Annotated in this window: 56 protein-coding genes (2 of these 56 only partly in view); 36 read left to right on the top strand and 20 right to left on the bottom strand. The window is 52.8% G+C overall.

The features are described 5' to 3' along the window. From C233_RS0101070 to C233_RS0101030, 9 genes are all read right to left on the bottom strand, one after another. Positions 1-749, bottom strand: partial view of a hypothetical protein gene (locus C233_RS0101070; protein WP_008860787.1) — the 5' portion only. The gene continues 142 nt to the left of window position 1, outside the view; only the first 749 of its 891 coding nucleotides appear in the window; its start codon is at positions 747-749; the stop codon falls past the left edge of the window. Between the two features lie 10 nt (positions 750-759). Further along, the gene (locus C233_RS0101065) at positions 760-1,857 is read right to left on the bottom strand and encodes a hypothetical protein (RefSeq protein WP_004293631.1); all 1,098 of its coding nucleotides are present in this window, start codon (positions 1,855-1,857) and stop codon (positions 760-762) included. A gap of 40 nt (positions 1,858-1,897) precedes the next feature. Further along, positions 1,898-2,425 (bottom strand): hypothetical protein, encoded by a 528-nt coding sequence (locus tag C233_RS0101060; RefSeq protein WP_004293630.1) that lies wholly within the window; start codon positions 2,423-2,425, stop codon positions 1,898-1,900. Between the two features lie 5 nt (positions 2,426-2,430). Further along, positions 2,431-2,670 carry a hypothetical protein gene (locus C233_RS0101055; protein ID WP_018665667.1) on the bottom strand — a complete coding sequence of 80 codons (240 nt, stop codon included), beginning with the start codon at positions 2,668-2,670 and terminating at the stop codon, positions 2,431-2,433. A gap of 4 nt (positions 2,671-2,674) precedes the next feature. Then, positions 2,675-2,887, bottom strand: coding sequence for a hypothetical protein (locus C233_RS0101050; protein WP_004293628.1), 213 nt, complete (start codon positions 2,885-2,887; stop codon positions 2,675-2,677). Between the two features lie 149 nt (positions 2,888-3,036). Then, positions 3,037-3,294: a hypothetical protein gene (locus C233_RS0101045; protein WP_004303959.1), complete on the bottom strand. Its 258-nt coding sequence runs from the start codon at positions 3,292-3,294 to the stop codon at positions 3,037-3,039. Positions 3,295-3,310: 16 nt separating this feature from the next. Next, a complete protein-coding gene (locus C233_RS0101040; protein ID WP_004303960.1) occupies positions 3,311-3,703 on the bottom strand; it encodes a hypothetical protein in 393 nt (130 codons plus the stop codon). A 270-nt stretch (positions 3,704-3,973) separates the two neighbouring features. Beyond that, complete coding sequence (locus C233_RS22105) at positions 3,974-4,345, bottom strand: hypothetical protein (RefSeq protein WP_004293624.1); 372 nt, start codon at positions 4,343-4,345, stop codon at positions 3,974-3,976. A gap of 65 nt (positions 4,346-4,410) precedes the next feature. Beyond that, positions 4,411-4,983: a hypothetical protein gene (locus tag C233_RS0101030; RefSeq protein WP_018665666.1), complete on the bottom strand. Its 573-nt coding sequence runs from the start codon at positions 4,981-4,983 to the stop codon at positions 4,411-4,413. Between the two features lie 1,923 nt (positions 4,984-6,906). On the opposite strand from C233_RS0101030, the gene C233_RS0101015 reads away from it, so the two are divergent. The 3 genes from C233_RS0101015 (at position 6,907) to C233_RS0101005 (ending at position 10,087) form a co-directional block, all read left to right on the top strand. Beyond that, positions 6,907-7,698 carry a hypothetical protein gene (locus C233_RS0101015; protein ID WP_004293621.1) on the top strand — a complete coding sequence of 264 codons (792 nt, stop codon included), beginning with the start codon at positions 6,907-6,909 and terminating at the stop codon, positions 7,696-7,698. A gap of 534 nt (positions 7,699-8,232) precedes the next feature. Next, positions 8,233-9,480, top strand: a complete 1,248-nt coding sequence (locus tag C233_RS0101010) for an AAA family ATPase (protein WP_004293619.1) — start codon at positions 8,233-8,235, stop codon at positions 9,478-9,480. Next, complete coding sequence (locus C233_RS0101005; protein ID WP_004293618.1) at positions 9,455-10,087, top strand: RloB family protein; 633 nt, start codon at positions 9,455-9,457, stop codon at positions 10,085-10,087. Before C233_RS0101010 ends, C233_RS0101005 begins: the two co-directional genes overlap by 26 nt. A 151-nt stretch (positions 10,088-10,238) precedes the next feature. Here C233_RS0101005 and C233_RS0101000 read toward each other — a convergent pair whose 3' ends face one another. The 6 genes from C233_RS0101000 to C233_RS0100975 form a co-directional block, all read right to left on the bottom strand. Continuing rightward, complete coding sequence (locus C233_RS0101000) at positions 10,239-10,682, bottom strand: hypothetical protein (protein ID WP_004293617.1); 444 nt, start codon at positions 10,680-10,682, stop codon at positions 10,239-10,241. Further along, complete coding sequence (locus C233_RS0100995) at positions 10,669-10,908, bottom strand: hypothetical protein (protein WP_004293616.1); 240 nt, start codon at positions 10,906-10,908, stop codon at positions 10,669-10,671. The genes C233_RS0101000 and C233_RS0100995 overlap by 14 nt, the downstream gene beginning before the upstream one ends. Positions 10,909-11,064: 156 nt before the next feature. Beyond that, positions 11,065-11,502, bottom strand: a complete 438-nt coding sequence (locus C233_RS0100990; RefSeq protein WP_004293615.1) for a hypothetical protein — start codon at positions 11,500-11,502, stop codon at positions 11,065-11,067. Between the two features lie 2 nt (positions 11,503-11,504). Beyond that, positions 11,505-12,638, bottom strand: coding sequence for a phage antirepressor KilAC domain-containing protein (locus tag C233_RS0100985; RefSeq protein WP_004303966.1), 1,134 nt, complete (start codon positions 12,636-12,638; stop codon positions 11,505-11,507). Next, entirely contained in the window at positions 12,625-12,963 is a 339-nt protein-coding gene (locus C233_RS0100980; RefSeq protein ID WP_004303967.1) for a hypothetical protein, read from the bottom strand. The genes C233_RS0100985 and C233_RS0100980 overlap by 14 nt, the downstream gene beginning before the upstream one ends. Positions 12,964-12,973: 10 nt before the next feature. Continuing rightward, on the bottom strand, positions 12,974-13,471 hold the full coding sequence (locus C233_RS0100975; protein WP_004303968.1) for a hypothetical protein: 498 nt from the start codon (positions 13,469-13,471) through the stop codon (positions 12,974-12,976). A gap of 243 nt (positions 13,472-13,714) precedes the next feature. On the opposite strand from C233_RS0100975, the gene C233_RS0100970 reads away from it, so the two are divergent. From C233_RS0100970 to C233_RS0100925, 10 genes are all read left to right on the top strand, one after another. Continuing rightward, positions 13,715-15,037 (top strand): phage portal protein family protein, encoded by a 1,323-nt coding sequence (locus tag C233_RS0100970; RefSeq protein ID WP_008142945.1) that lies wholly within the window; start codon positions 13,715-13,717, stop codon positions 15,035-15,037. A 224-nt stretch (positions 15,038-15,261) separates the two neighbouring features. Then, positions 15,262-15,897, top strand: coding sequence for a phage minor head protein (locus C233_RS0100965; protein ID WP_008142943.1), 636 nt, complete (start codon positions 15,262-15,264; stop codon positions 15,895-15,897). After that, complete coding sequence (locus tag C233_RS0100960; protein ID WP_008860784.1) at positions 15,878-16,456, top strand: hypothetical protein; 579 nt, start codon at positions 15,878-15,880, stop codon at positions 16,454-16,456. Before C233_RS0100965 ends, C233_RS0100960 begins: the two co-directional genes overlap by 20 nt. Continuing rightward, positions 16,453-17,157: a hypothetical protein gene (locus tag C233_RS0100955; protein ID WP_004293608.1), complete on the top strand. Its 705-nt coding sequence runs from the start codon at positions 16,453-16,455 to the stop codon at positions 17,155-17,157. Before C233_RS0100960 ends, C233_RS0100955 begins: the two co-directional genes overlap by 4 nt. A 283-nt stretch (positions 17,158-17,440) precedes the next feature. Continuing rightward, the gene (locus C233_RS0100950) at positions 17,441-18,679 is read left to right on the top strand and encodes a Clp protease ClpP (RefSeq protein WP_004293607.1); all 1,239 of its coding nucleotides are present in this window, start codon (positions 17,441-17,443) and stop codon (positions 18,677-18,679) included. A 126-nt stretch (positions 18,680-18,805) separates the two neighbouring features. Next, complete coding sequence (locus tag C233_RS0100945; RefSeq protein ID WP_004293606.1) at positions 18,806-19,855, top strand: hypothetical protein; 1,050 nt, start codon at positions 18,806-18,808, stop codon at positions 19,853-19,855. A gap of 75 nt (positions 19,856-19,930) precedes the next feature. Continuing rightward, positions 19,931-20,278, top strand: a complete 348-nt coding sequence (locus C233_RS0100940; RefSeq protein ID WP_004293605.1) for a hypothetical protein — start codon at positions 19,931-19,933, stop codon at positions 20,276-20,278. Continuing rightward, on the top strand, positions 20,278-21,630 hold the full coding sequence (locus C233_RS0100935; protein WP_004303973.1) for a DUF2586 family protein: 1,353 nt from the start codon (positions 20,278-20,280) through the stop codon (positions 21,628-21,630). Before C233_RS0100940 ends, C233_RS0100935 begins: the two co-directional genes overlap by 1 nt. 3 nt (positions 21,631-21,633) lie before the next feature. After that, positions 21,634-22,089: a hypothetical protein gene (locus C233_RS0100930; protein ID WP_004293603.1), complete on the top strand. Its 456-nt coding sequence runs from the start codon at positions 21,634-21,636 to the stop codon at positions 22,087-22,089. 6 nt (positions 22,090-22,095) lie between these two features. Beyond that, a complete protein-coding gene (locus tag C233_RS0100925) occupies positions 22,096-22,587 on the top strand; it encodes a DNA N-6-adenine-methyltransferase (protein ID WP_004293602.1) in 492 nt (163 codons plus the stop codon). An 84-nt stretch (positions 22,588-22,671) separates the two neighbouring features. On the opposite strand, the gene C233_RS0100920 is transcribed toward C233_RS0100925, so the two are convergent. From C233_RS0100920 to C233_RS0100910, 3 genes are read right to left on the bottom strand one after another with little or no spacing between them, the layout of a single operon-like run. Further along, positions 22,672-23,436 (bottom strand): metallophosphoesterase, encoded by a 765-nt coding sequence (locus tag C233_RS0100920; RefSeq protein WP_004293601.1) that lies wholly within the window; start codon positions 23,434-23,436, stop codon positions 22,672-22,674. Next, positions 23,433-24,215 (bottom strand): hypothetical protein, encoded by a 783-nt coding sequence (locus C233_RS0100915; RefSeq protein WP_004293600.1) that lies wholly within the window; start codon positions 24,213-24,215, stop codon positions 23,433-23,435. Before C233_RS0100915 ends, C233_RS0100920 begins: the two co-directional genes overlap by 4 nt. Next, positions 24,209-24,973, bottom strand: a complete 765-nt coding sequence (locus tag C233_RS0100910) for a hypothetical protein (protein ID WP_240144685.1) — start codon at positions 24,971-24,973, stop codon at positions 24,209-24,211. Before C233_RS0100910 ends, C233_RS0100915 begins: the two co-directional genes overlap by 7 nt. 437 nt (positions 24,974-25,410) lie before the next feature. On the opposite strand from C233_RS0100910, the gene C233_RS0100905 reads away from it, so the two are divergent. The 5 genes from C233_RS0100905 (at position 25,411) to C233_RS0100885 (ending at position 32,206) form a co-directional block, all read left to right on the top strand. Further along, positions 25,411-25,767 carry a hypothetical protein gene (locus tag C233_RS0100905; RefSeq protein WP_008860783.1) on the top strand — a complete coding sequence of 119 codons (357 nt, stop codon included), beginning with the start codon at positions 25,411-25,413 and terminating at the stop codon, positions 25,765-25,767. A 41-nt stretch (positions 25,768-25,808) separates the two neighbouring features. Beyond that, a complete protein-coding gene (locus C233_RS0100900) occupies positions 25,809-25,964 on the top strand; it encodes a hypothetical protein (RefSeq protein ID WP_008142926.1) in 156 nt (51 codons plus the stop codon). A gap of 93 nt (positions 25,965-26,057) precedes the next feature. After that, a complete protein-coding gene (locus C233_RS0100895; protein ID WP_004293596.1) occupies positions 26,058-29,900 on the top strand; it encodes a phage tail tape measure protein in 3,843 nt (1,280 codons plus the stop codon). A 12-nt stretch (positions 29,901-29,912) separates the two neighbouring features. Next, positions 29,913-30,890 carry a DUF6046 domain-containing protein gene (locus C233_RS0100890; protein WP_004293595.1) on the top strand — a complete coding sequence of 326 codons (978 nt, stop codon included), beginning with the start codon at positions 29,913-29,915 and terminating at the stop codon, positions 30,888-30,890. Further along, positions 30,881-32,206, top strand: a complete 1,326-nt coding sequence (locus tag C233_RS0100885) for a hypothetical protein (protein ID WP_004293594.1) — start codon at positions 30,881-30,883, stop codon at positions 32,204-32,206. The genes C233_RS0100890 and C233_RS0100885 overlap by 10 nt, the downstream gene beginning before the upstream one ends. A gap of 9 nt (positions 32,207-32,215) precedes the next feature. Here the strand turns inward: C233_RS0100885 and C233_RS0100880 are convergent, their stop codons facing one another. Further along, positions 32,216-33,406 (bottom strand): toll/interleukin-1 receptor domain-containing protein, encoded by a 1,191-nt coding sequence (locus C233_RS0100880; RefSeq protein ID WP_224200102.1) that lies wholly within the window; start codon positions 33,404-33,406, stop codon positions 32,216-32,218. Positions 33,407-33,487: 81 nt separating this feature from the next. On the opposite strand from C233_RS0100880, the gene C233_RS0100875 reads away from it, so the two are divergent. The 13 genes from C233_RS0100875 (at position 33,488) to C233_RS0100815 (ending at position 51,568) form a co-directional block, all read left to right on the top strand. Next, entirely contained in the window at positions 33,488-34,378 is an 891-nt protein-coding gene (locus C233_RS0100875; RefSeq protein WP_004293592.1) for a hypothetical protein, read from the top strand. Then, complete coding sequence (locus C233_RS0100870; protein ID WP_018665663.1) at positions 34,375-36,063, top strand: hypothetical protein; 1,689 nt, start codon at positions 34,375-34,377, stop codon at positions 36,061-36,063. Before C233_RS0100875 ends, C233_RS0100870 begins: the two co-directional genes overlap by 4 nt. Positions 36,064-36,066: 3 nt before the next feature. Further along, complete coding sequence (locus C233_RS0100865; RefSeq protein ID WP_018665662.1) at positions 36,067-38,337, top strand: hypothetical protein; 2,271 nt, start codon at positions 36,067-36,069, stop codon at positions 38,335-38,337. Positions 38,338-38,341: 4 nt separating this feature from the next. Then, positions 38,342-39,652: a hypothetical protein gene (locus C233_RS0100860; protein ID WP_018665661.1), complete on the top strand. Its 1,311-nt coding sequence runs from the start codon at positions 38,342-38,344 to the stop codon at positions 39,650-39,652. A gap of 135 nt (positions 39,653-39,787) precedes the next feature. Then, the gene (locus C233_RS0100855) at positions 39,788-44,554 is read left to right on the top strand and encodes a hypothetical protein (protein ID WP_018665660.1); all 4,767 of its coding nucleotides are present in this window, start codon (positions 39,788-39,790) and stop codon (positions 44,552-44,554) included. Positions 44,555-44,603: 49 nt separating this feature from the next. Beyond that, positions 44,604-44,897 (top strand): hypothetical protein, encoded by a 294-nt coding sequence (locus tag C233_RS0100850; protein ID WP_018665659.1) that lies wholly within the window; start codon positions 44,604-44,606, stop codon positions 44,895-44,897. Then, entirely contained in the window at positions 44,897-45,220 is a 324-nt protein-coding gene (locus tag C233_RS0100845; RefSeq protein WP_018665658.1) for a hypothetical protein, read from the top strand. Before C233_RS0100850 ends, C233_RS0100845 begins: the two co-directional genes overlap by 1 nt. A 108-nt stretch (positions 45,221-45,328) precedes the next feature. Beyond that, positions 45,329-46,009, top strand: coding sequence for a hypothetical protein (locus C233_RS0100840; protein WP_026314685.1), 681 nt, complete (start codon positions 45,329-45,331; stop codon positions 46,007-46,009). Continuing rightward, positions 46,002-46,934: a hypothetical protein gene (locus tag C233_RS0100835; RefSeq protein ID WP_018665656.1), complete on the top strand. Its 933-nt coding sequence runs from the start codon at positions 46,002-46,004 to the stop codon at positions 46,932-46,934. Before C233_RS0100840 ends, C233_RS0100835 begins: the two co-directional genes overlap by 8 nt. Beyond that, positions 46,931-47,824 (top strand): hypothetical protein, encoded by an 894-nt coding sequence (locus C233_RS0100830; protein ID WP_008860780.1) that lies wholly within the window; start codon positions 46,931-46,933, stop codon positions 47,822-47,824. Before C233_RS0100835 ends, C233_RS0100830 begins: the two co-directional genes overlap by 4 nt. Continuing rightward, on the top strand, positions 47,814-48,380 hold the full coding sequence (locus tag C233_RS0100825) for a hypothetical protein (protein ID WP_008860779.1): 567 nt from the start codon (positions 47,814-47,816) through the stop codon (positions 48,378-48,380). Before C233_RS0100830 ends, C233_RS0100825 begins: the two co-directional genes overlap by 11 nt. Beyond that, complete coding sequence (locus C233_RS0100820) at positions 48,377-50,959, top strand: hypothetical protein (protein WP_004293569.1); 2,583 nt, start codon at positions 48,377-48,379, stop codon at positions 50,957-50,959. Before C233_RS0100825 ends, C233_RS0100820 begins: the two co-directional genes overlap by 4 nt. 114 nt (positions 50,960-51,073) lie before the next feature. Next, positions 51,074-51,568 (top strand): hypothetical protein, encoded by a 495-nt coding sequence (locus C233_RS0100815; RefSeq protein WP_017140885.1) that lies wholly within the window; start codon positions 51,074-51,076, stop codon positions 51,566-51,568. 108 nt (positions 51,569-51,676) lie between these two features. Here the strand turns inward: C233_RS0100815 and C233_RS24365 are convergent, their stop codons facing one another. After that, complete coding sequence (locus C233_RS24365; protein WP_008672739.1) at positions 51,677-51,835, bottom strand: hypothetical protein; 159 nt, start codon at positions 51,833-51,835, stop codon at positions 51,677-51,679. A gap of 14 nt (positions 51,836-51,849) precedes the next feature. Between C233_RS24365 and C233_RS0100810 the strand changes: the two genes are divergently transcribed. The 5 genes from C233_RS0100810 to C233_RS0100790 all read left to right on the top strand — a co-directional run. Further along, positions 51,850-53,109: a hypothetical protein gene (locus C233_RS0100810; RefSeq protein ID WP_004293566.1), complete on the top strand. Its 1,260-nt coding sequence runs from the start codon at positions 51,850-51,852 to the stop codon at positions 53,107-53,109. Positions 53,110-53,183: 74 nt separating this feature from the next. Continuing rightward, complete coding sequence (locus tag C233_RS0100805; RefSeq protein WP_004293565.1) at positions 53,184-54,251, top strand: metallophosphoesterase family protein; 1,068 nt, start codon at positions 53,184-53,186, stop codon at positions 54,249-54,251. Then, on the top strand, positions 54,239-56,563 hold the full coding sequence (locus C233_RS0100800) for a hypothetical protein (protein ID WP_004293564.1): 2,325 nt from the start codon (positions 54,239-54,241) through the stop codon (positions 56,561-56,563). The genes C233_RS0100805 and C233_RS0100800 overlap by 13 nt, the downstream gene beginning before the upstream one ends. Beyond that, positions 56,538-57,023: a crossover junction endodeoxyribonuclease RuvC gene (locus C233_RS0100795; RefSeq protein ID WP_004293563.1), complete on the top strand. Its 486-nt coding sequence runs from the start codon at positions 56,538-56,540 to the stop codon at positions 57,021-57,023. Before C233_RS0100800 ends, C233_RS0100795 begins: the two co-directional genes overlap by 26 nt. 144 nt (positions 57,024-57,167) lie before the next feature. After that, positions 57,168-57,671, top strand: partial view of an RNA polymerase sigma factor gene (locus C233_RS0100790; protein ID WP_004322848.1) — the 5' portion only. 99 nt of this gene lie beyond the right edge of the window; 504 of the gene's 603 nt are visible here — the first part of the coding sequence; its start codon is at positions 57,168-57,170; the stop codon falls past the right edge of the window.

Below are 57,671 nucleotides of genomic sequence, written 5' to 3'. Positions count from 1 at the left end.
ACGTGGGAGCGGTCATCCGCAAAGTCGAACAAGTCGCCCTGGATTTCCAGCGTGTATTTGTTCTTCCGTAGCCAGTCAAAAAACTCGAAGATGTCCTTCTTTTGGGAGTAGAAAGTGCAGTATTCGTAGCGGTTTCCGCGCAGGTTCCTCAGCAATGCCGCCATCTCGTTCCGTTCCCGGCGGTCGCCAAATTCGGATCCCGTCCGAGTGGCGAGGTTCTTCAGGAAATATATTTTACCTCCATACTCGAAATAGTACGGTATGTAGGTGACCGTCTTTTTGTACCAATTGACATATTTGACAAAGGAAGCCTTCTTGACGATGGCGGGATGCAGGTTTACTTTCTCCATGTGTTCCCGAATCTGGCGGTAGATTTCCGCATTGGAAAGACGTATGGGACGTTCCGCCCGGAAATACCTGCCGTCCGACTCGAAACAGAGCGCGTACAGGTTTCGGTAATACGGTTCCCCGACAAAGAACCAGTCGCTCTGCATGCGGGCCGGAGGCAGGCATTCCAGCAGTTCGTAATAACGTTCCTCCGTAATTTCATGGAAGGGCTTGCAAAGTGCCCGGGTATAACGCTTCACAAGCAGTGTCATGCGTACCGGTGATACAGCGACCAGGTACGGGTTCTTCTCCCTTTCGCGCAGTGCTTCCAGCGTCTCGCCGCCGTAGTCGCTGTGCATGTCATCCGACATCGACGTGAGGCATGTCCCGTCGAAATAACGTGAATCGATGATGTATCTCATGGGCACTGGATTAAATGGTTATTTTCAACACCTGACCGGCGGCATATTCGGCATTGCGGGTGAGCTGGCGCTGCCATGCCTGGTTGCGTGGCGCCCACTTGAAAGCGTTACGCTTCAAGGTTGTACGCATATCGGTATCGGGTATTTTGTCGAAGAGGATTTGCAGGCGGTCTTCTTCGAAGTTGTAGACCACCTTGCCGCCATCGAACGGAATCTCACGATTTTCACGGCTTGCCCGTTCCTGCTGCTTTTCCCGCACCTTGCGGACGAGTTCGGGATACTTGAAGATTGAATGGCGTGCCGTGACGACAGGTTTCTTGACTTTGTCGTTCCACTCTCGCAGACGAGCGACGGCACGGTCGATGATTTCCACGTTGCCATGGTTGACATAGGTGGAGAGTCGCCCGGCGAGGTTGCTGACGAAGAGAGCCCGGCTATAGCCTCGTGCCGTACCCGTATCGATACCGTGAATGGTCGAGGCGGCATCGTCGATAAAGGCTTTGACCTTCTGCCACTCCTCCTCGAGACGCTGTTCTTCGGGCTTGGCCGCTTCGGTAGCCTTGCGAATCGCTTCGAGTGCACGTTCTCGCCATTCCCGGAACGCCGTGACGCTCTTGGCGTGGCTGTTGCAGGCCTTTTCGTTGCGGCCCGTGTTGAAGCGTGCAGGTCCCGTAATCATCGCGCTGGCACAACGGCTGTTGGCGGCGATCATGGCAGAGAAATAGCGTTTGTAGTTTTCCATGTAACGTTCCCGCTGCTGCTCGGGCATCGACTGCAAATCCTCGTGCAGTTCCTTTTCGTGCGAGGCGATGTCTGACTCACCCCGCTCGTCGGGTGAGAAGGAGGTGAGGTTGTAGGAGCTGCACGCCTGCTTGAAATATTCTTCCAGATAGCCCGGGTGCGCCACTTCCACAACTTCCCAGTCCTTGAAGTCCGCCGGGGCGAGGATTTCTTCCTTGCCCGGATTCCCTACAAGATGGGAATAGCTGCAATACCCGTGTCTCTTTCCCCTGAAAAGAAACGCTACCGGTTCGCTTTCCGGGGCATCCACACGCCGCACCATGGTCACACGATGGGCATTTTCCTTTGTCAATAATGTTGTTTCCATACCTTTCTTCTTGATTTCGTTATTTGATTGTTTCCGATTTTTATTGTTGCTTCATCCGGGCGGCATGGTCCATTACAGAGGCGAACCCCACCTCGATACCTATCTGGTATCCGCCCTTGATAGTCGATTCCAGCTCCGCCTCGCTTTCGATCAGGGATTCCGAATCATCGGCATAAAGCCTGTACAGGGAGAATACGTCTGCCTCCCATAGCTTCCGGGCATTTTCCGCCGATACAAGCAGCCACACGAAACCGTCCTCACGGGTTACCTTGACGGCGGCTTCGCTATGGCTCAGAGTCCGCCACTCCTTGATGTCCAGTGCCACCCTCCACACGATATACATCAGCGCATCGTGGCGGCTTTTAATATCAGGGGAATCGCACAGGCGGCTGGCCACATCTTTGAGTGTCCGGAAAGAGTCCGCCATGAACTGCTCCACGACATACGGCTTTTCGGCAATGGCGGAACAGGCATCGTCCGCCCTGCCTGATTCCGGAACGGTCTGAATATCCTCCTCTTCAAGGAAGATTTCACGGTGCAGGTAGTCCAAGTAGTAATATGATTTCATTCCGCTTATTCTTTGGGGGTGAAAGTGATTCTCGTGTGCCCGTCATAACCGAAGGACGATTTCAGGCCGAAGGCTTCGGCATCACTGCTGATGCAGCAGATGTCCCAAATCTCCAACCCTCCGGCGCAGGTTATGACGGTATTGTTTTCAGATATTTGCGGCGACTTGTCTTTCAATGCAGCCCCGCCGCAGATGCCGCGTAGAATAACACCACGCTGGTGGGTAGTAAGTTCTTTCGTTTCCATAGACCTAATCTTTTGCTTTTACACCGAACATGTTCTCCATTGTACTGGCGAGGGCTTCCTTGAAACCGTCGCTTACGCCCCAGTATTCAAGTAACCCGTTGCCGATGACCTGCATCTGTTTGTCGGTGGGCATATCGCCATCATACCCGTATTCCTTGAGCAGGGCACGGCTGATGATGACACCTTTTATCTCGTTGATTCTATGTTCCTCTCCCATAGCCGTTAATACATCTTTACCCGCAGACCAGATATCTGCTTTCTCGTTATTTCTGTCATTTTCTTTATCCGTTTATAAAAGCATAGGGGCATTCCGCCCCCATAGTTGTTATTAATTCATATTATTTTGCATGATTTTTTCCGGAACACCTATCCGGCATAGATGTACTTGAGCTTGGGCACTCCGTTCTGGAGCACGGTGAAGGCGTTTTCTTCCACCTGCACGTCCTTTGCCTTTGGCCACCATAGCCACGAGAGTTTCCCGTCGGGTTTGAGGAATGCCACGGCATTACCCTGCACTTTCCCGACCTCACGCACGCCGAGGTCTTTTCCGCCCTCGAACAGCCGGACGCACCGCCACTTCGAGCCAAGCGTCATTTTCCGTTTCACGTCTGCTAATGTTTTCATACTCATTGCGTTTTTATTATTGCATATAAATTCTGCATTTCCGGTTGCACCGTCTCAGGCTGTCCGCCGAGAGCGGATAACTGCGGTTCAAATGGTCGGGAAACCCTTCTCGGAACATCAGCTCCGCCGTAGCGTACTCCTTGCACCATTTCCGCCGACGTCTCCCACGGGCAGGTCTCGTTTCCGGCATCCGCCTTTTCGGAGATTTCGGCACACGCCATTTCCCACCGACAAACACCGCTTCATATTCCCGTTGTAACACGCCGCTGCAATACGCCGCCACGCTGACAGCGGGCACACTTCCGAGCTGTCCCGTCGCGGCAAGGCTGTCAAGCGTATCGGTGGCAGCCTTGAAACTGGCAAAGCACCCGTAACTGCGGGTGCGCTTTGCGTCAAACACTTCTATCATATTTATTCGTTTTATTATTGGCACATCCGTTCTCCGCTTCCCCGCACAGGATAACAGCGGAAGCACGGCAGGCGGTTCCGCAGAACGCCAGACCGTGCTTAACCGTGTTATATACAAGGTAGGCACAACGCCTCACGGCGCAAGGAAGTCATATCGGAGGGAATTTTAGAAAAGTGCGGGCATTTCAGGGTGCAATCCTGACACAGTGTATATCAATGCCCGAAAAAGCGCGCACGCCCCGCAGTTTCCGCAGCACGTGTGCGCGTCATGTCACTCGCCATCGTCCCCGCTGTCAATTCCTGCGGTGATGTTGCATATCTCCTGCAATGCCGATTCTATCTGCACAAGGTCGTCGATGTCGAACTTCACGGCATCGCAGTCCTTCTCCCACACTTGGCGGGCTATGAAGACGGCATCATGCAGCGACCGCTCGGACTCTTCCAGAGCGGTCTTCAGGTCGTCCACGGTGTACTCCCCGTCCTGCGGCGGAGGTACAGTCCCGGCACCGTTTTTTGCCGGGAAATTCTTTTCGCCTATCACGTTACAGTTGCTTTCGCCCGAAATGAAAAGCGCGTATCCGTGGCATACGTCACAAGAACACGCGCTTACGACGGCAGATACGAAAAGGGCAGGCAGTCCCACACGTTCAGCGGGCTGCCTGCCGTCCTTTTGCCTTTTTCGGGCAGGTTTCAGTTACTCCGTTGCCCTTATGCCGCCTTTTTGCTTTCGTCGGCAACCGTTCCGGCAGGCTGTTCCACCACCTTTTCAGCCTTGCCGGTCTTGGTCGTTTTCTCGGTTGGCTTTTCGAGGCTGGCGAGATTCGGGGCGAAATTCATGGCGTTGCGGATAGCCTTTGCAGCGGCATGGATTGTCTTTTGGAAATCACGGTTTGACTTCTCGAGGTCTACTTTGGTCGGCACAAGACCGATACGCGCCCAAACGCTGTCGGTAAGGTCGTACTTCTTGATACGATTTCCCGACTTCTCGCAGATGATGATTTCCGCAGGGGTTGTGGCACGGAATTTCGAGCGTATGCCGTCGGCATCGGCACGCAGTTTCTTTTCCTCCGCAATGGTGTGCCACATAGTTGCGACCATGTTTTTAATCACACGGAAAATCTCGTTGTCCGACTTGTCGGCAGGCTCAAAGTCCGCACCGAAAAAGTGCTGTGCCGTCTGCACGAGTTCACCGTCCTTGTTGGTAGAGTTGTAAACCAACATGATACCTGCAAACGAACCGATGTTTGCATACTGTTCCTTGTTCAATTTAGAAGTTGCCATAATGATAAAATTTTAGAAACACTGCGCAAAATCACGCATTGCGGGCACTCGGGGAGTCGAACCCCGAACTCTGCACCATAGCGCAAAGTGTGGCATTTCCTGCCACGCGCCCAAAAATTTGCCGTGCATTTCACCCTGCACGGCAAAATTTTTCGTAACTTTGTCGCACTTAAAACGTACCCCATAGCAGAGCTATCCAAATGAGCGCATTTTCGGCATATCGTATCTTTGCACGAGTTCTACTCATCGTGTCGTGGCTCTGCGCTGCTTTACTCCAATTTCGGCAAGACGCTTCTCTGGCACGTTCCGGATCTTTTCCAATCCGGCAGCTAACAGTAAGGCGGTGGGCGGCTGGTGATTATGGGCATAACATTGGCAATGCTCTTTTCTCAAGCTCCGTGCGGACTGTTTTTCCGCTACCGTGCATTTTATCTCCGTGCGCACAAGGGCGCAATTATGGCATTATTCTTGCACGTCCTTTTCAGTGGCGGTATTCTCAATACTCCCAGCGACTTGCAAAAGTCTTGACGTATTTCCGGCACTCGGAATAAATACGATTTATCCCGTTCCATAAATTTCCCTACTTTCGTAGGTTGGCAATACTGGTATTATTGCCCCGTGCGAAGCGTGGTTATTTAACGCACTCTTTAAGCGTACCTAAACGCACACGGTGTTGTTTCGGGTGTTACCCTTTGACGGCTCAACAACTCACTTTCGTGTAAACGCCGTTTTTGTTTCTCGCTCTCGGCGGTCTTTGCTTTTCTGTTTTTTAATTCTGTTTTTTACTATCTATTTTTTTATTCGTTTTTCTCCGTACTTGTTTGCCGTTTGTTTGGCTTTCGAGTACATGACTATTATAAAACCGTTTTTCAGAACTGCAAAACTTTTTGAGAAAAAAAATTTGGAACGTTCCAAAAACAGCCTTTTTGCAAATATGGAACGCACGCGCGCGAAGGGGATTTGTAAATAGTTGAATATCAATAAAATAGAAAAAATGATTTTCTTTGACAAAAATTTTTCCTTTGCAAAAATCAAAAAAGCCCCGTTTCAACGTATGTATAAAATCAAAATCAGTTTTGTCTATTGATTATCAGATTATTAACTGCTTAAAATGGATAAAATAGGACTGAAAAGATTTTTTTACTTTCAATTTGTAAGCAAAGATAATGTAAAAGACGTTTTTAGGCTTACTTTATACAAAAGTAAACCTAATAAATTATTGATATTCAATGGTGTAATAAAAATAAAAAGATTAGGGAGGGTGTACCCTCGGGTGCGGATTCGGTCTCTGTCCTCGGGCCGTTTTTTCAAGTCCGGTTTTCCAAAATGGCTCAAAATGCGGCTTTCGGATTGAAACTGTAAGCAGGTATCAAAAAATATACAGTAAAGTACTTGTATTTATCATGGTTGCTTAAGGTGCTGGTGTTCACCATGTCCCATATTTTTGAAATATTCTCATTTGTGGATGCCTGTCCTTTCAATTTTCACGGGTGTACAGACTTTCTGCACGATTTCCGGGTTCCGGCTTGAAGTTGTTTTTTAGATACGCTGAAAACGCATCAAAAAATATATAGAGACACGTCGGTATATTGACTGTTCTTAACCGGATTGGACGACGGAAAAGGAGGATGTGTATTCCTGTCATTCAGTATGTTCGGATATGCTTTTCACAATCGGACAATCTTGTAATGTTTTGTTCCTTAATCATATAGAATATACAGAACGAAGCTATCCACATGGATTCCGACTTATTTGTACGGTTTTTGTGACTTTATACAGGAAACCGTGGAAATGCAGAAGAAATGGGGTTCAGTCACCTGCCTTTTTGGTGAATTATACGTATATTTGCCGTATTGTATCCACTTATGTATGAAGTATGGCATTTTGCTGTTACAGGAAATATCTGGATAAAGAATCGAAAGAATGGAATCATATCATAAGAAGAAAATCGGGAGTATTCCGAAAGACAGCACGGGTGGGTCGTCCATTCGCAAGGGAATGGTCGTCTTCAACGGTGGGACATCGGAAACCGGACTTGTGGGAGATGTCACGGGTAATTGCGTGTCGGTTCCGGTAAGGATGACTGCGGGCAGAGAACTCGTTACCGATGACGCGGTCATGTTTCTGAATGATTGCCGGGAAGCGAGCGCAGAGCAAAAGATTGCCCTCCAACGCCTGCTGAACGAAGGCCATCTTGCATGGGACAAGCGCCGGGGTGTATGTTCGGAATCTCTCTATGCTCCCAAAGACGGACAGTTGGTAAAACTCAGTATCCTGGATGAGCATGTAATACTGGGGGCTTTCAAGGAAATCGACGCAAAAGGACGTGTTGTGCTGTATTGCCTGCTGGACGAAGACGGGAGCCTGCGCTATTCCCTGCATGAAACAGTCGGGTACGCGGTGAATCTCCAGATACTGCCTATCGGAACCAGTGGCCGTAGCAGGCTTTCCGATGCTCTACGCCAGAAAGGGCTTGCATGGAACGGACGGCTGAAGGAACTCGAACGGCTGGCAACACGTGTCAGACGCGGTGACAAGTACTATTACCTGAATGACATACTGGAAATCCGTGAATGCAGGGACAACAACAGGCCGGCGGACAGGAAACGGTTGGAATGCGGGAACTATTTCATGGAGCGGAGGGATGCCGAACTGGTACGTGACTGCGTGCGCTCTGTCGTAAGGCTGAACCGCGACAAGGATGCCAGACGGTAAGAGGGTGACGGTATAAGGTATTCGTTCTGTTTCTCTCTCTTGTATCTGGGGAGGAAGTGGTCCTTTAATCCTCATCTTATCCGTTTTCAACACTTTCCGATTCAAAAAAACAAAAAAACAGACGGCGTGCCGTCTGTCATGATTTGTTTCTTTTTTGGTATCTTTTTTCTTTGCGTCAAAGAAAAAAGTACATCTTTCTTCTTTCTTCTTGTATAATACTACTTATAGTATTGTTGCTACATTTGTAACACCCCTCCTGTCAGATACACGGTACATTTGTACCACATTGAGGGGAAAGATGTGGCGAATTTCGCGTCTTTCCACCCAAATTCCACTATCGGGAGCATGAATCGCAAGCCGATGTTGCCGCTTCGGAAAATTGCAGTCGCCTTTTGCAGGGCAGCATTGCAAGAACGAAAACGGTCTGATTTTCACGTGCAGGAAAATAACCGCAAAAAGAGATCCGATAAAACATCTATATATGAAAAATATCCCCTATATTTGCATAAAATTTACATATAACTGCGATATAATATGATTATTCAGTTCACAGTCGAAAATTTCCTTTCGTTCAAGGAGCCGGCGACCTTGTCTTTGGCTGCTTCCGCGCTGAAAGAAAAACAGACCCGGTCCGATGAGATTGTTTTTGAGCTTGAAGGTACGAACCTCTCTTTGCTGAAGAGTGCGGTCATCTACGGGGCCAATGCCAGCGGGAAATCGAATCTGGTCAAAGCACTCGATTTCTTCAAATGGTTTGTCATCAATTCCTCCAAAGGCGTGCAGTCCGGCGAAAGCATACGGGTGGAAAGTTTCCGTCTCAACCGGAGGACGGAACAGGAGCCCAGTTATTTTGAGGCGGTCTTTGCCGACGAAACGGTCCAATACCGCTATGGGTTCGAAGTCGATGAAAAACGTGTACACCGGGAGTGGCTTTATCAAAAGGGCAACAAGCGCAAGGCAAAGGAGGTGGAACTGTTCCTGCGTGACGGCGATGAGTATGAACTGCATCCCAAATTTTCGGTCGGCAAAGAGGTTGTCGCCAAAAAAATGGTGCGCGACAATGCGCTACTTCTTTCCGTGGCAGCACAGTTCAACGAAAGCGTCTCGGTGGAAATCATGGGATGGTTGGCCAACACCACGATTGTTCTTGGCAGCAGCGACGAGCGGATTTGGGAAATGGCGATAGCCCAGATCGATGATCCGTCCATGAAAAGGCGTATTGTGGAGTTTGCCCGGTTTGCAGACTTCGGAATCGACGACATACGCAAGGTTGACAATACAGTCATCAGTTCACACCAGCAATATGACGAGGAGGGCAACGCCACGAAGACGGTCACTTTCCCGTTCCGCGTAAACGAATCGGAGGGTACGATCAAATACTTCTCGCTGGCTTATCCTATAATCGACGCGTTGGATCATGGCAAAAGGCTGGTTGTCGACGAGTTCGACTCGAAAATGCACCCTCTGTTGACAAGTCGCATCATCGGGCTGTTCAATTCCAGAGTGACAAATCCCAGGAATGCACAGTTGATTTTCACGACACATGACACCAACCTGCTTAATGCAAGCCTGTTCCGCAGGGATCAGATCTGGTTTACACAGAAAGATTCGTTTGGAGCCTCGGAACTCTATTCGTTGGCGGAATACAAGGTTCGCAACAGTGCACCTTTCGAAAAGGAGTACCTGATGGGGAAATATGGCGGTATCCCTGTCATCGGCCAGTTTGAACGGTTATTTGACCTGAGGGAGGAAGAATATGGCAGCACGGACGAACAAGCGTGATCCACGCGCGGCACGGACACTCAGGCGTATCAGTTTTGTCCGTGAGGTCAAACAATCCTTCCTGATCATCTGCGAGGGGGTAAATACGGAACCGGATTATTTCAATGCATTTCGCCTGACTTCCGCCAATATTAAAGCGGTAGGCCAGGGACTCAATACGGTAGGTCTTGTCCAAAAGGCTTTACGGATGAAAGAAGAAGAGCGGAAGAAAGGACGCGAGTATGACCAGTGCTGGGTGGTATTTGACAAGGATGACTTTCCCGATCGGGATTTCAACCGGGCTATCGGTATGGCGGAAGCCGGTGGCATGAGGGTGGCATACAGCAACCAGGCTTTCGAGTATTGGTTCTTGCTGCACTATAACCTGGTACAAGGCCCGATGCACAGAAATCAATATGAAACAAAGCTATCCGGCTTGTTGGGCTTCTCCTACAACAAGGAAGCCGGTACAGGCGGTCGTGTTTTCAGGGAGCTGGGCGGTAAACAGGCTCAGGCCATCACGAACGCAAAAGCCGTATTGCGCCGAATGGAGGGAATACCGCCGGCACAGGCGGAATCTTCGACAACGGTGCATCTTCTTGTGGAAGAACTGAATAAGTATATTTAGCATATTCTGTCGTTTGCCCGGATAATATTGTACCCGGCTACCACCTCCTTCCGGTTTTATCGGATTTTATGTCGCAAAAACACAAAAACAGACGGCAAATCACAACGATGCCGTCTGTTTTTATTCATTTACGTTCCGTGGACAGATACGCTCAAACTTTTCGGTGTCTCTCTTTCCATTGGCTGACCTCTTCGTCAGAGACGGATGCCACGGTCCTTTTTTCCACATCGAACATCCGATGACAGAATGCCCTGGTAGAAAAAGGATTTCCAAGTTCCGCCAATATCCCTACAAGCCGGTTGTAGGAATCCATGTGCCACAGGTAATCGTACATCCCGCTGACCGGCACCCGTTCAAGCAATCCCATACGCGTTGTCTTTTCCACGCACTTGTCGAAAATCCGCGAACCCATCTCCATGTTCTCCATGTAGTACCGCTTGCTGCGCAAGGTGTCGTAACCTTTTTCACGCAGGCGTGTACGGTCTGCCATGTACAGCATGAAGATGACCTCTTCCGGGGTGAACGCGCCGACCAGCCCGGTGAAGCATTTCATAAACGGTATCACGTGTTGCCTTTTGTCGTCATTCCCTTTCATGTCCGTTTTCGCGTTCGTTCGTCCGTAATGTTTCCGCTTCCCCGTCATCCTTAATCGACGGATTGACATAGAACTGGCATATCCTGCCGTTTATCATCGGTTTATACACGGCGTATCCCAGTTTTTTGGCGTAACGCCCCACGGATACGCGGTTGGCGAACTTGCCGGTATGTTCCGTCAGGTGTTCCGACATCTCCCCGACGGTCATTCTGCTTTTCAGTTTCATATCATTCGCGTTTAAATGTTTTCCTGATAAAGGATAGCCGCGACTAATACGAACTGTTTGCAAATGGTATGAATTAATAAGAGGCGGTTCCATGAAATCGGCAAAGGAGGAATCAACCGGTTATACTGACACTTCATTCATGAAACCGTCCCTCATCTATTTTCCCATTATCCGGACAATCTCCCGTATCGTGTCGAAGTTCCGCTCGTCCAGCCATTCTTTGGCCACGTTCCACGAGAGCGACATTCCGAACTTCAGGTTCTCCATGGTGATGGTATGGTGCGACAACCTGCCTTCAGTGGGCTTGAGCCCTGCCGCATGCAGTTCACACAGTCCGTCCTGAAAGAATGTGCACCCGCCTGCTTCCTGTTTCGCCTGTACCATCGGCACGATATACGGGATTTTTCCTAACAGCAGGCCTACCGCCCACCGAGTGGGTGCAAGACGCTCCCTGTATCCGGCTTTCAGCAACCGGAGGATGTCTTCCGGCGTACCGAGGCACGGTATCCGGCATTGCTGCCTGCACAGACGGCAACGGCACTCTACCGGCCGTCTTCCTGTCTTGCGGATGATCCGCTGTAATGCCGTTTCCATCGCTATGCACCCGGTGGGCAGTATTCAGGGTTCCTCTTGCGCCACAGTTCTATGATACACTCCCGTCCGGCCTGTGTCCATCGTTTGGTGGATCCGAAAGTATATACCTTGCCCCGGCTGTTCTCCCACGTGTAAGGCACATCGCATTGCCAGGCCCGGCAGGAAGGAAAGACCACCCATTGCCGCTTCTCGTACTTGCAGATGCCCTCTTCGGCAAGGAACTGGTGCAACTGTCGCGGCGATATGCCGAGTTCGTCAGCGATGCGCGTGCTCTTGAACCAGTCCCTGTTCTCGATAAACTCCTCGTAGAATACGATTTTCGGCAGGGATTCACTCACCACCTTCCGCAGTTCCAGAATCAGTCTCGTCGCCGATTCCATATCCTGCGGCATGGGACAATCCATACAGGGCAGACCGGGTGCCGCCACCCTGGGGCGTTCGCGTACGATTGTCTTCCCTCGTTTCACGGAGAGTTTGCCGATAGCCTCGCCCAACCATTCCGCCAAAGACAGGTCAGGGGCGATCCATCTGGCCAACGGTATGACAAGCGGTGATTCCAACCAGGTCGCACCGTGCCCCCGCCCCCGTGTGGTGAAGACTTGCGACTCGTATTTCCCGGTATGTCCGTTGCCGGCCATTTCCCTGCGGAGCATATCCGTGGAAGCGATGCGTAGCCATTCAGACGGGATTTTCCCGAAGTGCATCGTGATCTGCGTGGCGTTGACCATCAGCTTGTCGCCGACACGCCGGAACGTGACGGGGAACCCTTCCTCGAAGTGCATGACGATGTCGTCCTGCGGGACGGCGTGCAGCTCCCCGGCTTCCAGTTCCAGAAGCTTGTTGCCCCACACTTCCAATTCATCAAGCAGGTCACGGGGTATAATAGTCTCCTTGCGTACCAGTTGTAAAAGCCGGCGCATATCGATGGGACGGAAACCCCACTGTTCCCTGCCGTTTTTCCGGAAACTGATTTTCAATGCCGTCGGGCAAACACGGGCGATGGCGCCGTTTTCAAGCAGTTCGTCCCGCTTGAGTATATCGCATATATCCACGGCGCAGATATGGAGCTGGCCGTTATGGTTCCGGGAAACCCTTATGTTCCAGTCCCGGAACGGAACATTCCTATTTTCCCTCATAGGTATTTCCTCCTTTCTTTTGGTTATCAGACTTACGTTTGTTTTCAAGCAAGGCTCTCTTATGTGCCATCTTGCGCACCGGATAGTACGTGCGTTTCTCGCCGCAAAGGGCGTCATAATCTTTCAGCATCAGTGTGCCGAGGTCGGCCAGCTCGATTTCCACATCCGGATGCAGATGCCTGAAATAGAGTCCGCCGCTGCATACATACTTGCCCGTGCAACAGAATGAGATAGCCTGCAAGTTGCCTTTTGTCAATTCCGCCGCGCTGTGCAGCGAGCGCGTGACCGCTACAAGAACCTGTGCCCCGTTGAAGATGAGCACCATCTTGGGTCGTTTAAATGTGCTGCGTCTCATGTTGTTCTAAAATTTGCGTTAATTCCTCCTTTGTAAATCTAAGACCGGCAGCCTGTACCAGCCAAGTGTCTGAAACCGTAAATCCACCGGACAGCAGTTCGTCCACGCGCTCCAGAAGGTAGACACCGAACGCGGGATCGATGTAAACGACAAATAATAGAGCCAGACATTCATCAATTAACAGGTGTCCCGACGCCTCGTCACGGATGATCATCTTTTCCCTGTCTATTCCGTAGGCGTCTGCCAACGCCGTTGCCCAGTGATGGAAAGCGACACGGAAATCACGGACATTATGCCGGCGTGCATCTCCTTTGGCCTGGATGAAGCGTGTCGCGTCGAAATAGACCGGTCCGTCTTCCCGTAACGTTCCGAAAAGCAGATCGGGGAACTCCCTGTACCGGATTATCCGGCAGGGAATCTTTTCTTCTTTCATGTTCTCTTTTTCATTGTTCTTGGATTTGTATCTAACGTGGTGCAAAGATATATCTTTTTAATATGAAATACACTATAAATATATACATAAATTACACTTTTAATAAATTGTTAATCACTGATAATAAGATATTTACAACATAAATAAAACCGAAATATCTATATATTTAAGTTGTATATTTCGGTTTGTAAATCAAGCATTAAGAGTCCCGTTCTCCATATATTCTTTTAGCCGTAAAAACCTCTCTTGAGGATTGTCTCTACTCTTTGAACAAGAAACAAAAAAATTATGGCTACATCGGACAAATCATTTAACGGGGAACTCTTGGAGAGTATTTTTAAGACCTCCAAAAAGACAATTCAGGAGTATGTCCGCGAAATCGAGCGCAACAACCGCTACCGTTCATGCCGTCAGGATACCGGCTCGGGATATATTCTCGATGACCGCGCCCGGCTCATTGACCTGTATGAAGCCTGCCTGCAACAGGACGCTCATATACGTTCCGTTGTCGAGACACTGGAAAGCCAGATTCTCGGCGACCGCTATATGCTTGCCCGTGTAAACGAAAAGGGAAAATACATCAAGGACGTGGCGAACTCCCTGAAGATACAGGGTTCGCAGTTCGACAAGATAATCAAGGGCATAGTGGAATCCAAGCTCTACGGGTACACCCTGCTTGAAATCATGCCGCATACTGACCCCAGAACGGGCAGGCTGGCGGAAGTCAACATCATCGAACGGCGTAATGTGTTGCCGGACCAGAAAACGGTACTGAAGCGGCAGGGACTGTGGGAGCCGCATTGGGATTTACATGACCCGGCATATTACCGTTGTTATGTACTGGTAAACTCCGGCGACTTGGGACTTTTTTCCGCCACGACCCCTTTGATACTGGCCAAGAAATTCACGGTGGCCAACTATGTGAACTTTTCCCATACTTACGGACAGCCGATTATCCACGGAAAGACGGTCAGCGAGAGCAACGCCGACCGCAAGAGGCTGGCTAACGAGATAGCCAACGCGGCACAGAACAAGGTGGTGGTTACCGGCATTGAGGACGAGGTCGATATCAAGACATTCACCATGTCCAACTCGGAAAAGATATATACCGGGCTTATCGAGTTTGTGAACAAGGAAGTTGCCAACCTCGTGCTCGGCTCCGAGTCGATGGCCGGAGGGATGCAGTCGTACGTGGGTTCCACGAAAGCACACCAGGACATTTTCCGCGACCGTATCGAAGTCTACCGTCGGTATATCGAAAACGTCATGAACGAGGAGATAATCCCCCGCCTGGTGGCTATCGGGTATATCCCCGGAGGATTGGAGTTCCGGTATTCGAACCGGATAGAGATGAGCAACGAGGACCGCATCAAGCTCTATTCGCTGATCACGGACAAATATGAAGTGGCGGCCGATGAGATCGAGAAAGAGTTCGGTATCAATGTGGGCCGGCAGCTCAATGTTATCCCGGGATTAGGTTTCGGAGCCGAAGGCGGCTCATCCGGTCTCAGCCACAACGACCGGGGCATCATGTCGGACGAGGAGTATTTCCGGCGTTACGGACGCCCCCGGGGGGCGAAGGTCGGAAATTTTCTGCGGGGAGCGGAATAGAAGCCCGTCTTCCGCTCCCGGACAACGCTCCGTTCAGGGCTGTCAGGGCATCTGCAACCACGGAATCCGATACGGAAAAGGAGTATCGTGTCATTTTCGATGCATTCCGCAGGCTGATCCTCTATTGGGAGAACAGCGCGGAACGTCTCGACATTATAGAGGACATCATCACCCTGCGTGCCTCTTTCCTCATAGACCGTGCGCTGACAGGTCTGCGAATCGATATGGACCGGGCATTGGAGATACTGAAAAATCACAACTCCTTTACAACAGAGAGGGAACGGCAGCAGCGTGACATCCTGATTGCAGCTATAGACAACCTGGTGGATTTTGCCGCGGCAGAGGAGTATGCCATGCTCGGGGAACTGCCCGAGACAGCGGATGAACAGGACATGGAAGCATACGAAAAGATATGCCGCAGGTATAACCTCGTCCATGCGGAGGAAGAGAACAACCAGGTATTCTTCGCGGCCTCGATGGCCGCATGGTGGATGGCGGTGGATATGGATACCGTGCTTACCTACATGACACAAGGCGATGAACGGGTACGTGCCTGGCATCTTTCATTGGAAGGGATTTCCTTCCGCAAATCCGAGTTTCCTCCGGAGCTGATACCGCCGATCGAATGGGGATGCCGCTGCTTTCTGGTCGCGGAGGGGTTCGCCGCTGTCCGGGCGGCTTTGCCGGATAAGGGAGACTATCTGGAAAAGGTGGATCCGGTCTTCCGGGAGAGCCTGGCAACCGGCGGGCGTATCTTTTCCGATGCGCACCGCTATTTCTCCGTCCCGCTTCCGGGTTACATGAATGATATTGTGAAACGCATTAAAGGAAAGTTCGCCTATGCCCAAGATAACGCTTGATGAGTTTTGCAGCCACTGGGTAAGCAGGACCAGTACGCGCGTCATGGCCAGCCGGCTGGAGTTCAACGTATTCGACTTCGCAACTGCTGCCGGTGACTATACCAGGCAGCAGTTCGTGTCCTCATTCGCTTCGGGGGGATTCAACGGTAGCAAATGGGCGCCTCGTACCTCCAAATGGGGAAAGAGGTTCACCCATCCTCTCATGAACGATACGGGGACTCTGGCCCGGAGCATACAGTCGGAAGCCGGCCGGACAGACATAGTGGGACGGCGTTCGGACCGTACGCGCATCTTCCGGAAAGGCGCCAGGTATTGCATGTGGACTACGGAAAAGAGCTTTCCAGTCAAGGGCAAGCGGGGACGCAGCAAGGAGCGTTACGGGCATTATGCCGCCATACACAATACCGATCCGAAGTTCGGGCTGTACACGGTAAACCAGTATTCCACGCGCCGTCCCGTACACCGGCAGTTCATCGGATTCTCACCGAAGACGGACGACTATATCGCCGCCCATTTCATAGATATGATTTTTAAAGGATTTCCACACCAGCCGTTATGATAAAAGACAAACACCCAGCACCACAGCCCGCACAACCGTCGGCACCGGCGGAGAGCCTGCCTGAAGAAGTTTCCGCGAACCCTTTCGTGGAGATATACCGGGCCGTTAAGCGGGCTGTCCTGACCCTGCGGGAGAATCCGGACGACCCGTTGTCGCCGCCCCTGTTCAAAACCGTCGCTATCGACAACGGCCAGTTCGCCCGCATTGTCCGTGACGATAACACGGAGTATGAGACTGTGTTCCCTGCCGTGTTCATCCACTTTATCAACGTGAGGTACCTGGTACAGCAACAGCGTATCGGTGAGGGACGCGCCACCATGCGCGTGCGGTTTATCCTGAATACGCTCAACAATGCGGACGAAGACAAGGAATGCGAGGCGTTTCTGGTCTTCCAGCGGCTCAATGTAGCCATACAGGATGCCAAGAACCATGAGCCGGCGCTGAGCGAGCGGTGCAACCTGACCTATTTCGACATGCCGCTTTCAACCAATATGTTGCAGGCGTACTGGATAGACTACGAGGTATGGTTCAGGGAATCTTCCGCGTGGAAATACAGGGACTGGGTAAAAAGGTATGTGGTCATGCCCCCGTTCACCCAACACAGCGATGCGCCGCAACATGACAGCGGCGGACACGGCTTCCATCCGCGTCCGGAACATGACGAAGTATCTGGTTTTTCGGATACTGGATCGGAAAATTGAAATCCATGCAGGAGATTTATCCGCACTGCGTATAAACAGACATGAATCAGCAGATAATACAAGACTCATGATACATTTTCTGTACTTGCTGAATTTAGAATGTTCAGCATGCCGGTCTTGATACAAATAGTTGCAACCGGTCTGTAATTTGAACAATCTATTATACTGTAAAGATAATCGCATTTCCATAAATGGATGGATTCTCATATTTCCACTTCCATAAATAGCAGTGCAAAACCTTTTCTTTTTCCACCGCCTACTCTTGTTCAAATAACCCTTGCATATGGATATGAACACACTTCAATATGTCGTCGGAGAGGCGAAGGCAGGCCAGCCGGCTGTTATCCGTTTCTTCGGTCGCGTGACGGAAGAGACGACCTCACGTTTCAATGACGAGTTCGACTTTTTGGAAAATATCATCCGTCCCTCCTGTATCCGCGTGTTGATCAACTCGGAGGGCGGCAGTGTCCTTTACGGCATGTCCACCTATTCCACCATCGCCAATGCCACGGTGGATACGGAATGTATCATCGAAGGGGTCGCGGCATCGATGGCCTCCATCATCTGGGCGGCGGGCAAGCGTTCTCTCATGCGTGATTATGCCATACTGATGATTCATAACCCGATGTTGCCGGACGATGACGGAGGGGAACCGTCGGACATGGTAACGGCTTTTACCAAACAGATCGAGACGATTTACCGGAAACGGTTCGGCCTGAAAGCGGAGCATGTGCGGGCCATCATGGACGGACAGGCAGGAAAGGACGGGACCTATTTCGACGCACAGGCTGCCGTCAAGGCCGGCATCATACCTGCGGAGCATGTCATCCATACCTCGAAGCAGCTTTGCCGTAAAGTGCATGACGAGATAGAAGGATTGACCGATACGGCCGCCATCCAGGAACTGATGAGCCGTGTCAGCGCGGGAAATAAACCTTTCAAAGGCATTGAACCTACTCTTACAGAAACGGAAAACGATATGGCAAACGAAAACAAGACACAAGGCTTTGAGTACGGGGCGATTGCAGCCTCGCTGGGCATGAAGGACGGTGAGGTCAAGGACGTGATGGCACGTATCTCTGAACTGGCCGCGATGGAACCCAAATACAGAGAAATACAGAAATCACTGAGCGACGCGCAGACCGTCATCGCCGGAAAAGACGCCTCCATCCGGAACTTGCAGACAGACCTGGCCGCAGCGACGGCACGCCTTTCCGCCTACGAGCAGAAAGAGAAGGACGAGCAGGCTTCCCGTATCGAGACATTGGTGGAGAATGCCATTGCAGAAGGCAAGATTGACCGTGAGGCGAAAACGCAGTGGGTGGAGATGGCCGGTTCCAACTTCGAGTTGGCGGAAAGCACGCTGGCTTCCATTCCCGCGCGGGAGAAAATCTCGAAGGAAATCGCCGATGACCCTGCCAACATCCAGGCCACGGCGGAAGCGACAAAGACCGCCGAACAGCTGATGGCCGAGAAGGTGGCGGAAGTGGTCGGTGCGGATTTCAAGTTCCGAAAGCTCTGACAGACTATCCGCGGGCGTCCGCCCGATTTTAACTGACATGCCGGAGACCGCAGTGTCTCGCGCGGAAACAGCAGGTATCCGCCAGTCGGCCGAGTTTCATTCTTCAACGGAAAACTTAAAACGACAATGGCTGATACAGTAAACTTTCTTCAAAACGGGTATAGCGGCGAAGTACTTGAGGACTTGCTGACCTATACCGTGCAGGGCAATGATACAGTCCGCGAGGGACTGATTCATATCAAGACGGGCATCCAGCACCGCTATACGCTTCCTGCCATCAAGCTGGGCAACATTATCCAGGACAACGTGCCGACCCCACAACCCATCCACGGAGCCAAGGGCGATGACGGCACGAACGAGTACCAGTTCACCGAACGCCATCTTGAGCCGTCCGATTTTATGGTCTATCTCGAGTTTAACCCGAGGGACTACGAGAAGTACTGGCGTTTCGCGCAGCCGGAAGGCAATCTCGTGTTCCGCGAGCTCGACCCGAAAATCCAGGCGACGATGCTCCGTCTCCTTATGGACAAGAAAAACGAGTATATCGGAAACGCCATCTGGACTTCCGCCCGCGGAGGAGAGACGGTGGCCAAGATTACCGCACCGGAAGGCTGCACGAAAATCGGAGCCAACAAGGAGAAATATTTTGACGGGGTCATCAAACGGATCCTCGACAATGTGAACTCCTCCGATGCCGAGGTGGTTGCCGGAGGGCAGTGCATCATTTCGGGAACGACCGAGCTGACGGACGGGGCCGCGGTGGAGGCGGCGCTCTATGCGATGTGGAGGAAATGTCCGAAGCAGATCCGAAAGAAGACATCTCTGACCTTTGTGGTCGGATGGGACGCCTGGGACGCGTATGACCAATATATCTCGGACAAGCAGGTCAAGTATTCCGAGAATACCGAGGTCAACCGCTATCGCTTCAAGGGCAAGCGCATCGTCCCGGTCGTGGGAATCCCCGAACACACGATGGTGCTCGGCGAGTTCTCCACCGGCATGGACTCCAACCTGTGGATGGGGGTGGATTACGCGAACGACACGGACATCCTGAAAATCGACCGTCTGCAGGCCAACTCCGAGCTGTTCTTTTTCCAGATGCGCATGAAAATGGACGTGAACATCGTCCGCCCGGCGGAGATCGTGGTCCATACCGCCTACAAGAAGAGCGAATAACACACCTTTCTTCATTCTCAATATCCACCCGGGGAGCGGAGGCAAGGCCCCGTTCCCCATTTTCATTCTACTGTTATGGCAAAGAAAATCAACACGGAGGAAACTCCGCAGACAGACAACAATAATATTCCTGCACCGGAGGCTCAGGCGGTGCCCGTTCCGGAAACGGCATCGGAAAACCTCGGGACAGGCGGCGAGACTGAAGACAGGCTGCCGGCCAAGACCGCGGGGAAAGGGAATGCAGGGTCGGAGGAGACGACAGAGCCTCACATCCTGTCCCTGTTGAAAAAGTTCCCGGCATATCCGTCGCTGTACATCGACACGCACGGAGGAACCTATGCGCCGGACACGGCGGCCGCCATCAGGGGCAAGGCCGTACTCTACAGGAATCCTTTCTACAACGAACTTAAAAAGAAATCATAATGGCACTCGGTAATGTATTTATCAAGGATGTGGACGGCAATATTCCTTACGATACCGGCTCGTCGGGCGAGAAGGTGACGGGACTGCTGTTCGACGTGTCCCTCCAGCCGACGCTTTTCACGGAGGGGTATGGTAAAACCAATGAGACCAGGCTCAAGCCTGGCGATGTCTGCTACATCACCTCGTTCAAGTCCGCCGTGAACGACTTCGGTATCATCGAACGTGTGGAGGCAACCGACGAGGAGGAGATGAATGTCAATTTCCTGCACGGCATCCCGGCATACCATATCCGTGAATTTTTCCGCATGTCCGGCAATCCGGGCGGTTCAGGAAAACTCTACGTGATGTTCGCGGACTGTTCGGCGAACTGGGATGCGCTGGAAATCATGCAGCGTGCTGCCGGGGGTATGATCAACCAGATAGGCATATGGACGGAACAGCCGCTGTGGAAAGCGAACGGCGCATCGGAACAATACAACCTCAATCTGGTAAAGGGGCTCAACGACGTGGCCGTGGGGCTTGCGGAGCAGAACCAGCCGCTCTCGCTCATCCTTTCCGCCAATCCTTCCAATACGGGGGCGGATACGACTGAGGGGCGTCAGATTGACCTGAATAAAATACCTTCATGCATCTGTGAATCAAGCCGTATCAGCTGTATATTCGGCCAGGCGCATCACGAAAAGATCTCCACGATGCAGATGTGCAACAGGAACCATACGCCCGTGGGATTTTTGGGAGCGGTTATGGGAGCCATAGCAAAGGCCAACGTGCACGAATCCATCGCATGGGTCAAGCAGTTCAATCTCTTCGCGGACGATTTCCAGGAAATAGAGTTGGGGTTCGGGGACATCAACCTCGACGAGGCAGAGGAGAACTTCCTCAGCCTGAACCGGTACGAGTCACTCTCCCCGTCACTGCTGGACGAACTCGACGATAAGGGGTATATTTTTCCCATCAAGTATGCCGGCCGCGAGAACGGGATCTACATCTCGAAAGACCAGACATGCTCACATGGGGATTTCCGTACCATTGCCCGGAACCGCACCATCAACAAGAGCCGCCGTGCCGTGCGTGCAGCCCTGCTGCCGTATGTGAACTCACCGCTGATGGTCAATCCTTCAACCGGGTTCCTCGCCCCGTCGAAGATTACAGCTTTCAAGACACTCATCGGGGATATACTGGCCAAGATGCAGGCGGCGCAGGAAATTTCAGGATACGCCGTCACTATCGACCCGAACCAGAACGTGTTGGTGGACGACACGCTGCGCATCTCCTATGTCCTTGTCCCGGTGGGCGTGGCCGTGAAGATTTATGTAGAGGAAGGACTGTCATTAACCGCAAATAAGACATAGCATATGGCAATAATCAACAATGTAGCATACTCGTGGTCGATGATAACCCTGTCATCGACCGCCCTGGGAATCGATGAAGGTTCCACGACCCTTGAAGGCGTGTCGGCCATCAAATGGTCGAAGAAGCGCAAGGTCGAAAGTAACTACGGCATGGGAGGACGGCCGGTGTCGAGGGGGTTCGGGAACATTACCTATACGGCGAGCATCACGATGGACTATGCCACGCAACAGCTGTTGCGTTCGGTGTACGGCTCGCTGCTCGAAATCGGCGAGTTCGACCTGATTATCAGCTTTGCCAACCCGATGGCCGGCGAGGACTGGACAACGACGACCGTAACGCTCAAAGGTTGCATCTTCACGGAGGATTGTCTCGAGTCACAGCAGGATGATACCAATATCACCCATGAATTCGATCTCAACCCGTTCGATATCCAAATCGGCTCGGGTGATACAATCTAAGCTGTCATGGATGTAACTTTCGAGGGGAAATCTTCTACCGGAAAGAACGAATGGCTCACGCCTCCCTGCCTGCTTCGGAGGCTGGGGCCGTTCGATTTGGATCCGTGTTCGCCCGTAAACCGCCCATGGGATACGGCGCGACATCACTATACCATTGAGGATGACGGCCTGCAACAACCCTGGTTCGGACGTGTGTTCTGCAATCCTCCCTATGACACTGCACTGATTGTCCGGTTTATCCGCAGGTGTGTCGAACACAGGAATGCCGTCGCGCTCACTTTTGCCCGCACGGACACGCGCCTGTTCCACGAACTGATATTCCCAAACGCCGATTCAATACTCTTTATCAAGGGACGGCTCAGTTTTTACCATGTTACGGGGGAACAGGGTGGTACGGCCGGAGCGCCGTCATGCCTGATCGCCTTCAACAAAGAAAATACCGCGGTTCTGGAAACATGCGGTATCGACGGGAAGTTGGTGAAGCCACGACTTCAATAGTCAACCATAAATTTGTTACATAATAACCCGTCTGTTTGCCGGATATTGACCTTGGCTGACAGACGGGATTTATGTATGGCAGACTTAAATCGAAATATGCGCTTCCTTATCGAATGACGTATGCTCGTTACTGAACACATAGCCCAACTGGTTGCATATGCACCGGGTGTTTCCGATGACCTTATTGATATTGCGGTGCGAGTGGCCATATATCCAGTATTCAATCGGGCTGTCTGCAATGAAACCGCCAAGCTCCACGGTAAATGCCCCATTGAGCGGACTGCCCTTGAACTCCGGCGCCATCAGTTCGAATGACGGTACATGATGAGTGGCGACAATGAGATGTCTGGCAGTACTTTGTTTTACGCTCTGTTCCAGAAAACGGAAACAGCGCGAATGTTCGTCATTGAACCTTGTCCAGTCCAGCGGTTCGCTGCCGTAACGCATCCTGCGGAAATCTGTGATGGCTGCCTCAGTTTCATAGGCATCCTGCAACAGGATATGTGACCACAGTGTGGTAGCGATCAATTCTATATCGTTACCCAATGGGATAACGGCATTATAGTGGCAGGTGATGTTTTCCCTGATTTTGAGCGACCAGCCGTTATACAGCTTGTCTATGTCGAACATCTTGTAAAACTCGTGGTTTCCGGGAACCACGATGACCCGGCTGTAATTTCCGGAAGCCCAGTCCCAGAACGGATGTCTGGAGTAGTTCTCATCTCCGATATATCCTATATCTCCGGCAAGGACAAGCACTTCTCCGGCAACAGCCAGCGGGTTGTGCTTCAAAAAACTGCTGTTCTCCCGAAACTCGAGATGCAGGTCGGATGCGTATTGGATTCTCATTGTTGTGTTATGAAATTGGCTTCAAGTTGTTCCAATAACTGTTCTCCGGAAATGCTTTTAAGTCCTGCCGATTTGAAAAAATCAGAGTTTGGCACTTCTTCTTTGACAGCCAGGCAAAACCTGTCAACATCTTGTTTAAGCGAATCAGGAACTTCGTAGGTGTCGGCAGGAGCAAGCATGGCAACCAGCCGGAATACATCTTTCTTGTGCTTGACGATATGTTTGCTGTCCACTTGTTCTCCATTGCTTTTCCGCTCGGTCATTTCTAAATAGGCCCTGCATTTCAGACAGATAAGACTTTCAATGTTCGCAATATGTACGCCCTCCTCCAACGTGCTGTGTTCAATGGTATAATTATAATAGTCATCATCCATCAAAATGGCTGACAGACTTGACAGGTCATCATCAACCGGAATGGGGGTAATGTGGGCATCGTCCGGGAATTTGACAACCCCGATATTTCGTGAAAAGAGTTCTATCTGATACGGGAAATCCGGATTTCCCGGTTCCTTGAACCTGTAATATTCATGCCTGCATTCCCCGTTCCCGGTTCCCTTATTCCTTTGTCTGTACCCTGCGGTTTTTACAAACTCCCAGAATTTTGCAGCAAAATCCGAAGACAGCGCCTCCACAATCAGTATAATGTCTATGTCCTTGGTCGCCCTTGGAGTTTGTGCATATATTTCTTCATGCATTTCACAGGCAGTACCACCTATGATGACATAGTTTCCTTCATATCCGGTGAAAAACTCCCTGAATTTATCAATTCCTCTTACCATATCATATTATTTATCATAGTTTCCAATTCTATTTGAATGCGTTCATCATCCATATCCTTCATGGCCAGAAATAAAGACAATTTGTCTACAATGCCGTTTTTTGAGAAAAAACATGGATTGTAACGCCATATCTCTATGCGGGTCTCGCCATATTCCTTGTCTGTCCGGATTTGCAACCGTCGAGCTTCTTCTTTTGCAATGGCATAAGTGTCATTTTTTTCCTTGTTCAGCATTGAATATTCCGACAAGGCATTTACTCCACTAATACAAAATACTTCATCAGGCAGACTATCGGTATATACAATCCGCTCGATGGGGTTCGCCAGGAACGGCAACATCCTGTCCCATAATTCACGCTTTTTGAACTGAAATATCATACTCTTTGTCTTGCCGCCGGATAAAGCGATAACTTCTTTATCTTTCAGCCATCTGACCGCCCGGTTTACATTGGCATACGACACGTTGAAAAGATCTGCAATATCATAAGTTCCTTTCCCTTCGAGAGACTTTACTTCAAGATGATAAAGGATTATGCATTGGGCAATTGCAGGAATCTGCGTTTCTTCACCTCCCCCGATATTATTTTTATGCGGTTTCAAATCTATCAACAAATCCGGTATGAACATTTGCTTTTGCGGTATGATGAAATTTACACGATGTCTGACAAGACGCCGTACATTATAGGCCGCCACTGTACGCAATACAAATATTACCGGGCATTGGGCTTTTCGCTCAACCAGTTCTTTTTGTTTCCGCATCTGCCCCGGAGTATATGCAGAACTGTCTGCACTATACAGAAGAACTACGTCATGCCCCAACAAGTTAGCCGTACAAAATGTATAACCGGCAGTAATATTGGCTGGGAATGTATGCAAGACATCCTTTTCGACCGGCCTGATGTCCGCCCTCAAATCAAGCAATTCAGCGATGTACCGGCTTGTCACATCTATAAAATCATCTATTTTGCACATAATCATTTATGTTTGAGAATATGCAAAATTAACGATTATATACTATATATCAAAGAAATATATGAAATATATTCAGCGAAATTTCCTTTAAAGACTGATCTGGGAATATCAGGAGCAAAGAAGTTTTTTGTATAACATATGGATTACAAGTGAATAAGAACCGTGTCTTCAACCTTTCCACGATTCTTTGTCCTACTCTTTCGGTGAATCAAAACAAATTCGATATGGACGAAAAAATGCTTTCATTGGAACAGGAGATCAAGATCAAGGAAAAAGCCCTCAAACTGAAAGAGGAGAAGAAACTCCGCAAGATTTGTCCGATGGTCGTTTTCGGAGACACCGCAAACGGCGAGAAAGAGATTTATGTGGCCTACATGTCCGAACCGAGCTTTCCGCAGTTCAGCAAATTCATGGCCGCTTCCAAAAAGGACGAGGTAATCGCCATGCGCACGTTGGCCCGCGACTGCTTCGTGGACGGAGATAAGGAACTCGTGGACGACGAGTCGCTCTTCCTGTTCGGTCTGATGGGACAGCTTTCCGAGCTGATCACCACCCGCCAGAGTGTCCTGGTAAACTTATAAGCCGGTGGGTAGTGACCGACGAGCAGCGCATCCGCCAGCGGATGATCTATGTCCGCCACTACTTTCCCGGCGTCAACCTCGACACGATTTCCGACGAGGAGTTCGCGATGCTTTCCGAAGAGGCGTTGTGGCTGCACGAGCAGATGCTCATCAGCCGTATGCCCGTTCCGATGTCATTGCCGGAGAGGACTCCTTGACCTGCCGCCGTAAGCTTCCGGTTTGCGGCGGCCTTCGTTTCATAATCTCCGCCCTTGCGGAAAGACTATTCTTTTAACGCAGTACCCATTACCATGGCTCAGGAACAGAACTATCAGGTCAACTACTCCATCAACGTGGATGCCTCTCAGGGCACCAAGCAGGTTATCGCCTTCGGTGAGGCGGTAGGCAAGCTGGTACAGGCGAAAGCGTCCCTGACTCCGGCCGTCACGAACATCAAGAATATGATGGACGAGATAGACCGCGTGTTCCGCACCAAGAACGGCAAGAAACGTAATTTCGATTACCGCCTGACCATCGATACGAAAAAAAGCGAAGAGAAGCTGGAACGTATCAAGGGGTTACTCACGGATATTTCCACGCTTTCCAAAGGCATCAGCCTGACCATCAATGCCGGTCAGGCTTTGGACAGCAAGAAAATCAAGGCCAACGCCAAAAGCCTTTACGAGAAAAAGGCTGCCGAGATGCGCAAAGCGGAGATCGAAAAGAATGCCGCCTCGTCCGTTGGCACGATGGCAGACGCGCAGAAACGCATTACCAAAGCCATCGGGAAAATCAACTCCGCCCTGGTTTCCATGGAACGTGACCGGGAACTGCAAATCAAGACCGGGACGGCGGAAAACAGGTTGCAGCAGATACTTTCCCTATTGGGTCGTATCAAAAGTGCTTCTGTCATTTCTTTCAACATGCAGGGAGGCATACCATCCGAAGGACTCACACCTTCCGTTCCGGTGCCATATGCTCCGCAGGCCTTCGTAATGCCCGAAAAGGCCCGGCAAAAACTGATGGAACGGCTTTATGCAGGACAGCAGCTGCATCGCCAGAAACTGGTCCACGCGGAGGAGCTCTTTACCGCAGACCAGCGCCGTAAGGCGGCTCTGGCAGAAACCGCCGCGGCGGAAAAGCGGCGTGCCGATGAAGCGCGGGCTAAAGAACGGGAGTGCAAGAATGCCGCCCGTGCTGCGGAGAAAATACGCCGGCAGGCAGAACAGGCACGCCGTAAGGCAGAAACGGAACGTATAAAGGCCGAGCAGGCTGCAAGACGGCAGGAACAGCGCAATGCGATGCAGTCCGTCAGGCTCATGCAGCGGGAACATACTGCAGCCGGTACGCTCTACCGCAGTAAACGCCGTGCCGCCATCAACCGTATCCAGTATTCGAAAGCGCCGTCACTCAGGAACCTCCCGTTCGCTTCGATGCTCAATGCCTATATGGGTTACAGCCTGATCCGTTCGGAACTGACGAAGGCCATCGACTATTCCAACATCATGGAATCGGCACATTCCATCCTCCGTGTGGCGGACAGCGACCTCAAGACATTCGAGACCCGTTTTGACAGTATGGCCCGTCATGTCCGTAAAATCGGCATCGACACGAAATACACAGCCGTGGAGATTGCCGGTGCCGTCAAATACCTGTCGATGGCGGGCATGAATATCGAGACAATCAACAAGTCCATCCGCCCGATCACGAACCTGGCACTTATCGGTGACAACGACGTGTCGTATATCGCCGACCTGGCCACGAACATCATGGCCGGTTATGATATCCATAACGACAGCATGGACAGCGTGGCGGACATTATCTCCTCCACCATTTCCCGCTCGAATGTGAATATCGTGGAGATGGCGGAGTCATACAAGATGGCTGCCGGTTACCTGCGTATGGCGGGCGTGGACTTCACGGAAAGCAGTGCCGCCATCGGTCTTTTGGGCAATATGGGTCTGAAGGGAACGCTGGCGGGAACCTCGTTGCGTGCTCTTTCCACACGTTTTGCCAAACCTACCAAGGAGGCACAGGAAGTTCTGGACCGCCTGGGCATCCGGTTCACGGAAATGCGCGACATCGAGGGGGTGCAGGTCGAGAAACTCCGTCCTATAGCGGACATTTTCGAGGAATTGAACAAGAAGGGCGCGTCGATGGCGGATGTCCAGGCAATCTTCGGGAAAATTGGCGGTAACGCGGCGATGATGTTCCTGAAGAACTACGACAAACTACGAGAACTGACTTCATATAACCGGGGGTCCCAGGGCGTTTCCTCAGAACTGGCATTGGTAAAGCAGAATACGACCAAGGGATTGTGGGCGCAGGTGACCTCCCAGCTGACCGAAGGGTTCATGCAGGCATACGAGGTGTTGGAACCCTCTATCCGCACTGTGCTCCGCACTTTTCTGGCAAAGTTCAAGGCTCCGGAATTTACCCGTGGCCTGGTGTCCATCGGGAATGCCTTGTTGGACATCTTCACCGTGATCGGCAATATCGGCGCATGGGTGACCCGCAATTTCCATTGGATAGAACCGCTTGTCTTTACAGGCGTTGTCGCGACCCGGCTGTTCAAGGTGGCGGGAGCCCTGACGAATATCGGCATCGCCATGGGGTTTATCGGCAAACAGTCTGCGGCCACGACATCAATCAGTGCCGTGCAGGGGCTGCTGGGGGCGGGTGGTATCGGTAAGGTTTCGTTTGCCCAGAAGCGGGCCATCGTGTCGGCCATGCAGTCCGCAGGCGTGGCGGGACGGGGAGCGATGAACCGCGCCTTGATGGCCGGGGGCGGTGTCATCGGAGCCAAAGGAGTCCTGCAGTCGCTGTTTGCCACACAGGTGGCTACCGGCAGCGGACTGACCGGTGCTGCCGCCTCGTTGAGTGCCATCAGTACAGGCGCGGTTGCCGCCACGGCAGGTATAGCCGCATTGGTCGGGACTTTGGGATGGGTGGCTTACAAGACCTGGAAGATAAAGGAGGCGAAGGATGCCGTACTGGAAGAGATCGAATCGAACCGCAAGTACCGTTATCCGTCCATAGAGGCACTTTACTCCTCCCTGAGCGAGACCTATAACATGGCTGTCAAGACAAAGCGTGCCGTGGACGAGGTCGTTGCCGGCAAAAGTATCGAAGAGGCTTCGGGACATAAAATCGGAGCCTTCACATCCAACTGGTGGGCCGGGTTCTTGGGGGAATTTGCCATCGCTTCATCTGAGGGGATGGTATCGCGAGACCATGTGTATAACATGGACAAAGCCCGTCAGGATGACATAAGGGATGCGCTTGTCACCCTTGCCAAACGCGACAGCCAGACACGTATCGATGCCGCGTACGCCGAGTTCGGGAAGATGGGTACGGTATTGGAAGTGGACGCTTTCCTCAAGACGGTAAAGGAGCGTTTCGGGCAACAGGAGAAGGATCTCGACAAGTCTTTGTGGCGTATGCAGGATGGCAAGGCCGTCTATGTGAATGATATCGGGGACAGGTCGGAAGCGGTTGCCGCCCGCACATACGACTATGCCCGGTACATGAACACGCAGACCGTTCCGGAGATTGTGCGTGCCGCCACCGCTTATCGGAATGCCATATCGAGTGCCGCCAATGCGCATGAGCTGATGCGTAAGGGAGGGTTCGACTTTGACCAGTTCAGGGCCTGGGGATTCGAGCAGGACGAAAACGGGCTATGGAAACAGCGGGCACTGGGGCAGAACGCCACCGATGCGCAGCGTATAGACAACATCGCGCATCGCAAGCTGGCACATACGACACTCGTGAAGTTCTTTTCATCGCTCCGGCAGACTTTCGGAGGTTCGGCGGAGGCAGCCGAGAACATCCTCCGCGTGGCGGGCTTCACTCCCGACCAGTACGGCAACGAACCGGATTCCAACGATACACGTCCGTTTGCTGCCAACCCGATTACCAACACGCATCTGGATGACGGAGGGGCCGGCGGCAACTATTCCGGCACGGGGCGGTTGTCCTCGGCGGCACCTAAACAGGTCATCGTGAACATAGAGAGCCTGCTCAGTGTCAGGACCATCGACCTGATGAAGTCGAAGGAGGGGCAGACGGAAGAGATACAGAACCTGAAAGAACAACTGGCACAGGCGCTCATCGATGTCGTGCATGACTTCGATGCCTCCTGGAACGCATAAAATGAAAGGATTATGGGAAGACTGATACAAATCGCGGCCTCGACTTTGTTGAGCGGAGGCATACTCAACCACGGTTCGCTTGGCGGATACATCAGCAACGCCACGCGTCTGGCGTTGGGCATGGGGCTTGCCGAATTGCAGGACGGGCAGGTACATTACTTCTCCAGGCACCATGACCTGCTCAAACGGGCAGCCATACAGGTTGCCTCGCAGACGGCTTACGGGTTGCTACGTTCCTATCCCCGATACCTCAAATACTGGGAACAGCAGGTGCGGGACAAATATCTTCAGACACAGTCGCAGTCCAGCCTTGCGAACAAGACCGGACAGTACTACCAGCTCATCAGGGAACAGCAGGCGGTGGCGCAGAAGAAAAACCATATCGATTCCATCGTCGGCCGGACAGTGGCGGATTTTCTGGAACTGTCCATATCAGAGGAGGGGAAGTATTATGACAACAGCGAGTGCAAGGTTTTGCCGAACAGCCGGTATGGACTGGTGACATTCGTGGACCTGGGACCGCAGGTACAGGTCAGCAGCCGGAACAATATCCTGCTGACCCGGGTACAGGGGCGGGACTATACCCGCAAGGAATATATATCCGGGGGTGACCTCGAGATTACCATCAACGGCAAGATCACCTCCAAATACCCGGACGTGTATCCCGAGGCGGAAGTGTCCAAGTTTATCAGGCTGGTACAATACAAGGGTGTCATCGATTGCGACAACACGGTATTGCGCCAGTTCAACATTTCACGGTTGATTATACAGGGCTATACCTTACAGCCTACGGATTGCCGGAACGTGCAGCCGTATTCGCTGAACTGTGTCGCCGTGGAGCCATCGGAAGCCGTGGAACTGAAACTGGCGGAACAGGAAAAGGTGGACACGGCCATCAAGCACACGAACAAGTGGATCAAGTATGTTAAATTCGGTACGGAGGTCATCGACCCCGCCTCGTTGCTTAAACTGACACGTTTATGGGTATAGCTGCAATGGATATCCTCTGCTGTCGCATCACCATCGGGGATGCCGACCCATCCAATCCGATGAGGATACAGAACGGCGTGGAGATTACGGAAGTCCAGTCGCTCGAAATCAACGAGAGTTACAAGAAGCTGATCGGAACGGCCAAAGTGATATTCCCGAAAGGGTCGGTATGCCGCTCCACGATTATCGGGAACGTGACATTGGAGGGCAAGGACGTGTCGAGGATAACGACGGAGGTGATGCAGGACGGTGTCATCATCGAGAAACGCAGCGCGCAGCGTCTGGTTGACGAGACGACATTCAAGGTCGGACAGCGCATCAATATCAAGCTGGGCTACAACGGCGTGCTGAAAAATATGTTCGACGGATACATTACCGGATACAATTCGGACAGCACGCTGGAAATCCAGTGTGAGAATATGGCCTACAAACTCAAACTGAAACAGGCACCTCATTTCGAGACCCCGGCGAAAGGGACGACGGTGAACGAGGTGCTGGAAGGCAAGTATAATATCCTGAAAGATACCGGCTTCAGGATACACTCGGATACGAAGCGGTTTGAGATACATATCGGCAAGGTAAAGGTCACGGACAACTTCACGGTAGCGGATATCCTTTCCGAATGGTCGAAGTACAAGGTCTACTGTTTTTTAAAATACGATGCCGATGATGACGGGGCCATACCGTCCATTGCCGTCGGGCGTCCTTATTCGTCCAGCAAGGCTCAGCCGGTATTCCCGGAGGATGAATCGACAGGACCGTACAGGATATACTTCAACGAGCATGTGGCGCAGAGCAACCTGAAAGTGGTCAAGACCGATCCGAAGTTTTTGGCGGTGACGGGCAAGGCACTCGGGACGGATGAAAAATTCTTTGAGGTGACAGTACGCATGAATCCTGAATACGACCCGGCGACGCCGGGCAGCAAGGAGTTTCAGACGGTCAATGCCACGCAGATTTCAAAAAAGACGCACAAAGTAACGGGCAACACGACGGCATCAGGAGCGAAGACCAGGACCAAGGTGGATTTATCCACATATACCATCGTACCATATATGTCACCTCATGTCGGAATCAATTCCGACCGGCTTGTAGAAGAGACGACGGAATACTTTCGGAATTACAATCTGAACGGAATCACCGGCAATGTGACAGTATTCGGGGATTTCGGACTGTCTCCTGCCGTACAGGTGGAACTGATCGACTACCGTAATCCTTCCAAGAACGGCGTATACCTCGTGGAAGAGGTAACGACTACTTTCGGGGTGGGTGGATACAGGCAACAACTGAGTATTCCGTATAAAATTAGGAAATAAGATTTACCGTTATTCAACAGGAGGAATTTCTATCAATGGTTCTTCGTTTATTACCTTGATAATATTCGGAAGTTCGCTATTGTATTTATCGTCAGTAGAGCAATCAAAACCTTTTCTTCCACTAATGAAATCCGGTGTCGAAGTTTCAAAAGACCCTTTGCGTACAACCGGTATAAATTTAGTGGTTCCCTGATTGTTATATATTTCATGTGATATTATACCCCCTTCATAAGCGGCACCTCCTTTACCGGATTCAGCTTTCTCTTTATACTTTGGAGTCAGAATGCACAGAACTTTAGTTGCCTTACGGATGCTTTCAAGCATAAATTTAGGCAAGTCAGTTCCATGAGGTTGATACTGGTCTATTTGAGCATCAATCCCTCGTCTTCGCAAATCTTTGGCGAAAGTTTGAATCCAATTCATAAAGACATTGTCTTCTACCTCCCACGCATACGAAATCAACACAAACGGCTTGTTTTTATTCACAATTGGTTCTTCCGCCACTTTATTGAGAATTTCAGGCAGAGGCGTATTATCGATTGTAGGAATGTCTACATCTGCCCAAGGATTCAAAGCTTCTTGTATCGCATCTTTTGGAGTATTCATTAGCAGCAGCCTGTTTATTTTGATAGACAAATCTTTGAGGAATTTTTGTACATCATTCTCATCAAGAGCTAAAAATAAAGTCCTATACCATTTAATTCTTGATGTAAATTCTTCCTTTTCCCGCAATTCTGCCATATATTCCCCATATGTATGAGGTAACGACAATGTTGTTAAATATGGCCTGATTGTATTATAAAACAATGGTCCATCTACATACAGCGGCGCATAATCATTTTCTTTGTTCGATCCGATAATATTCCAAAGCTGTTCATATATATCTGATCTACTGGTCTCTTTTTCATAAATTGTCCGCTCAAGGGAAATTTTAGGAATAACACACTCTCCCCCATTTATAACATCGGCACCATTCTCCGTAAGAGCTATAAAATCTCTATCTTTTAAGTAGAGATAGCCATTATCAATGAGGGTATTTACCAGGAAATACAATATACCCAATTGATTACGAGTAAATTGCTTTTCAGCTGCAAATCTAAAATTTCTGAGCATGTTACCTTGCCCGGCTTTAAAGCATCTTGATTTTTGAAAGAAATCAAATATATATGTAATATAGGATTCTAAAATTTCTTGTTTCATAAGTAATATCATTGTCTTTGCAAAAGTACAAAATAATTGGCAACCAATAAACTATGCTCCTCCTATTCTTTCAAAAAACTCATGTCTTCAGACAAATCCAACCAGTTGCTTATCCGTGAGGCTATCCGCAAGATAGCCTTGGGACGGAGTATGGAGCGTATCAATCTGGCTCCCGGAGGCATGTCCGGTATCGGTACGGCCCGCATGATACACGGCTATGTCGCCAAGATACACGACAACCCCTCGGACGAGGAGTTTTCCGACTACGGCGGTACCATTGATGTCGGCGAGTACCCGGACGAGACGGCCTCCGCCGAACCTGTTATCCATAAAGGCGTGTTGCTCTCGGCCGCCACCAACAGCGAAGGCGGCTTCCTGATCGTCCCCGCACTTTTTTCCGACGTGACCATCTTCATGGATGCCGCCACCCGTTATGCCTATGTGGTTAACTTCTCCCATGTGGATATCCTGCGGCTCAATGCCCGCACGGAAACCGTCATCGGCGTGACCGAAATGGAGGAACTGGATCCGGAAAACGACTCTTCCCCGGACTACGACGAACTGGAAACCACCGGTAACGAGACCTCCACCCACTATACGCCGACGGCCGTCACAACAACCGTTAGGAATGACAAGGACAAGGAAGCGACAACCGTTATCGATGCGGAAAGCATCACGCATACGGTGGACAAGTCTGAAGTCAGACAGACAGCAGATAAAGTGGTACAAAAGGTCAATTCCACGACCGTTGCCGTTGCCGACAACAAGGTGACGCTCGGTGACGAGAATGCCACCGAGCCGCTGGTTCTGGGTAATGAGCTTGCCCGGCTGATGCTCGACTTCCTGACGGAATGTTCGAAAATCATGACTCCCACACTGATGGGCACGATGTCGCCGATCAATATGCCGAACTTCATCTCGCTGACATCACGTATCCAGAAATTTCTTTCCAAGACCAGCTATACCAAATGAGCGTACAACTGCATCCCGATATAGAAACCCTCGACAAGGAGAGCCTGTGCTATTCCATCTATGCACAGCTGTACCATAACTTTTTCAATGCCCAGCAGAAAAAGGACGACGAGCATCCTTACGGCATCGAGGAAGGCGACGAGACCAGCCTGAGACTGAAGAATACCGCTTACGGTTTTGCATCCGCCATTGCCGGAGCCGTTACGGGAGAAGGCGGTTCCGGAAGCGGTGGCTTGCTGTTGGATTACCTGAAGAAATCGGGCGGTGACATGACCGGCAAGCTCAGTGCCAATTACGGTTTCGAAGCCGGCATTGGAAACACCCGTATCCTGGAAACCTATTCGCAGGACATTACCGATCCGGAAGGTGTGGTAACTGCCATCGAGTACGGTATCAGGATTACCGGCAACCTGAAAGTCGGGGGCGACAGCCTGCATATCGGCGGCAGGCAGTTGCTCCGTTACGACGCGGACAAGGCCACCGCTACAATCAACGCTTCCCATATAGACTTTCTGGATGCGACGGTACATTCCAAAGGGGCATGGATTATCGGGGACGAGGATACAGGAATATCCATCTCCCCGACACGGCTGGCCGTGGGCGGGCAGGATGTCTATCATCGTGGCAACGCCAATACGGACACGGTGGATTGGACGATGCGGGACGGCATGGTGAGACGGAATCTGACGGTGCGAGGGAGTACGGTCATGGATGGCGGACTGAAAGCCTTGCAAGGCGTGGAACTGGGCGACAAAGGGAAATGTCTGCTTTCGTTTTCGGAAGAGGATGTCGCGCTCGGCGGGTTCCTCTCGTTCCTGGACGGATTCGGCATCCGGATCGGAGATGTTCCCGTACTGCTCTGTACCGACAAGGACAAGATACAGTTCGGGAGTATCGGCAGTGACCTTCTTTTAGGCGGCGACCATACCCCGAAGATACGCCTGTTCTCCGGCATATCGGACGTGGACGGCGAGTGTCTGATGCTTTCCCCTTACGGAAAGGCTTGTTTTCCGGGCTCGCTGACTGTCCGCCACAACTACGGCGCCGACCTGCTCTCCTCATACCGGGTAGACACTTCCGATGAAGGTATCGTTATCCACAAGCGCTTGCGGATGGGCACAGCAGAGGGATTTATGTTCACAGGCGACAGGGAGCGCGTATCGCTTTCTTCCGAGGTAATCTACGAGGAAGAGGACGTAAGGACGGCTATCCCTCACAGCACGGATTTTTCACACCGTCCGTCCGTGAGCTGTTATGCCCCGCAGAACCGTCACAGCGAATCGTTCCATATCCGCACCGATGCCGATTTCGTTACGGTCGCTGTTCCGTTGGAAGCAGCCGGGCATATCGGAATCCATGCGTCGCCCACCCGGATTACTGACAGAATCCTATACTTGACAGAGGCGTTACGCCTGCAAGCGGTGGAGGACGGTATCCGGCATTACGGAAACAGCGTCTTTACCGGGTCGCTCTCTTCGGAGTTCTTTTCCCCGGGCCTTTCCGGAAGCGGATGGGCTGTCCGCCGGAACCGGACGACAGGAGGCGTCTCCGCCACATTCGACGAGGTGGTGGCCCGCCGTAAGTTCCGCGCCTATGAGTTCGAGGTCGAAAAGACTTCGGTAACCAACGGTTCCTTCTGGATCAGCGACAGCTGTTCGGGAGACACCGTGGAAAAACTGTCATAATCCATGTCCGTATTCCGTTATCCGACATACAAGATCCGTATTGCCCCCGACTCGCAGAAGACACAGGGACTGCAAGCCGGGGATATCATCCGCAGGCAATATGCCGAACGGGAGCGTACCGTCTATTCGCTGATGTGCGTGACAGAAACCGGAACGGAGCTTGTCGGAGACAAGGACGCCCCTTATTTCATCGGGGCATTGCTGGACGGGGACGAACCGCAGGGCGGTGAACTGCTGGACTTCGTGCGGATTACCAACCTGTTCGATACGGCACGTAGCGGCGCCTTGTACCTGACGGCTTCTGACAGCGATTCACCCTATATGGATGTCATCGACGGCATGGCGACCGAACGCTCCCTGTGCTATCCCGTCATGGACGGAGGCATGGCGGGAGTGCCGGACAAGTCCAGGTACGCCGTTTATGGCAGCATGCTGCAAACGGAATATCTGGATGCCGATTCGGAAGCGACACGCATTGTCCGCATTATCCGCAACGCGGAACCGGCAGGAAACTCTTCCTTCGGGCTGATGCTGACATTGGAAGAACCGGTCGGATACCCGGAGCGCCTGCTGGTATCGTTCAAGGTCAGGTCTTCCAAAACATCAGGTTCCGTACCGATCCGATTCGGCTATACGAACCGTGAAAAGACGGATGCGGAAGATGAAATCTCCATCGGCCGGGAATGGAAGTACAAGTTATGGGTCATCACCGTGGATTACCCGGCACAGTACAGCCGGAGCCTGTTTCTTGACCTGACATCAAGCCTGGCCTCCGAGGGGGACTGGTGCGAGGTCGCCGACCTGAACATTGTTCGTCTTGCCTCCGTATCCGCTTTCAGCGAGGCGAGCAAGGCCCGTGTGGGAAAGGTCAGCGGCATCATCGATCCGGTCTTCGGCATGTTGGATGGTTACGGGGCCTATTTCCAGAATCTCTATGCCACACGCAATGTCAATATAGCCGGCACGCTTACCGCGGGAGACGAGAACGGTTTTTCAAGCACGTTTTATGTGGGCAAAATCCACAAGAATGTCATACCCGACAGCCTGTCCTGCCGGTTCAGCCATTCGGAAGAGCTGGATGAAACATCTCCCGCCGGACTCGGGCGGTGTGTACGGATAGCCGGAGACAGTCTTCTTGGTGCGCAAAGTGCCGCCTGGCGGGAGGCTCATACAGGAGTCTGTTATTGTTTCTCAGTCTGGATAAAAGCGGAAGATACGGCAGCCATCCGGTTCTATCAGGATGAACATCTTGTCGGTGATCGGACGGTGGCTGCCGGTAAAGGATGGGTCCGTTATAATGTCCCGTTCCTCATACGCGGGTCAGATTCCCCCGTCATGTGTCTCGGCATTGCCGCTTCCGTCCCCCTGTCGTTGTCCGCCCCTCAATTGGAGGCCGGAAGGAACGTGACCCCCTATCAGGCGACCGATGAAGCCTTGTCCTACACGGACGATTACGGTGCCTGGTTCAATAAGGGAGGTATCGGGGGTACCATACAGAATCCCCTGTTGCGGCTGAACGAAGACGGCTCGATCGTTTCACGGGACGGTTCTTTCGTCATCCATCCGGACGGGACGGGCCATTTCGCCTCGGGACGGTTCAAGTGGGGCAAGGATACCATCGAACTGCGCGATGTGACCATCCGCTGGGAAGACCTCGATGAGGAGGCGCAGGAACTGCTCAAGCCCCGTTCCGTCTCCCTGACAGGCGGCACGGCGTTCCATTTCAAGGACGAGCTTTCAGGCGCATGCGAGCCGGAGAATATCCCGCTTGTGGCGACCGAATACAATTTCGAGCCGGAAAGTCGGCAGTGGGAATACCTTGCCGTTGACGGCATATGGAAAGATGCCGGATGCAATGCCGCCGTATTTGAAATGACACCCCCGTTTCATGGCTGGGAAGGGCGCGACGTGCTGACCCTCCGCTACACGGCAACATACCGTAATGAAAAAATCAGTGCGACCCATACCTTTTTCAAACTTTACGACGGATCTCCCTCCTATACTGTTTATGTGGAGTCTGAAAACGGCACGACATTCCGCAACGGAATCGTCTCGACGGTACTCCGTGCCAGGGTGTACAGGGGCGGTGAAGAGATTACATCGCTCATTCCCGACGGCAATTTCCGCTGGATACGGACGAGCCGCGATACGGAGAGTGACAGGATATGGAACGCCGCACCGCGTTACGGCAGGGAGATAGAGATAACTGGCGGGGACGTGTGGTGCAAGGCCGTTTTCGACTGTGAAGTGAATATATCAACAACATTACAATAAGCATATGGCAATCAAAGTAGCACGCGGACAAGTCACCATCATCGACCAGAATGATGCTGTCTCCTTACAGGCGTTTATCGGTTCCTCGCAACCGCTGACCCAGGTATTCAACAAGGATACCGGCGCGTATGCCCCCTCGTGGGCGGCATCCCCGTACCTGATATTGACCCCTTCTCTGTTTGTCAGCGGCAAGGCGGCCGTAGACCAGATCTCATCCGTCGGCAACGCGGCGACATTGACAGCCGGTGTCAAGAGCGGTTCCGCCAAATGGTACAAGGACGGCACGGTCATAACTTCCGGACAGGACAGCTGCACGATCGGCGCCGCTTCCGCCAAATACGCCCTGACCGTCAAGGCAAACCACATGACCGTTTCCGCCCCGCAGGTACGGTATACTTTCGAGGCAATCTACATCGATGCCAACGGGCTGGAGATTCCTTTCCGTGCGGAGGTACAGTTCACCCAGCATCTGAACGCGGGGGCGATGATTGCCGCCGTGGCTTATGCCCCCGACGGCATTGTCTTCAAGAACGATGAAGTGGCTACGCTCAAGGCGCACTGCGACCTGTGGCGGGGCGCCACCATCGATACGACCAATGTGACCTATGCCTGGGGCATCAAGGACTCTGCGGTATTCGCCAACACGACCCTTACAGCCGAGGCAAAAACCGGTGCGACCACCGTTACCGTCGCTTCCGTCACCAATATGGAAGCCGGGGGTAAAATCTCTATCGGGTCCGTGCAGTACACCATATCGGCAGTAAGCGCTTCAACCAAAGTGGTAACGCTGACTTCGGCACTCACGGGAACCAGCGCTTCTGGCAGTCCGGTATCCTGTCCGTATTACAATGCAATGCTGGGGGCCGGATGGGCCTGCCTGACTTCCGCCAATCCCCGTGGAGTGACGGCAGGCTGGACCACGAACGAGATTACCATTACGGCGGATGCCGTGCTGAATTTCGAGACATTCAAATGCGCCATCAAGGATACGGATACATCAGCGGGCAACAGTTCGGCAAACAAGGTGGTCTGCGATATCATCTCGTTCACGGACATGTCGGACCCCATCACGGTGGATCTTGTCAGCCAGAAAGGGTTCACGATAAAGAACAACGGCAACGATGTCGATGCCAAGGCGGTACTGTACCGCAACGGAGAGGAACTGGATGCGAACGGCACAGCCTATACTTATACATGGAAATTGTGGAACTCGGCCGGAACATCGGTCATAAAGACCTATACGGGAAAATCCATCACCGTATCGAAAGCGGATGTGACCGGCAAGGGCGTACTCATGTGCGAGGTATCGAAATAATATAGAAACGTTATTGATTTTAATGGACGGTGACCGGTATGAATCGGTCGCCGTATTTATTGAATGGCAATATTCTTATTTGTGACGGCAACCTGCTACCATTCTTTTGGCCTATACTTTCCGTAAAGAGCATATATGGTAAAGACACTGGTCGCCCGGGGGCAGGCGACAATCCACATACAGAAAGACGGCTATACCATCAGCCAGTCGCTCGGAGAATATGTCTTCCCCGCGGATGCGGACGGGAAGATACCCTCCGCCGTATCCGTCACTTCCACCATCCAGGTAACGCTCGGGGATTCCGATTTTTACGGATTCTCCATCGGACCGGTTGTCAAACCTGCCGGGTTCTCTTCCATATCCGTCAACAACAGCAACAAGACCATTACCTATAACATTGCGGCGGGTACGGCCACGCTGGCCGACCATGGTACGGTTTCCATTCCCGTCATCATATCCGGAGCTACCTATACCCTGTCATTTGTCTGGTCGAAAGCCAAATCCGGTACGCCGGGAAAAGACGGTGCAGATGCCTCCATGCTCGACTGGGTCAAGGAGTGGAACACGGGCAAGACACTTATCAACAACAACACGGTCATTACCCCGAAACTGTTCACCGGCATCAAGAACAGCGACGGCACTGTTTCCGGTATCGCCATCGGTTCATTCCCACTTTCCGTAAAGACAGCTTCCGGAACGGTTACTGTCGAAACTGTCAACGGCATCTATGGCTTCAAGGACGGTTACAAGACCTTCTACGTGGACAACGGGGGCAACGTGCAGTTAGGCAACGGCAGCCAGTCCATCAAATACAACGCTTCCACCGGCAAAATCGAGTTCGGGGCTGATATCAGCCTGAACTGGGCCGGTGCGGCCTATATCGATAAGGACGGCATCTTTACCGGAAAACTCTCCGCCGATACCGTGAAAACGTTGCATCTCGATGCCACACAAATCACCTCGGGCACGATTTCAGCTTCTCGTATCGACGTGGCCTCCCTGAAAGCCTCGCTCATCACCGCCGGAAACATCAATGCCCTGACCCTCACGACCACCAAGGGAAGCATCGGAGGGTGGAGTATCGACAGTGACAGCATCTATCGCGGAACGAAGAAGAATGCTGCCAATACCTATACGGCGGCATCCGGATCGATGACTGTCGGATCAACGGGTATCCGTGGCTATAAATGGCGTCTTGAATCGACGGGAGCCGGTGCGGTGGCGGGCGGCAATATCGTGTGGGACGCTTCCGGAAATGTTACTTTCGCCGCTTCCGTTTCCCTTCAATGGACAGCCCCGATTGATTCCATAACCACCGCTCTGGGTGGTAACACCTACCCCAAACTGACCAAAATCACCGCGGCAGGTATTTATACCGGGAGCATTACCGCCGGTCAGATTACTGCCGGTACCATTTCCGCCGACCGTATAGCGGCGGGCAGCATCAATGCCTCCAAACTGGATACGGCCAGCGTGAAAGCCTCGCTGGTTACGGCAGGCAACATCGAAGCCCTTACGCTGAATGTCACCAAGGGCAAGATTGGAGGCTGGATGATCGGAGCGACGGCATTGAGCGGCAGCCATATCCTGCTTGACAGCGGGAACAGGCGCTTGGTGGTCTATGGATTGAACTCCAGCGCGACAGCCGGACAACGGGTACAGCTGTATTATGGCAGCGACAGTGATTTCGGGCTGTACGCGACCAACAGCGCGGGGGCATGTATCGCCCGTCTCGGTTCACAGAACAATATCGCCGGGTGGACGATAGATGTGTCTTCCATCCGGAAAGGCAACGTGGTGTTGGGCGGTGACGGTTCGATAACGAACGGTACAAAATGGAAGCTGAACAATGACGGCAGCGGTCAGATCGCTTCCGGAAACATTTCGTGGGATGCAGCCGGGAAAGTCTCGTTTTCCCCCGCTGTCTCCCTGCTGTGGAAAAACGACATAGAGGCGGCTCGGAAATCCAATTACGGCTATCCTTACTACCATAAGATTGTCATCAACGGAGAGGAAGACGTGTATTATCCTGTCATTTTCAAAGGCGGCGAGCAAACCGTCAAGCGGGATATCCTGATCCGTCGCGGTTATAGCGAGCAGGCTCCTGACAGTTGGAACACCTCCACCCATAAAGGCGGATTGATCCTGCTTGTCAAGGCCAATTTCGGCGGTTGGGGCGGTATCGCCTATTCTTGGGACATCTACGAGCTTTCCGAGATGTACTGCCGCATGTTTGCCGGGGCCGCCCTGTGCGGTAACAACTGCATGTTCGCCGTGTTCCTGCGTGGCGGCGGGACGGGCGGTGCGGTCTACCATATCTATTCCGACCAACCGATCGTCAGCAGTGCCATGAGCCCGTCCCCCATACCGGCGGCTCCCCAGATCGCCTATAACTCGGATTTGATTTTCCAGAGCGGCTCCACGAAAGCAAACGCCCCGGCTCCCCGTACACTGACCGCCTCCGTGGAGGAAGAGATACGGCGCAGGCGTTTTATCGCGTTGGCACAAGGCAGCGACAGTACCCTTGCCGCCCATCCGTTGACTTATATCGGCTCTACGGGGATTTACACCGGAACATTGACAGCGGCGCAGGTCAATGCCGTCAGCATCAACGCATCCAGCATCAAGGCCGGGACGCTTTCAGCCGACAGGATTGCTGCCGGCAGCATTCATGCTTCTAAACTGGACGCTGCCAGTCTCAAGGCTGACATTATCAATTCAGGGTATATCAATGCATTGACGTGTAATTTTATCCGGGGAAGAATCGGGGGATTCAGTATCGGCATGGATTATATCATGTCCGCGGGTCTCGGAACTCCGGGTTCTTCCCCGATACAGATACGTTCTTCCGCCAAGGGTAGCGGCAATTGGTATTCGGGCAGTTACCGGCCTTTCGGTATCACCATGACCTGGCATAACACCAACAATGCCGGACATATCGTTTTCGGGCAGGTAGCCGCTTCCGGCAGCACGGTCAAGACCAACTTCATAGGGTTGCAGATGATGTCGTGGGACGGGTACGAATATTTCTGTCTTTCCACCAACTACGCGAAAGTTGACGGAAAGGATGTCTATAACCGTATCGCCGGCTGGGCTTTTGACCATACCCACATCTGGAAGAATAATATTTCACTGGGGGCTGACGGTTCGATAACGAACGGGGCAAAATGGAAACTGAACAACGACGGCAGTGGGCAGATTGCGGGAGGTAATATCTCATGGAACGCTTCCGGTTCCGTTATTTTCGCCTCTTCCGTGTCCGCCCAATGGACGACCGGAATCACGACCGCCCAAGAACTTGCCTCGGCCATGGCGTTCGGCAAGATGCTTTACCGTGACCCCACTTTCTGGAAAGGGAACAACGGCACTGCCGTCTACAACAATTCCGGTAACGGCATGGTGACGATTACCCGGGAGCAGGACACGGCCGCCCCCAATGACAGCAAGTACGTACTGAAGATACAGACCAAGGGTACGGCCAGCCCCGGCAACGGGGGATTCTATTTCGGAACGACTTGCAGCTCGCGCAAGGTACTGGTCGCCCGTATCATCGCCAAGATACCGGCCGGACGCAACATCTGTTGGGCGACCAACAGCATCGGCACAGGCGGCTCAAGCCGCTGGCTCACCCCCACGGCCGGTACGGGAGACTGGAAGGAGTACATCTACAAGGTCGTCTGCGGGACCTCGAATTTCTCCAGCACCCATTACTTCTATATCGACGGGGCACAGGGAACGGCTTCCACCCCGCTGACCTGGTATGTGGCCTATGCAACGGTCTTTGACCTGACATCGACGGAAAAATATACCACCACCATTGACGCTAATGGGGTATACACCGGTACCGTGAAGGCGAACCAGATAATCGTGGACAGTGCGTTGGTGGTTGGCGGAAGTTCCTATAACGGAAGTGTCTCCGTCAGGGATGCGAACAACGCTGTCAAAGTGACCCTTGACAGGACAGGCATCACGGCCGTGGCCGGTAAGATCGGCGGATGGGCAATCGGAACAAGCTCGCTTACGGCATCCGCTCCAAGTTCCGGACACCGCATTGTCATCAGTGCATCCGGCTATATCTATCATGACAATCCTTCCTCGGGAAAAGATTACTGGGGTCTGAAGACTGACGGTTCCGCCACGTTCGGATGCGGGAAGATCTCGTTTGCAGCTGACGGTTCCGGGTATCTTGCCAACCAGAATATCAAGTGGGACGCCGGCGGTAACGTGACCATGACCGGAACGATCAATGCCAACGCCGGGACCATCGGGGGCTTTTCCATCGGTCAGGGACGTATCGGCTCTACCGCTTCGGGTAGCGGTTCCGGGGGTGGACTGGCCATTTACAATGACCTGTTCCGCGTGGGAAACACCACCTCCTATGTCCTTTTCGGGGCGAACACGTTTCCGGCATCCACAGGTGGTACATGCGCCACCGGCAGAATCGTGAACAACAAGTATAATTCATACCTGAACAACTACGGGCTGTATATCGAGGTAAAGAATGGATACAGGAATTATGGTGTGTGGTCCAACGCGGCATTGGTCGGTCCTGCCGCCATAGGCATCAAGATGAAGACCGTATATTTTACGGGCTCCGGGTATTCCATTGACTTCTCCGCCGCCAACATCTTCTGCATCTATGCCAATGCCACCTATAATGTCAGCCTCCCCAGTGCATCGTCAGTCGCGAGCATGTTCGGGTATTCGAGCCTTCCATCGGATTTCGCTTACGTGTTCACGTTGTTCTACAGTTATAACTGGGGTGGACACGTGAATATCATGAATGTGAGGAACCAGAACGGGGGCACGACAAACTACGGTATGGAGAGAGGGGATTCACTGACCCTTCTTTGCTGCAACTACCCGTCATTCCACTATCAGGCATTAAATTACAACAGCTAGTAACCGGAATCCATAGCCTTGCCCTATACTTATTAAAAAGCCAAAGCGTATGAACATTACCAACATCACTGTCACCAAGACCGCTGAAGAAAAAACGGAGAACGCCTCCTATGTATTGGAGTATTCTATTGTCAATGACGAGCTGAACCGTCTTCATGTTTCCGTGAATGAGAAGGAAGCCGATACGGAAGGGAACATACCCCCCGTCGGGATTATCTACATGGAACAGGGGAACATCTCCTGTAATCTTCCCGCTGGAAGGGAACTGGGTCCCATATTCCGGGATTTCGACAAGATGCAGCAATATATCCGTGAAAGTATCAATCCTAAAAAAGAATCATAATGGAACTGAGTGTCAAGGACCGCCTTTACCTGCCGACCTTCCTGCCGGCACGTGGCAACTTTAAGGAATTCAACCTCAAAAAGGAAATCCTGCGTAAAATCGCCATCGGTGACGAGGAACGTAAAGCCATCAACCTTCGTGAAAATGCGGAAGACAAGCGTATCGAGTGGGACGTGGAGAAAGAGCATCCCTTGGAGGTAGAGTTCTCCGCCGACGAGATGGCCTACCTGCAAGCCGCCTGCGAGAAGATCTCGGACGAGGAACTGCCCGACGATATGTGGGGCACCGTGGAGGCGATTTATAACGAAATCTCCAACGCATAAACCGAAATTTCTGTCTGCCGCTACTCTTTACACAAAGAGTACCCCGGTCGTACTCTTGGGTGCGGCCGGGATTTTTATATCAACACCATGGCCAGAGAGGATATCATAATGGATGCCGAATACGGGGAAGTGGAAATGTCCGGACGGGTTGCCGGAAAGACTTTCCATAACTTCCGCCTGCTTGACAGCGTGGAAGATGCCGACAATGCGGACTTCCGCCACGGGGAGATAACCGTACCGGCGGACTTCCTCTCATCGTATAGCGATGCAAAAGGTATTCATATCCGTATTCCCTATACGCCCGACAACCGGTTATTGACGGTACGGATTGCCATGGAAAGCGGGTCCGGCGGCGTGGAATATGTGCGTTGCGCAGCCACCAGCAAATGCTGGTTTCCTGTCATGCAGGAATATGGTGACGGGACGAGGCAGGCGGTGACCCTGCCTTCGCTCTATGCCTTGAATGAAGACGGCCTCTATAACCTGCTGATCAGGGAAGACTGCCTGGTTGTCTACAGCGGCGAGGAGACGGACTTCGGGATCGGAGCCTCCAAGATGCAGAACGGGACATTCCTGCTCAAGGCCGTGGCCGGCAATCTCTACCAGCATCCGACTACCGGTGTGGGGCTGATAGACTTCCTGCACTCCAACATGGAGAACAACGGTCTGGCTGCCAAACTGCAGGCGGAGTTTGGTGCGGACAAGGTCGTCATCAAGAACGCCTATATAGACTCGGCAACGGGAGAACTGTTGCTGGAAACCGAGGAGAAGGAGGACAACCATGGGTAATTACCGAGTCATCACCGGACAAAATATCTATGATGTCGCCCTGCATCTGTACGGGAGCATCGAAGGGATTGTGGACCTGCTTATCAACAATCCGGGTCTTTCACTGGAAACGGAACTCCGCACCGGGCAGGAATTGACCTATACCGACGGATTCATCATCAATGCCGATGTGGTCGCCTATAACGAGATGCACGGCATTGTACCCTCCAACGGTGAACGACATGTCTATCCCAAACATTTCACTTGCCCGCAGACGGCCGTTTTTTCGTTGTCAGCGGCACTTGTGTCCGTGCAGTGCGAGGTTTCCGGAACGGGAACGTTGGAAATCGACTGGGGCGATGATAGTGCAGCGGAAACCGTCATTCTCGGCCATATACCGTACACGCTACACCATACGTTCGACAGCCGTGTGCGCCACAAGCGCAAAATCCGATGGTTTGCCGATGCCTCGTTCCGCCATATCGACTGGAGCGGCATGACCCCTTCGTCCGTCATCCTTCTCCGTGAGCTGCATGTGGAAGAACTGACGCTCCGGGGGTGCACGCTTGCACTGGACGGTTTCCGGATTTTGTCGGGCACTTACCGGATAGACCTGTCCGGAAGCATGGTATCCGACCTCTTGCCGCTCATCGAATGCCGTGGTCTGATGGAACTCGACCTGTCGGAGGTGCGAATCAAACCGACCGTATTGGACAAATACCTGATGGCTATCGTGGAATGCTACGGCAACCGGCGTAACTGCCGGATGACACTGCCTGTTTCCCCGACGGGGACTTACAGGGAGCCGGACCGGGACGAAACGACCGGACGCTACCGTATCATATCGGGTATGGAGGCCATATGGGTCATCCTGCATGAGGAGAGCTGGAACGAGGGCGGAGCCTGGGAGTTTATCATCGACAATAAAACTTATACAGTGGAATGAGCCGTACGATCAAGGAAATATACAACGAGGCCGTTGCGGAACGCAACCGGAGGCTGGAGCTGGCAGAGTTTGCCAGCGACTCCAAACTGTCCGTCATGAACGGCATCCTGTGGGTAGTGGCGGCAGCCATATACAGTTTCGAGACCCTGCTGGATGTCTTCGCGGTGGATATTTCCGAAGCCATCAACGGGCGTATCAACGGTACGCCTGCCTATTATGCCAACGCCCTGCTGCAGTACCAGCAGGGAGACGAACTGACGGTGCGGGAAGACGGGCTGGCGTTCGGCTATCCGAATGTCGACGAAACCAAACGCATCATCACACAGGTATCGTATGTGGAGAGTACCGATGACCGGAACCTGGACAGCAAGCTGATCCTGAAAGTAGCTACCGGCACGAAAGGCAACCTTTCCGCCATACCGCCTGAAGACCTGGTACCCATCAATGCCTATATCGGCAAGTTGAAGTTTGCCGGAACACGGGTGGAGGTCATCTCCACCAAGGGCGATGTGCTGATACCGCGCCTGACGGTCTTCCATGACGGGGCCGTACCTGAATCCGAGGTATATGACGCCATCGAGGAGCAGCTGAACGCCTATATGATGGAAATCGACTTCGATGCCGCCGTCTATGTCTCCCGTCTGACGGATGCCGTACGTCGTGCGGAACATGTGACCGATGTCCATATTGACGAGAATGCGGTACCCGAACAGGGAATCTTCATAGCCAGCCACGATACCGACGGCCATATCCGGCCCCCGCAGCGTGTCGCCCGCATGACCCATACCGCATCGGGATACCTGAAAGAATCATCCGGCAAGGACGAGGAGGCCGGCCTGCCCAACTTCCGTGAGGCCATCATCCTGAAAATAGAAAACCATGAGGTATAAGTTATCCATAGACCGCACCGTAAACCGCCTTGTCCCGCACTATCTGTCGGGACGGAAATTCATCCTGTTCGTGCAGAGCTGCCTCTACCCGCTGCAACGCACCAACGAGTGGTTCCGCAGTTTCACGAGGGAACGGCACATCGAGGCGCGCATGACCTCACAGGTCATCTATTTCGAGTGGTTCCTGAACTACCGGTTCGGTAAATACATCAAGGACGGCAAGGACCGCATCTTCATCAAGGACAGCACGAGTGTCGGTGTGGACCTGTACCACGAAGGGGCGGAATACCAGCGTCCTTTCACCGTATGGTACAACGGGGAACAGGTTACAACGGACAATGAGGCGGAACGCCCCCGTCCGTTCTACCTGCTGGCGGAAGAGAAGCTGATCAACAAGGTCAGCTTCATGGTCTGCGTCCCGCCCGTCACCATACCTCCGCGGGAACTGGTCTATATGCTTTCCTATGTGGTGAACACCTATAAGACAGCAGGCAAGACCTACCTGATCAAGATCGACGAAGACGAATACACCCCCAATAAGAATACAGGACAATGAAAGAATATATTGCGGAAACCGGCGGACGGTATACCTACTCGGACGATATCCTGAACTTGCAGGAACTGGCTCTCAGCATGAGTGCCGTTTTTGACGGCTGCTCGGACTTCATCATCTCCGGATGCGAGATCGAGGGTCCCCGCGTCTCCCCGGGTTATGTCTGGCTCGGCGGAAAGGTACGCCGTTTCGACGGCTGCGCCGATGCTGTCTATCCCTATTATATATACGAAATCAACCGGCATGAATCGGTGGTCTACGCCAATGAGGTCAACAAGCGCGGGCGTACCTGTTATCTCTGTGCCGGAGCCAAGGCTGTCCCGGATACGGTCGATCCGGTTACTGACAAACTGCCGGCGGCCATCGAGGTGACGGAGAGCTATGCACCCCGGTTCATCGACAAGTTCTTCGGCCGCTATGCTGTCCTGCTCGATACACCTTTTGCCCGGCAGACCGTCAAGAAGGATCTGGTGCTGGCCGGAACGTTCACCGGGCAGAAAGAAATCAGCTCCAAGACCGCCGTCTCCGTCAGCGGCGGGAACGGCTACATGCTCAAAGGCATCGTCAAGGCGGACGGCCATGCCGCCATCGGTGCCTACCTGCACGGTCTGCTTGTCAACGAGATTGTCATCCGGACGGACGGCACGTTCAGTTTCATGAAACAAGGCAAGGAACTGGCCAGGGTTACGGAAGACGGCATATCCTGCGGTACTTCGCTGAATGAAAACGCCCGGATCGGGGCTGTCCGCATCAAGGGATACGACATCTATAACACCTCGGATGTGACGGATGAGGGTTGTATCCGTATCAATTACCACGGCACGGAGGGCGGCGGAACAAAATACCGTGACTTTGCCGTGCATGACGGAAAAGCCTGCACCACACCTGTTTTGAAAGTCATCGGGCGTACCGCCACCCTGCAGGTCGGCGGACTGCTCTCCCTGCAAAGCACCGGACGGGGTATCGATATTCAGAATACCGCCTATACGAAAGACAATGCCAGGCTGACAAACCTGATTACCTGGCGCGACAGTGCCGCCGCGCTGCTCGCCACCGTCGGCTTCGACACCGCTGACAGTTTCCGTTTTGCGCTGAGGAACGCTCTGGGCGACATCGTGCTTGCCCCTTTGGGAGCGGTGGATGTGCTCGGTACGCTTAAAATCAACGGAAAATCCGTGTCCGACACCTATGTGACCGTCAGGGCCTTTACGGAGGCGATGGGAAAGAAAGTGGATGTGGTAGAAGGCAAACAGCTCTCTACCGAAGACTTCACGACCGAATACAGGAAGAAACTGGCGGCTATCACTACCGGAGAACTGACGGAGGGCGGCGAAGGTTATGTCACATCGGGAACCGTCGCGGCGGCTTTGAAAATGAAACTCTCCGCCGACGGGAACCTTTCCGATGTCATGGACAAGGCTGCCGCCCGGAAGAATATCGATGTCTATTCCAAAGCGGAAGCCGGGGAGGTATTTCTGGAAATCTCCGAAGGATTGAAGGAGCTGGTGCGCCTGACGGCGGACGAGATCAGCGGGCTGACGGCAGAGGAAGCCGCCGAACTGAAAGCAAAGCGGCAGGCGGCCGTCAGGGATACCCTCGATGCCGAAAAGAAAGGTACCGGGGAGCTGAAACTGGCCAAGACCTCGAACCTGTCCGACCTTCCGGACAAGGGCAAGGCACGCAAGAACCTCGAAGTCTATTCCACGGCCGAGATAGACCGGATGATGGACGGCAAGCTCGGGACTGACTCCGCTTACGAGGGCATTGTCTTCACACCCGAACTCAGGGACAAACTGCTGGAAATCAAGACCGGTTCGTTCGCCTACATAGATGAAGGCGGCATTTCGCACGCGCAGGTCGAGGGATACGTGATGACCTCGCAGGTTGTCAGGGAACTCAAGAAAAAGGCGGAGCGGCTGATGGGCGGCTACAACGCTTCCGAAAAGGATACCATCGCCACCAACCTGAACCTGTATACCAAGGCCGGGGCGGACGCCCGCTTCGCCGCGCTTGAAAACCTGTTCCAGGATTACATCGACTTTTTGACCGGGCAAGGAAAATCCCCCATGGAAGCCCGGCAGCTCCTGCGGAACAAGTTGGACGTGCTGTCCAAAGACGAAATCGTCAAGGACTACCTGCGCAAGGACGGCAAACTTTCCGACCTGTCCTTGCCGACAGCGGAGGCGAAACGGCAGGCCTGCCGCGCTATCGGAGCCGCCTATGCGGAAGAATACCAGCCCCTGCTGGCGGATACGGGATGGATGCACATGGAGAACAGCGGCTCGGGAACAGATACCCAGGGGCTGTTTATCCGCCAGATCGGGAATATCGTGTCCATACAGGGGTATATCAATACCGCACGCAGGGACGGCAGCAACTGGGGCGGCATCGTTGCCGTCATCCCGAACAAGATACAGCCCCCGAGATACAGCGTGCGCTGCAGCGCCGCTGACTGGAACGATGACCACAAGTACAACCGGGGCTCCTCGTTCACCATCTACGGCGGTTCGCGCAGGATACAGCTTTACGAGCGCGGTATGTACAATGTCAATGTAGAACTCAACTTCACCTATTTTGTATAGTCATGAAACATAAACTCAATGTAAACGGCGATATTGAAAGCCGCCGGAGGATTGCGGAGCGCAGGAACGTTCCCGTCCGTGAAACCGTACAGCAAACCATTCAACCGCAACATCATGAAACAGAAGAAAATCAGGCGGCAGCCGCAGAAGAAACCGTCTCCCCGGCAGCAGAAGCCCCGAAAGCGAGAAGACGGAAGACCGCAGGGGACGCTTAAGCGCTTTCCTTTCGACGAGACACGGATAGGCTTCATGCTCCGGTATGAGATGCCGGTAGTCTATCATCTGCTCCGCAGGTTATGCGCCACGCAGCAGCCCTTCGAGCCGGACTGGCAGGTCATACGGTCGGTGGCGGAGGCATCGAAAGACCCTTCCTGCGGCAAGGCGAAGTTCCGCCGCTACCTGGACGAGTACCGCCGGGACGGGGTCTATTGCCGGCGCGGGAAACGGCTCACGCCGGAGCGCAAAGCCTACTATGAAGGCATATGCCGCCGCAAGAGAGAAGAGTATATCCGCCGGAACCGCAGGAGGCTGCTTGCCGAAGCGCGGAACGCGCCGGGCGGCGACAGACTGCTCGGAGAGATTAAAAGCATTCTTAAAATGAAACGGTAATGCGCTGAAGGACAATGCCGGTGAGAAACATTCATGTACATGTATGGCTGTTCCGGGTAATTTGCCTAATTTTGTATTCCACGGTCGCTGCAAGACCTTTCCATATTGTCAAATGAGTATCCTCTTTCGGGATACGGTCAGCGAGACATCCTCTCCCAATTTTATCAGTTGAACGCGGACGGTGCAACCGAACCCGTCCGTCCTGTTACCAGTTTCTTTGCGATGCGGGTATACCGTGTCGCATTCTTCGGGCATTTTTAAATCCATAAAACAAAGCGTTTATGCAAGAAGAAGAAAAGAACAACGGCATGGAAGGCATGTCTGTCGAGGAAATGTTCCTCGGCGTTCAGGAATCTTATCAGGAGGCACAGTTGCGTGCCCAGGAGGAGAACAGGGCGTTCGCCCGTACGGAGTTCTTCCGCATGGACAAGTTCGGGACTTACCGTCTCCGTATCCTGCCCATCGCTCCCAATCCGGACGGCTCGCCGACACGTCCGGGCTATGAGTATCCCGTCCACCAGCTGCTTCTGGAGCTGGAGAAACCCGCTACGGGGAACAAGCCCCAGAAGATGTATGTCACTGTCACCCGCGCTACCGATGCCGGATATAGCGTTGATCCCATCGAGACTTACCGCCGCATGGCCGTCGAAGCCGCAAAAGAGGACGGGGACGACAAACTGGCGGAAAAGATTGCCGGGGGCTCGTTCGGAGGCGGTCTGAAATACAGTTACGGCCACTGTCTCTATGTATTCGACCTGGGTGAACGAGCCAAAGGCGTGCAGATGATGACCCTTTCCCATGCCCAGTTCAAGGATCTGGATGAGAGGAAGTTCAAGCTGTGGAGCAAGAAACTGGCCAAGAATCCGTCTTACCCGTGCCCGATTTCCTCGGTGTATGACGCCTATCCGGTGGAGATTGAAAAGCGCAAGAACGGAGCCAAGACCGAGTATGTCATTTCCATTGACAACGAATCGGAACCGGTACCGTTGACCAAGGAGGAGCTGACCGCCCTGATGGGTGCGCCGCGTATCCCGGAAATCATCTACCGCTACACCCGTTATCATCTGGGAGCCACCGTCGAGTTCCTCAAACAGTGCGACGGTATCTACGGCATGTCGCTCATGGAGACGGATGAAATGAAGACGGTCATCGACACGCTGGACGGTGAACTGCCCAAGGAGGATATATCCGCGTTCTCGTTCGACCGCCGTACGAAAGATAACAGAGAAAACGGGCGTGAAGGCGGAGGCATCTCGCTGGACGACCTTTTCGAACGTTATGACGAGCTTCAGCGGCAGGAACTCGGTGAGAAGACCGAGGAAGGCCAGGAGCTGCGTGCGATGATCCGCGGCTACATCGAGCAGGAAGGGCTCTCCGTGCGTGTCACACGCTCCACGAGCAACCGGGAACTACTCGACCTGATCGAAAGCGAGATGGAGGGTCCGAAGCCCAGTGACGAACCGGAGGATGTCCCCGGGGAGGAAGAAGAGCAGCCGGAGGAAACGGAAGAGCGTGCCGGGCGTCCCCGCCACCGCAGATAAGCCTTTCACAAGTTCTTGAATTCTAATCCGACGGGAGGCATCCGGGCCTCCCGTCCTAATCACAATCACTTAGTATGAAAGAGAACAAACCCTGCCTTTTGTTATTGAATGACATCCACATCTCGAAAGACAACATCCCTGCATTCCAGGCCAACTGGCAGGAGGCCATGGGAATTTGCAGGGAACGGGATATCCGGGAAGTGGTTGTCGGAGGAGACCTGTTCTTTTCCCGTGCCGCCCAGACACTCGATGTCCTGCTGGCCGTCAGGGATATGCTTGTATCCGCCGCGGACCATGACATTCATGTCACGCTGGCGGAAGGGAACCACGACAAGGTGAACCAGGAATCCCTGCGCGGATATTGTCATGTCTTCGACCGGCATCCGAATGTGACTGTCGTGGATGAGTACCTGACCCTGTGCCGCCCGGAATGGAAGTTCGCGCTCCATGTAATGAGCTATTTTCCGGAAGACGGCTCTTTTGCCGAAAGGCTCGGACGATTGGCTGCGGAAGCGCTTTCCGGAGAACCGGAGCACTTCCTCTACATCCATGAGGGTATCAACGGGGCATTGGCACAGCCTTCGGAAAAGGAACTGCCTGCCAGGATATTCTCTCCTTTCGACAAGGTCTTTGTCGGCCATTACCACAACCGTACCGTCATTCCGGGGACGGGAATCGAATATATCGGTTCCTCGCGCCAGCATAACTTCGGGGAGGACGAGGAGAAAGGATACACGGTGCTGTATACGGACGGCACGTACGAGTTTGTCAAGAACCGCGTGAACATGCGGTACCGTGTCATGGATATGCCGGCGGAACGTGCCGGGTTGCACCTGATGGACGAGCTGCGTGAAATGGAGGCCGATGGTCGCTACAAGGTCAAGGTGCGTGTCCATGCACCTGCCGCCGCGATGAAATCGGTGGACAAAGCCGCCTTGCTGGAAGCCGGAGCGGCGAAGGTAGAACTGGTTGCCGATGACGAGCAGCTGCCGGAGGCGGTATCCTCTTCGCTCTTCGAGAAATTCGACAGCCGCCGCATCCGGGAAACCTACGAGGACTTCTGCCGGGAGAAACAGATCGAGGATGTGTCGATGGGATTGGAGTATTTATCTAGAATAGAAAACAGATCATGTGGAAATTAAAGACGATAGAAGCCGAAAATCTCTGCGCCTTCCGTTCGCTGTCCTACATGCTGCGGCAAGGCGTGACGACATTGATTTTCGGCGATAACCGGGACAATGAGTCCCAGCAGTCGAACGGGGCCGGCAAGTCTGCCCTGTTGGAATGCATTGCCGTGGGTATCACGGGCAGCCCGCTTAGAAAGATACGCTCGGAGGAGATTATCAACGATGCAGCGGAAGAATGCCGTATCGCTTTGCGTTTCATCAACGATTCCGCCGCCGAGGAACTGCTCGTCAACCGCCGTATCCCGCGCAAGGGGGCTTCCTCTGTCAGCTGTACGCTTTACCGTGGCGGCAAGCAGGTGGTAACCGATGAAGCGGTACAGCCTTCGGTGGATGCCTATAACCGGTATATTCTTGACAAACTGGGTATCACACGCGACGAGCTGCTCAACAATTTCATCCTTTCCAAATACCGGTATGAGGATTTCCTCTCGTCATCGGACAAGGAGAAGAAAGAGGTCATCAACCGCTTTTCCAACGGTATCCTGGTGGATGAAGCCATCGCCAAAGTGGAGGAAGACATCGTGCCGCTCTCTGAAAAGAAACGGCAGGTGGAACTGGAACTGGCCGGGTTGGACGGGCGTATCGGGATGTTACAGGAGCAGATACGCAAGGAGGAGGAAGCCGGAGCCGAGCGGGGGCGTACCCGTGTGGAACGTATCATGGGACTGGAAACGGCCATAGCGGCCAAGAGGGAGCAGATCCGTACCGGGCACGAGAACGTGGACAGGCTTGAGGAACAGCTTGCCGGAGTGCAGCGGGCGGACGAGGCTTTGCAGGAACTGGAAGCCGGAGATACCGCATTGGAAGCATGTCTGGAAAAGATAGCGGAAATGATGTCCCTCTTTCCCGATGCCCGGCAGACGGACTGGGACAAGGTCATTGCCGAAAAGAAAGGACGGTTACAGACCGCCACAGAGCGGCTGAAGGATTGCGATGCCGTCTTGAAGCAGGCGGAACAGGAACTGAAAAACAGGACTGACGGCTGGGAACAGTTCAAGAAGGAGTATGCCGCATTCTGTGAGGCATACAGGGATCAGTCCGATACGACTGCGGAGAGACTGCGGGAAATCGACATCCGTCTGCGCGACCTGTCCGGCAGCATCGAGGAACTGCGTCATAAACGGCGTATCGTTTCTGCCGGTATTGACGGCCTCTCGAACAAACTGGCCGGCTCCATCACCTGTCCTTTCTGCGGGCATGAGTTTCTGGTGGCAGAACCACAGTTCGACATCGAGGCCGGCATGAAGGAACTGAAGCTCCGTCAACGGCAGCTCACGGAAATCAACGGCCGTATCGATGAGAAGCAGGAGGAGACGGATGCCGTGGAGTTGCAGCAGAACCGGCTGAACCATGAGCGCCGGATATTGGAAGGCAGACGCACCGGATGGGAGGAGCAGCTGGCCGGGCACGAACGGGCCATCAGGAATGCCACCCGCCACGTGGAAGAGGTGGAAAGCGGGCATAAACGCATCGCTTCCGAAATTACCGCCCTGCAAAGTGAAATCGAAGGTGTCCGCCGCAAGGTATTCGACGAGGTGTTCGGATTCATAGACGAGCGCAATGCCGCACTGAACCGCGGCATACGGGTAGGCAAGGAAGATATACAGGCTGCGGCCTGCGCCATCGACACTTTGCAGGCCACGATCCGGGAGCTGGATGAGGCGGCTTCACCCGACCTCATACAATCGCTCAAGGACACTCTCCGTGAAACGCGCGGGAAGTCCAACGAGGCGGCAGGGCGCAAGACGGCCGTCGATGCCCGGGTCCGTGCCCTGGAGATACAGCGGGAACGGTTCGTGCAGTTCAAGACCTATCTGGCCAACACGAAAATCGAGGCGCTCAGCCGTATCACCAACGAGTTCCTGCAAGACATCGGCAGCGACATCCGTATCCGCTTCGACGGGTATACCGTCCTCAAGAGTGGTAAGGTAAGGGAGAAAATCTCCATCTCACTGCTGCGCGACGGCATGGACTGCGGCTCGTTCGGCAAGTTTTCGGCAGGCGAAGCCGCCCGTGTGAATTTGGCGACCATCCTTGCCATGCAGAAACTCGTGAACAGCAACTGCGACGGGGACAAGGGACTGGATCTGCTCGTGCTGGACGAGATACTCGAGGCGGTCGATGAAGCGGGGCTGGCCTCCATGTTCGAGGCGCTGAACTCGCTCGGCGGTACCGTGCTGGTAGTCTCGCACGGGAATGTGGCTGAAGGCTATCCGCATAAACTGGTAATCGTGAAAGAGAATGGCGAATCGAGACTCGGAGAATAGCGTACTGACCCGGGAGCAGGTACTGGCGCTGGACATCGCCACGCATACCGGATACTTCTCCCTGCATGAGGCCGGGACATGGAACTTCACCGAAAGCAAACGGCGCAACGGCAACAAGATGCACGGCGCTTTCAGGACTACGCTGCTCTCGCTGCTCCGTCGTTACGGCATCCGCCGCGTCGTGGCCGAGGATGTGAGCGTGAACCGCCATTTCTACGACATGCGGCGGCTCTCGGAACTCAGGGGTATCCTGCTCGAAGTGTGCGATGAACTGGATATCCCGGAACCGGAGTTCGTCAACCCGGCTGTCCTCAAGAAATGGGCGACGGGAGACGGACACGCCACCAAGACGCAGATGGTCGCGGCCTGCAAGGACAGATACGGTATTGTCCCGGTGGATGACAATGCGGCGGATGCCTGCCACCTCTTCTACTATTACATCCGCAGGCACAGGCTGTGACAAGCCGACAACGGTTTGGATTTTTTCCGGGCGGCGGTAATGCTGCCGCCCGTTTTTTCAATTGACGCTCACGGTAGCTGACAGATTAGGACATGAGATTCATTATCAACCTTTTCAGTCAGTGGAAACGTGGAAAAGAAAGATGTGTTTATTGCGGTTCTCCAGCCTGAAGACGAATCCGCGAGACAGAGGGCGGAACTTCTCAGAAAATATGTGATGCCGCACAAGAATCTGATATACAGCATTTGTATCAAATATACCTATAACCAGGAGGACATCGAGGACAACTACCTCGAGGCGTTGGCCAACTTCTTCAAGTATATGGACAGTTATGACCCGGCCCGTCCGGTAAAGACCTGGATCTATGCCGTGACCAAACGGCTTGTGGCGGACCTGAACAACCGCAACAGGAACCGCATGCCCCCGGACGACAATATCGACATTTCGGAAATATCCTCTTCGCTGTCGGATGAGGACGAACCGTCGGGAAACAGCATGGGGATGGACAACTACCGCGAGTTCTATAACGATGACATCCTCTGGGCACTGGACCGGCTCAAACCGATTTACCGGGAAGCCCTGCTCTTGCAGCAGGCTGGTTACAAACTCGGGGAAATCATGGAAATCACCTATAACAACGGTACTTTG

Origin of the sequence: Bacteroides gallinarum DSM 18171 = JCM 13658 (assembly GCF_000374365.1) — a bacterium.
In the GTDB taxonomy this organism is placed as follows: domain Bacteria; phylum Bacteroidota; class Bacteroidia; order Bacteroidales; family Bacteroidaceae; genus Bacteroides; species Bacteroides gallinarum.
Note: the sequence above shows the minus strand (reverse complement) of the source record. Positions and strands in the feature narration are given on the sequence as shown.

Coding starts and splice junctions, on each gene's coding strand:
- C233_RS0101055 (WP_018665667.1), bottom strand. CDS start 2,670: ATGGAAACGAAAGAACTTACTACCCACCAGCGTGGTGTTATTCTACGC.
- C233_RS0100965 (WP_008142943.1), top strand. CDS start 15,262: ATGGACCGGGCATTGGAGATACTGAAAAATCACAACTCCTTTACAACA.
- C233_RS0100920 (WP_004293601.1), bottom strand. CDS start 23,436: ATGAGAATCCAATACGCATCCGACCTGCATCTCGAGTTTCGGGAGAAC.
- C233_RS0100835 (WP_018665656.1), top strand. CDS start 46,002: ATGGGTAATTACCGAGTCATCACCGGACAAAATATCTATGATGTCGCC.
- C233_RS0101030 (WP_018665666.1), bottom strand. CDS start 4,983: ATGGCAACTTCTAAATTGAACAAGGAACAGTATGCAAACATCGGTTCG.
- C233_RS0100800 (WP_004293564.1), top strand. CDS start 54,239: ATGTGGAAATTAAAGACGATAGAAGCCGAAAATCTCTGCGCCTTCCGT.
- C233_RS0100915 (WP_004293600.1), bottom strand. CDS start 24,215: ATGGTAAGAGGAATTGATAAATTCAGGGAGTTTTTCACCGGATATGAA.
- C233_RS0100820 (WP_004293569.1), top strand. CDS start 48,377: ATGAAAGAATATATTGCGGAAACCGGCGGACGGTATACCTACTCGGAC.
- C233_RS0100910 (WP_240144685.1), bottom strand. CDS start 24,973: ATGCGGAAACAAAAAGAACTGGTTGAGCGAAAAGCCCAATGCCCGGTA.
- C233_RS0100890 (WP_004293595.1), top strand. CDS start 29,913: ATGGGAAGACTGATACAAATCGCGGCCTCGACTTTGTTGAGCGGAGGC.
- C233_RS0100850 (WP_018665659.1), top strand. CDS start 44,604: ATGAACATTACCAACATCACTGTCACCAAGACCGCTGAAGAAAAAACG.
- C233_RS0101015 (WP_004293621.1), top strand. CDS start 6,907: ATGGAATCATATCATAAGAAGAAAATCGGGAGTATTCCGAAAGACAGC.
- C233_RS0100980 (WP_004303967.1), bottom strand. CDS start 12,963: ATGGTGCTCATCTTCAACGGGGCACAGGTTCTTGTAGCGGTCACGCGC.
- C233_RS0100950 (WP_004293607.1), top strand. CDS start 17,441: ATGGATATGAACACACTTCAATATGTCGTCGGAGAGGCGAAGGCAGGC.
- C233_RS0100940 (WP_004293605.1), top strand. CDS start 19,931: ATGGCAAAGAAAATCAACACGGAGGAAACTCCGCAGACAGACAACAAT.
- C233_RS0100855 (WP_018665660.1), top strand. CDS start 39,788: ATGGTAAAGACACTGGTCGCCCGGGGGCAGGCGACAATCCACATACAG.
- C233_RS0100885 (WP_004293594.1), top strand. CDS start 30,881: ATGGGTATAGCTGCAATGGATATCCTCTGCTGTCGCATCACCATCGGG.
- C233_RS0100930 (WP_004293603.1), top strand. CDS start 21,634: ATGGCAATAATCAACAATGTAGCATACTCGTGGTCGATGATAACCCTG.
- C233_RS0100945 (WP_004293606.1), top strand. CDS start 18,806: ATGGCTGATACAGTAAACTTTCTTCAAAACGGGTATAGCGGCGAAGTA.
- C233_RS0100865 (WP_018665662.1), top strand. CDS start 36,067: ATGTCCGTATTCCGTTATCCGACATACAAGATCCGTATTGCCCCCGAC.
- C233_RS0100895 (WP_004293596.1), top strand. CDS start 26,058: ATGGCTCAGGAACAGAACTATCAGGTCAACTACTCCATCAACGTGGAT.
- C233_RS0100955 (WP_004293608.1), top strand. CDS start 16,453: ATGATAAAAGACAAACACCCAGCACCACAGCCCGCACAACCGTCGGCA.
- C233_RS0101045 (WP_004303959.1), bottom strand. CDS start 3,294: ATGAAAACATTAGCAGACGTGAAACGGAAAATGACGCTTGGCTCGAAG.
- C233_RS0100970 (WP_008142945.1), top strand. CDS start 13,715: ATGGCTACATCGGACAAATCATTTAACGGGGAACTCTTGGAGAGTATT.
- C233_RS0100935 (WP_004303973.1), top strand. CDS start 20,278: ATGGCACTCGGTAATGTATTTATCAAGGATGTGGACGGCAATATTCCT.
- C233_RS0100900 (WP_008142926.1), top strand. CDS start 25,809: ATGATCTATGTCCGCCACTACTTTCCCGGCGTCAACCTCGACACGATT.
- C233_RS0100995 (WP_004293616.1), bottom strand. CDS start 10,908: ATGAAACTGAAAAGCAGAATGACCGTCGGGGAGATGTCGGAACACCTG.
- C233_RS0100830 (WP_008860780.1), top strand. CDS start 46,931: ATGAGCCGTACGATCAAGGAAATATACAACGAGGCCGTTGCGGAACGC.
- C233_RS0100905 (WP_008860783.1), top strand. CDS start 25,411: ATGGACGAAAAAATGCTTTCATTGGAACAGGAGATCAAGATCAAGGAA.
- C233_RS0100810 (WP_004293566.1), top strand. CDS start 51,850: ATGCAAGAAGAAGAAAAGAACAACGGCATGGAAGGCATGTCTGTCGAG.
- C233_RS0101040 (WP_004303960.1), bottom strand. CDS start 3,703: ATGATAGAAGTGTTTGACGCAAAGCGCACCCGCAGTTACGGGTGCTTT.
- C233_RS0101065 (WP_004293631.1), bottom strand. CDS start 1,857: ATGGAAACAACATTATTGACAAAGGAAAATGCCCATCGTGTGACCATG.
- C233_RS0101060 (WP_004293630.1), bottom strand. CDS start 2,425: ATGAAATCATATTACTACTTGGACTACCTGCACCGTGAAATCTTCCTT.
- C233_RS0100860 (WP_018665661.1), top strand. CDS start 38,342: ATGGCAATCAAAGTAGCACGCGGACAAGTCACCATCATCGACCAGAAT.
- C233_RS0100795 (WP_004293563.1), top strand. CDS start 56,538: ATGGCGAATCGAGACTCGGAGAATAGCGTACTGACCCGGGAGCAGGTA.
- C233_RS0100825 (WP_008860779.1), top strand. CDS start 47,814: ATGAGGTATAAGTTATCCATAGACCGCACCGTAAACCGCCTTGTCCCG.
- C233_RS0101005 (WP_004293618.1), top strand. CDS start 9,455: ATGGCAGCACGGACGAACAAGCGTGATCCACGCGCGGCACGGACACTC.
- C233_RS0101010 (WP_004293619.1), top strand. CDS start 8,233: ATGATTATTCAGTTCACAGTCGAAAATTTCCTTTCGTTCAAGGAGCCG.
- C233_RS0100925 (WP_004293602.1), top strand. CDS start 22,096: ATGGATGTAACTTTCGAGGGGAAATCTTCTACCGGAAAGAACGAATGG.
- C233_RS0100805 (WP_004293565.1), top strand. CDS start 53,184: ATGAAAGAGAACAAACCCTGCCTTTTGTTATTGAATGACATCCACATC.
- C233_RS0101000 (WP_004293617.1), bottom strand. CDS start 10,682: ATGAAAGGGAATGACGACAAAAGGCAACACGTGATACCGTTTATGAAA.
- C233_RS0100880 (WP_224200102.1), bottom strand. CDS start 33,406: ATGAAACAAGAAATTTTAGAATCCTATATTACATATATATTTGATTTC.
- C233_RS0100870 (WP_018665663.1), top strand. CDS start 34,375: ATGAGCGTACAACTGCATCCCGATATAGAAACCCTCGACAAGGAGAGC.
- C233_RS0100985 (WP_004303966.1), bottom strand. CDS start 12,638: ATGAGGGAAAATAGGAATGTTCCGTTCCGGGACTGGAACATAAGGGTT.
- C233_RS0100875 (WP_004293592.1), top strand. CDS start 33,488: ATGTCTTCAGACAAATCCAACCAGTTGCTTATCCGTGAGGCTATCCGC.
- C233_RS0100960 (WP_008860784.1), top strand. CDS start 15,878: ATGCCCAAGATAACGCTTGATGAGTTTTGCAGCCACTGGGTAAGCAGG.
- C233_RS0100815 (WP_017140885.1), top strand. CDS start 51,074: ATGAAACAGAAGAAAATCAGGCGGCAGCCGCAGAAGAAACCGTCTCCC.
- C233_RS0101050 (WP_004293628.1), bottom strand. CDS start 2,887: ATGGGAGAGGAACATAGAATCAACGAGATAAAAGGTGTCATCATCAGC.
- C233_RS0100840 (WP_026314685.1), top strand. CDS start 45,329: ATGGATGCCGAATACGGGGAAGTGGAAATGTCCGGACGGGTTGCCGGA.
- C233_RS24365 (WP_008672739.1), bottom strand. CDS start 51,835: ATGGATTTAAAAATGCCCGAAGAATGCGACACGGTATACCCGCATCGC.
- C233_RS0100990 (WP_004293615.1), bottom strand. CDS start 11,502: ATGGAAACGGCATTACAGCGGATCATCCGCAAGACAGGAAGACGGCCG.
- C233_RS0100845 (WP_018665658.1), top strand. CDS start 44,897: ATGGAACTGAGTGTCAAGGACCGCCTTTACCTGCCGACCTTCCTGCCG.